40 protein-coding genes and 3 tRNA genes are annotated in these 41324 nt (G+C 40.8%); 23 read left to right on the top strand and 20 right to left on the bottom strand.

Annotated elements, in window-relative coordinates; translation table 11 throughout:
• Positions 1–342 precede the first annotated feature (342 nt).
• Positions 343–1125: a pyruvate formate lyase 1-activating protein gene (gene pflA, locus EDC44_RS09525; protein ID WP_131977989.1), complete on the bottom strand. Its 783-nt coding sequence runs from the start codon at positions 1123–1125 to the stop codon at positions 343–345.
• Between the two features lie 183 nt (positions 1126–1308).
• Here pflA and EDC44_RS09520 point away from each other — a divergent pair, with 183 nt between their 5' ends.
• Positions 1309–1650, top strand: a complete 342-nt coding sequence (locus EDC44_RS09520) for a carboxymuconolactone decarboxylase family protein (RefSeq protein ID WP_131977986.1) — start codon at positions 1309–1311, stop codon at positions 1648–1650.
• A 33-nt stretch (positions 1651–1683) separates the two neighbouring features.
• Complete coding sequence (locus EDC44_RS09515) at positions 1684–2043, top strand: rhodanese-like domain-containing protein (protein ID WP_131977983.1); 360 nt, start codon at positions 1684–1686, stop codon at positions 2041–2043.
• Between the two features lie 105 nt (positions 2044–2148).
• Here EDC44_RS09515 and EDC44_RS09510 read toward each other — a convergent pair.
• Positions 2149–2238, bottom strand: a tRNA-Ser gene (locus EDC44_RS09510).
• Positions 2239–2385: 147 nt separating this feature from the next.
• Between EDC44_RS09510 and dauA the strand changes: the two genes are divergently transcribed.
• The 5 genes from dauA to glyS all read left to right on the top strand — a co-directional run bounded on the left by dauA (position 2386) and on the right by glyS (position 8271).
• The gene (dauA, locus tag EDC44_RS09505) at positions 2386–4128 is read left to right on the top strand and encodes a C4-dicarboxylic acid transporter DauA (protein ID WP_131977980.1); all 1743 of its coding nucleotides are present in this window, start codon (positions 2386–2388) and stop codon (positions 4126–4128) included.
• A gap of 143 nt (positions 4129–4271) precedes the next feature.
• Positions 4272–5180, top strand: a complete 909-nt coding sequence (gene glyQ / locus EDC44_RS09500; RefSeq protein ID WP_131977977.1) for a glycine--tRNA ligase subunit alpha — start codon at positions 4272–4274, stop codon at positions 5178–5180.
• 72 nt (positions 5181–5252) lie between these two features.
• Positions 5253–5903 (top strand): FABP family protein, encoded by a 651-nt coding sequence (locus EDC44_RS09495; protein WP_131977974.1) that lies wholly within the window; start codon positions 5253–5255, stop codon positions 5901–5903.
• Position 5904: 1 nt separating this feature from the next.
• Complete coding sequence (locus tag EDC44_RS09490) at positions 5905–6168, top strand: hypothetical protein (protein WP_131977971.1); 264 nt, start codon at positions 5905–5907, stop codon at positions 6166–6168.
• A gap of 33 nt (positions 6169–6201) precedes the next feature.
• Positions 6202–8271 (top strand): glycine--tRNA ligase subunit beta, encoded by a 2070-nt coding sequence (glyS, locus tag EDC44_RS09485; protein WP_131977968.1) that lies wholly within the window; start codon positions 6202–6204, stop codon positions 8269–8271.
• A 60-nt stretch (positions 8272–8331) separates the two neighbouring features.
• Here glyS and EDC44_RS09480 read toward each other — a convergent pair whose 3' ends face one another.
• Positions 8332–8499, bottom strand: a complete 168-nt coding sequence (locus tag EDC44_RS09480; protein ID WP_424276108.1) for a glycine zipper 2TM domain-containing protein — start codon at positions 8497–8499, stop codon at positions 8332–8334.
• Positions 8500–8547: 48 nt separating this feature from the next.
• Positions 8548–9324: a TOBE domain-containing protein gene (locus EDC44_RS09475; protein WP_131977962.1), complete on the bottom strand. Its 777-nt coding sequence runs from the start codon at positions 9322–9324 to the stop codon at positions 8548–8550.
• Positions 9325–9443: 119 nt separating this feature from the next.
• Between EDC44_RS09475 and modA the strand changes: the two genes are divergently transcribed.
• On the top strand, positions 9444–10199 hold the full coding sequence (modA, locus tag EDC44_RS09470; protein ID WP_131977959.1) for a molybdate ABC transporter substrate-binding protein: 756 nt from the start codon (positions 9444–9446) through the stop codon (positions 10197–10199).
• Positions 10200–10241: 42 nt separating this feature from the next.
• Here modA and fbp read toward each other — a convergent pair whose 3' ends face one another.
• A complete protein-coding gene (fbp, locus tag EDC44_RS09465) occupies positions 10242–11246 on the bottom strand; it encodes a class 1 fructose-bisphosphatase (RefSeq protein ID WP_131977956.1) in 1005 nt (334 codons plus the stop codon).
• Positions 11247–11402: 156 nt separating this feature from the next.
• Here fbp and mpl point away from each other — a divergent pair, with 156 nt between their 5' ends.
• Positions 11403–12770, top strand: a complete 1368-nt coding sequence (gene mpl, locus EDC44_RS09460; RefSeq protein ID WP_131977953.1) for a UDP-N-acetylmuramate:L-alanyl-gamma-D-glutamyl-meso-diaminopimelate ligase — start codon at positions 11403–11405, stop codon at positions 12768–12770.
• Positions 12771–12821: 51 nt separating this feature from the next.
• Here the strand turns inward: mpl and EDC44_RS09455 are convergent, their stop codons facing one another.
• The 4 genes from EDC44_RS09455 to metK form a co-directional block, all read right to left on the bottom strand.
• Entirely contained in the window at positions 12822–13967 is a 1146-nt protein-coding gene (locus EDC44_RS09455; protein ID WP_131977950.1) for a 5-methyltetrahydropteroyltriglutamate--homocysteine S-methyltransferase, read from the bottom strand.
• Positions 13968–14032: 65 nt separating this feature from the next.
• Positions 14033–14599 (bottom strand): opacity family porin, encoded by a 567-nt coding sequence (locus EDC44_RS09450; RefSeq protein WP_131977947.1) that lies wholly within the window; start codon positions 14597–14599, stop codon positions 14033–14035.
• Positions 14600–14675: 76 nt separating this feature from the next.
• On the bottom strand, positions 14676–15149 hold the full coding sequence (locus EDC44_RS09445) for a SprT family zinc-dependent metalloprotease (protein ID WP_131977944.1): 474 nt from the start codon (positions 15147–15149) through the stop codon (positions 14676–14678).
• An 81-nt stretch (positions 15150–15230) separates the two neighbouring features.
• Positions 15231–16385, bottom strand: coding sequence for a methionine adenosyltransferase (gene metK / locus EDC44_RS09440; protein WP_131977941.1), 1155 nt, complete (start codon positions 16383–16385; stop codon positions 15231–15233).
• Between the two features lie 189 nt (positions 16386–16574).
• Here metK and htpG point away from each other — a divergent pair, with 189 nt between their 5' ends.
• The 3 genes from htpG to tadA all read left to right on the top strand — a co-directional run bounded on the left by htpG (position 16575) and on the right by tadA (position 19422).
• Positions 16575–18458, top strand: coding sequence for a molecular chaperone HtpG (gene htpG / locus EDC44_RS09435; protein WP_131977938.1), 1884 nt, complete (start codon positions 16575–16577; stop codon positions 18456–18458).
• 154 nt (positions 18459–18612) lie between these two features.
• Positions 18613–18855, top strand: a complete 243-nt coding sequence (locus EDC44_RS09430) for a DUF5339 family protein (protein ID WP_131977935.1) — start codon at positions 18613–18615, stop codon at positions 18853–18855.
• Between the two features lie 75 nt (positions 18856–18930).
• Positions 18931–19422, top strand: a complete 492-nt coding sequence (gene tadA, locus EDC44_RS09425; RefSeq protein WP_131977932.1) for a tRNA adenosine(34) deaminase TadA — start codon at positions 18931–18933, stop codon at positions 19420–19422.
• A gap of 37 nt (positions 19423–19459) precedes the next feature.
• Here the strand turns inward: tadA and mglC are convergent, their stop codons facing one another.
• The 4 genes from mglC to EDC44_RS09405 form a co-directional block, all read right to left on the bottom strand.
• Positions 19460–20470 carry a galactose/methyl galactoside ABC transporter permease MglC gene (gene mglC, locus EDC44_RS09420; protein ID WP_131977929.1) on the bottom strand — a complete coding sequence of 337 codons (1011 nt, stop codon included), beginning with the start codon at positions 20468–20470 and terminating at the stop codon, positions 19460–19462.
• A gap of 17 nt (positions 20471–20487) precedes the next feature.
• Positions 20488–22005, bottom strand: coding sequence for a galactose/methyl galactoside ABC transporter ATP-binding protein MglA (mglA, locus tag EDC44_RS09415; RefSeq protein ID WP_131977926.1), 1518 nt, complete (start codon positions 22003–22005; stop codon positions 20488–20490).
• A gap of 90 nt (positions 22006–22095) precedes the next feature.
• Positions 22096–23088, bottom strand: coding sequence for a galactose/glucose ABC transporter substrate-binding protein MglB (gene mglB, locus EDC44_RS09410; protein WP_131977923.1), 993 nt, complete (start codon positions 23086–23088; stop codon positions 22096–22098).
• A 199-nt stretch (positions 23089–23287) separates the two neighbouring features.
• A complete protein-coding gene (locus EDC44_RS09405) occupies positions 23288–24292 on the bottom strand; it encodes a substrate-binding domain-containing protein (protein WP_341538959.1) in 1005 nt (334 codons plus the stop codon).
• Between the two features lie 407 nt (positions 24293–24699).
• Between EDC44_RS09405 and galT the strand changes: the two genes are divergently transcribed.
• The 3 genes from galT to galM are packed head-to-tail and all read left to right on the top strand — an operon-like array spanning position 24700 to position 27946.
• A complete protein-coding gene (gene galT, locus EDC44_RS09400; RefSeq protein WP_131977917.1) occupies positions 24700–25752 on the top strand; it encodes a galactose-1-phosphate uridylyltransferase in 1053 nt (350 codons plus the stop codon).
• A gap of 17 nt (positions 25753–25769) precedes the next feature.
• The gene (gene galK, locus EDC44_RS09395; protein WP_131977914.1) at positions 25770–26927 is read left to right on the top strand and encodes a galactokinase; all 1158 of its coding nucleotides are present in this window, start codon (positions 25770–25772) and stop codon (positions 26925–26927) included.
• On the top strand, positions 26921–27946 hold the full coding sequence (gene galM / locus EDC44_RS09390; RefSeq protein ID WP_131977910.1) for a galactose-1-epimerase: 1026 nt from the start codon (positions 26921–26923) through the stop codon (positions 27944–27946). The genes galK and galM overlap by 7 nt, the downstream gene beginning before the upstream one ends.
• Before the next feature lie 55 nt (positions 27947–28001).
• Here the strand turns inward: galM and EDC44_RS09385 are convergent, their stop codons facing one another.
• Positions 28002–29846, bottom strand: a complete 1845-nt coding sequence (locus EDC44_RS09385; protein WP_131977907.1) for an ATP-binding protein — start codon at positions 29844–29846, stop codon at positions 28002–28004.
• A gap of 221 nt (positions 29847–30067) precedes the next feature.
• On the opposite strand from EDC44_RS09385, the gene EDC44_RS09380 reads away from it, so the two are divergent.
• From EDC44_RS09380 to EDC44_RS09360, 5 genes are all read left to right on the top strand, one after another.
• Entirely contained in the window at positions 30068–31045 is a 978-nt protein-coding gene (locus tag EDC44_RS09380) for a mannose/fructose/sorbose PTS transporter subunit IIA (RefSeq protein WP_131977904.1), read from the top strand.
• 11 nt (positions 31046–31056) lie between these two features.
• Positions 31057–31857 carry a PTS mannose/fructose/sorbose transporter subunit IIC gene (locus EDC44_RS09375; protein WP_131977901.1) on the top strand — a complete coding sequence of 267 codons (801 nt, stop codon included), beginning with the start codon at positions 31057–31059 and terminating at the stop codon, positions 31855–31857.
• A gap of 11 nt (positions 31858–31868) precedes the next feature.
• The gene (manZ, locus tag EDC44_RS09370; protein WP_131977898.1) at positions 31869–32729 is read left to right on the top strand and encodes a PTS mannose transporter subunit IID; all 861 of its coding nucleotides are present in this window, start codon (positions 31869–31871) and stop codon (positions 32727–32729) included.
• Positions 32730–32805: 76 nt separating this feature from the next.
• Entirely contained in the window at positions 32806–33192 is a 387-nt protein-coding gene (locus tag EDC44_RS09365; RefSeq protein WP_131977895.1) for a hypothetical protein, read from the top strand.
• A 1-nt stretch (position 33193) separates the two neighbouring features.
• On the top strand, positions 33194–33445 hold the full coding sequence (locus tag EDC44_RS09360; RefSeq protein ID WP_131977892.1) for a hypothetical protein: 252 nt from the start codon (positions 33194–33196) through the stop codon (positions 33443–33445).
• Positions 33446–33599: 154 nt separating this feature from the next.
• On the opposite strand, the gene EDC44_RS09355 is transcribed toward EDC44_RS09360, so the two are convergent.
• The 6 genes from EDC44_RS09355 to rsgA form a co-directional block, all read right to left on the bottom strand.
• Positions 33600–34388, bottom strand: coding sequence for a Cof-type HAD-IIB family hydrolase (locus EDC44_RS09355; protein WP_131977889.1), 789 nt, complete (start codon positions 34386–34388; stop codon positions 33600–33602).
• A gap of 64 nt (positions 34389–34452) precedes the next feature.
• Positions 34453–35976 carry a carbon starvation CstA family protein gene (locus EDC44_RS09350; protein WP_131977886.1) on the bottom strand — a complete coding sequence of 508 codons (1524 nt, stop codon included), beginning with the start codon at positions 35974–35976 and terminating at the stop codon, positions 34453–34455.
• A gap of 177 nt (positions 35977–36153) precedes the next feature.
• Entirely contained in the window at positions 36154–36654 is a 501-nt protein-coding gene (gene crr, locus EDC44_RS09345; RefSeq protein ID WP_131977883.1) for a PTS glucose transporter subunit IIA, read from the bottom strand.
• Between the two features lie 59 nt (positions 36655–36713).
• The gene (ptsI, locus tag EDC44_RS09340) at positions 36714–38441 is read right to left on the bottom strand and encodes a phosphoenolpyruvate-protein phosphotransferase PtsI (RefSeq protein WP_131977880.1); all 1728 of its coding nucleotides are present in this window, start codon (positions 38439–38441) and stop codon (positions 36714–36716) included.
• Between the two features lie 83 nt (positions 38442–38524).
• Positions 38525–38782 (bottom strand): phosphocarrier protein Hpr, encoded by a 258-nt coding sequence (gene ptsH, locus EDC44_RS09335; protein WP_131977877.1) that lies wholly within the window; start codon positions 38780–38782, stop codon positions 38525–38527.
• Positions 38783–39035: 253 nt separating this feature from the next.
• Positions 39036–40085: a small ribosomal subunit biogenesis GTPase RsgA gene (gene rsgA, locus EDC44_RS09330; protein WP_131977874.1), complete on the bottom strand. Its 1050-nt coding sequence runs from the start codon at positions 40083–40085 to the stop codon at positions 39036–39038.
• Between the two features lie 75 nt (positions 40086–40160).
• Between rsgA and orn the strand changes: the two genes are divergently transcribed.
• The 3 genes from orn (at position 40161) to EDC44_RS09315 (ending at position 40994) form a co-directional block, all read left to right on the top strand.
• Positions 40161–40709 (top strand): oligoribonuclease, encoded by a 549-nt coding sequence (orn, locus tag EDC44_RS09325; protein ID WP_131977871.1) that lies wholly within the window; start codon positions 40161–40163, stop codon positions 40707–40709.
• A 108-nt stretch (positions 40710–40817) separates the two neighbouring features.
• A tRNA-Gly gene (locus EDC44_RS09320) sits at positions 40818–40893 on the top strand.
• Positions 40894–40918: 25 nt separating this feature from the next.
• Positions 40919–40994, top strand: a tRNA-Gly gene (locus EDC44_RS09315).
• The last annotated feature ends 330 nt before the right edge of the window (positions 40995–41324 follow it).

The raw sequence follows: 41324 nt of genomic DNA, 5'->3' as shown, positions 1-41324 counted from the left end.
AAATCATCCCGACCTTGCGCAAAAGCCAGGCAATAGCCAAAATGATGGGTGTTCGGGTCGGTTTGATAGAATCGCCGGTAATAACCGGCCCAGAGCATTTTTTCTGACATAAGTGATTTCCTGTTTTTTTATTATTCTTTATTTTTCATTGCTTCACACACCTCGCAAATCGGTTGTACAATCATATCACTTCCGGATTATTTGCCAACCATTGTAGTCGCGTTATGGAAACAAGCCGAATTGATAAAACCAATTTAAATAGTCGCTGCTATCCGTTTGTAAAATTTTTCAAAAAAACACCGCACTTGATGAGATCAAAGTGCGGTTACTTTTGTGATTATTCTAGAATTTTATTGTATGACCGTAACTTTCTAGAATTTTTTTTATATGCTCTAAAGATTCTTTGCTTGGCGGATTGACATCAGCCAATTCATATTTTTCACCTAAGGTTTCCCATTTATGTTGACCTAAACGGTGATAAGGCAACAATTCGACTTTTTCGATATTGGTCATTCCTTTGATAAATTGCCCTAAGCGATGTACCGAATCGTCATCATCCGTCCAGCCCGGCACAACCACATAACGGATCCAGGTGCGTTGATTGCGTTTCTGTAAATATTGAGCAAATTCTAATACCCGTTTATTCGGCACGCCAATGAGCTTCTGGTGGATTTCATCATTTAATTCTTTCAAATCCAACATTACCAAATCCGTGACATCCAATAATTCATCAATCACGGGATCATAACGGCGTACATAGCCGTTAGTATCAAGGCAGGTGCCAATGCCTTCTTTTTTACAGGCTCGGAACCAATCGCGTACAAATTTCGGCTGCAAAATAGCTTCACCACCGGAAGCCGTTACCCCGCCGCCGGTAGCTTTCATAAAGTGTTTATAAGTGACCACTTCTTTCATTAATTCGTCAACGGTGATTTCTTTTCCATCGTGCAAATCCCAGGTATCTCGATTGTGGCAGTATTTACAACGCATTAAACAGCCCTGTAAAAACAAAATAAAACGAATACCGGGACCATCCACGGTACCGCAGGATTCAAAAGAGTGAATACGGCCTTTAACCGGTTCGGATATTGAGAGATTTTTCACTGCAATTTCGGTTTCTGACATAATTTTTACCAAAAAGTAGAAAGTTTAAAATTATGTTGAATTTTACACCAAAGTGTAACAAAAAACGATGGATCAAAATGAATAATTAAGACTTTTGGGTTAATAATTGAGACTATTTAGTGATAACATCAAAGCAATATTTGTAATAATAGAACCCGTATAACAAACAACAAGGAGATTATTATGTCAGAATTTAAAAATTGGCCGGAACACACCGCACTTGTGAAAAAATCGTTTGGTGAGTTAGGTAAAAATCACCCGAAAATGTTACAGGCTTACGGTGCATTAGAGCAGGCTGCCGCGGCAGAAGCGTTGGATGCCAAAACTCGTGAATTAATTGCCATTGCCGTTGCGATTACCACTCGCTGTGAAAGCTGTATTAGTGTACACGCTGCGGCGGCGGCAAAAGCCGGTGCCACAGACAGCGAAATTGCCGGTGCATTGGCAACTGCCATTTCACTTAATGCGGGTGCTGCCTATACTTATGCGTTACGGGCTTTAGAAGCCGTGGAAACTCAGCGTTAATTGATAAAAACAGATAAACGTTGGAGGTAACTGATGAAAAAGTGGTTATTTGTGGCTATAAGCAGTGTAGCGGCATTAATGACAATGCCTACACAGGCTGAAACTCAGGAACAGCTTCAAATGCAAACGCAAAAAGCTGCGGGAGTATGGATTGATGTACGTTCAGCGGAAGAATTTAACAGTGGGCATATTCAAGGTGCATTAAATATTGCGCATGACAAATTAGCCGCTGAAATTGCTCAAATCGAACCGAATAAAAATGCGCCGATTAATGTGTATTGTCGTTCAGGACGTCGTGCCGAACTTGCGTTGATCGAATTAAAAAATTTAGGTTATACCAATGTGATAAATCACGGCAGTTATGAGGATTTGCGTAAACAAGAAATTCAATAATAAAAATTATCTGGTTATGTTATCTGGAATTGAGTGATCTAATGACACTCAATTCTTTTTTATTGAGTTTTTAGAGAAAAAATTTGATATCGGGGAATTGAATAATGGCGGTGAGGAAGGGATTCGAACCCTTGATGCACTTTCGCACATACACGCTTTCCAGGCGTGCTCCTTCAACCACTCGGACACCTCACCATATTGAATAAACCACATTGCAGTGATTAGGGTGCAAACTATATGGATTTCCCTTTAATTAGTCAAGTTTTTTTTGAGCTATCTCATTTTTTTATTTTTTAATTGGCGTAAAATACGACAATCTTTATTTCAATCTTCTAAAAATGTATGTTACATAAGTGGTTTTTAAATAAAAACGTGTTTCTTGCAGTAAAACCCTTCAGTGCACTGAAAGATGCTTTTCGCGCAGGCTATAGCAGTAAACATTTAGTTAAAGATCTTATTGCGGGGGGGACCGTAGGAATTATCGCTATTCCGTTATCAATGGCACTGGCTATCGCCAGCGGTGTACCGCCGCAACACGGGCTATATACCGCCATTGTTGCCGGCATTATCATTGCGTTAACCGGAGGTTCCCGTTTTAATATTTCCGGACCCACCGCGGCTTTTGTGGTGATTTTATATCCTGTGACACAGCAATTCGGTTTAAGCGGTTTGTTGATGGCAACACTGCTGTCCGGGGTGATTCTGGTATTAATGGCGTTGTTTCGTTTAGGGCGGTTGATTGAATATATTCCACTGCCGGTAACGCTTGGTTTCACCTGTGGGATCGGGATTGTGATTGCTACCTTGCAGATCAAAGATTTTCTTGGTTTGCAAATCAGCGAAATGCCCGCTCATTATATTGAAAAAGTTCAAACAATTTTCACCGCACTTTCGACAATAAACTGGGCGGATACCGCAGTCGGCGTGGTGACATTAATCGTGTTGACTCAGTGGCGTCGTCTGCGTTTACCGATTCCGGGGCATTTGCCGGCTGTGATTATTGCTACGATTTTGGCTCAGGCATTGGGCTATTGGAATCTTGATGTTGCTACAATCGGATCGGCTTTTCAATATACTTTACCGGATGGCACAACGGGCTACGGCATCCCGAATGTATTACCGGATTTTGCCTTGCCTTGGAATATCCCGAATGCGAATGGCGAAATCGTGAAGTGGGATTTTGTCGCTATTCAAACGCTGTTACCTGCCGCCTTTTCAATGGCTGCTTTGGGGGCGATTGAATCGTTGTTATGTGCAGTAGTATTGGATAATATGACCGGCACCAAACACCATTCCAATAATGAATTATTGGCTCAAGGTTTAGGCAATATCGCATCGCCGTTTTTAGGCGGAATTACGGCCACCGCCGCCATTGCCCGTTCTGCGGCGAATGTAAAAGCCGGTGGGGTATCGCCTTTAGCCAGCGTATTCCACGCATTATTAGTGTTATTTGCCTTGTTATTCTTTGCTAAAGCCTTATCTTATTTGCCACTTTCATCAATGGCCGCTTTGCTGTTGGTGGTGGCGTGGAATATGGCGAACGTACAGCAAATTATCCAACTGATTCGTCGTTCCGGCCGTAATGAAATTGCTGTCTTGCTCACTTGTTTGGTGCTGACTGTGATTTTCGATATGGTGATTGCAATTACTGTGGGTGTGTTATTGGCGAGTTTGTTATTTATCCGTACTATTGCGGAAATGACCCGTTCATTTGAATTGGCTCATCCCGATGATTTGCAGGACGTATTAGTGTATCGCATCAGTGGTCCGCTATTTTTTGCTGCCGCCGATAATCTGTTTGCCGATCTGCACGATAAAACCGTGCACACGGATCATGAAATCAAACACATTGTATTGCAATGCGATGCGGTGACGGTGTTGGATACCGGCGGGATTCACGCCTTAACCCGTTTTGTGCAAAGTATGCTGCCACATCAACAGCTTTATATGTGCAATATGCAGTTCCAACCATTGCGGGCATTAGTAAAAGCCGGTTCAGTGAAAGAGATCAAAAAAATCAATTTTGCTTCGGATTTAACGGAAGCGTTTAATAAAATTCGCGAATTTGAAAAAACAGAAGCCTAATTAACAGTTCAAGTGCGGTGAGATTTTTATATAAAAACGTTGTTTTTTATCACCGCACTTTTTTTCGTTTCCTTCTATAAAAATAGTGGGTTTTCCCGTATAATAAACCGCATTTTTCTATTCATTTAATCAACGTACAAAAAATTATGAGCAAATTTAATGTAAAAACCTTTCAAGGTATGATTCTGGCACTGCAAGAATATTGGGCGAATGTGGGGTGTACAGTGGTGCAGCCGTTTGATATGGAAGTTGGTGCGGGGACATCCCACCCAATGACAGCACTGCGTGCATTAGGCCCCGAACCAATGGCATTTGCTTACGTTCAGCCTTCACGTCGTCCGACTGACGGCCGTTATGGCGAAAATCCAAACCGTTTGCAGCATTATTATCAATTCCAAGTGGTCATCAAACCGTCACCGGACAATATTCAAGAATTGTATTTAGATAGTTTGAAAATGCTCGGTTTTGATCCGACTCAAAACGATATTCGTTTCGTTGAAGACAACTGGGAAAACCCGACTTTAGGTGCGTGGGGATTAGGTTGGGAAGTGTGGCTGAACGGAATGGAAGTGACCCAATTTACCTATTTTCAACAAGTGGGCGGTTTGGAATGCAAACCGGTGACCGGCGAAATCACCTATGGTTTAGAACGTTTGGCAATGTATATTCAAGGTGTGGATTCTGTTTATGATTTGATATGGTCTGATGGTCCGTTAGGCAAAACGACTTACGGCGATGTGTTCCACCAAAACGAAGTAGAGCAGTCCACCTATAATTTTGAATATGCGGACACGGATTTTTTATTCCACGCTTTTGAGCAGTACGAAAAAGAAGCGAAGTCTTTATTAGAGTTAGAGAAACCTTTACCGCTACCGGCTTACGAACGTATTTTAAAAGCGGCACACAGCTTTAATATGTTGGATGCTCGCAAAGCGATTTCGGTAACGGAACGCCAACGCTATATTTTACGCATCCGAGCCTTAACCAAAGGTGTGGCAGAAGCCTATTACGCCAGCCGCGAAGCGTTAGGTTTTCCGGGTTGTAAAAAATAATAATAAAGTGCGGTGGCTTTTATTAAAAATTTTTAAAACTCACCGCACTTTCTAAGAAAACAAGGACACAATATGACAGCACATCAATACCCTGATGATATTTATACTGAAGCGGACACCGATATCAATACTTTAAAAAATCTGGGACCTCTTGCGGCAATGGCGGGAATTTGGGAAGGAAAACGCGGTGTGGATATCAACCCCAAAGCGGAAGGTGCGGAAAAGGATCCTTATATTGAGCATATCGAACTGCATCCTATTGATGCACAAACCAATGGTCCGCAATTGTTCTATGGCTTGCGTTATCACCTTCACGTAGTACAGCCGGATAACGTTGAAACCTTTCACGATCAGGTGGGTTACTGGTTATGGGAACCTGCAACAGGAAACTTATTGTTAACTTTGAGTATTCCGCGCGGGCAAACCTTAATGGCAACCGGTAATGCTAAAGCGGATGATAAAGAATTTACTTTAACGGCAGTGCGTGGTTCGCTCACCAACGGCATTATTTCTAACCCGTTTTTAGAGCAAAACTTTACCACTGAAAGCTATACGATCACGGTTAAAATCAATAACGACGGCACTTGGTCTTATGAACAAGATACGGTAATGAGCATTCCGAATTACGATGAACCTTTCCATCATAAAGACCGCAATCGTTTGAGCAAAATCGGCGAACCGGTATTAAATCCAACCGCACTTGCGGAACAAAAAGGACAATAAAATGACAAAACCCGTATTATATTTTAGTGATAAATGTCCGGATACACCGCCGTTTGTGGCGAAATTAGCGGAACTGAATATTGAGTATGAGGCAGCAAATATTTCTGACTACATGCCGAATTTAAAACGCTTTTTAGCAATTCGTGATAACGCACCGGCTTTTGCAGAACGTAAAGCAAAAGGCTATATCGGTATCCCGGCATTGGTGTTGGAAAGCGGTGAGATTATTTTTGAACCTAATGAATTAGAACGTATTTTTAGTTAAGTTGACTAAATTTGATCTTGAAAGAGAAAAACAATGACAACACAAAACTTCCTAGCCGAAATCGGCACTGAAGAGCTGCCACCGAAGGCACTCAAAAAATTAGCCACTGCTTTTGCAGAGAATATGGAACAAGAGTTAAATCAAGCGGGATTGACTTTTGATAAAATTGAGTGGTTTGCGACACCGCGTCGTTTGGCATTAAAAGTGACCGCACTTTTGACTCGGCAGCCGAATAAAGAAATCGAAAAACGCGGGCCGGCGGTAGCTCAGGCATTTGATGCGGAAGGCAAACCGACCAAAGCCGCGGAAGGGTGGGCCCGGGGTTGCGGTATTACGGTGGAGCAGGCAGAACGTGTTGCCACTGATAAAGGCGAATGGCTGGTGTATCGTGCCGTGATCGAAGGGCAAAATGCCAAAGCGGTTTTAGCGGATTTAACTGCCAATGCCTTGGCGAAATTACCGATTCCAAAACCGATGCGTTGGGCGGATAAAACCGTGCAATTTATTCGTCCGGTACATACCGTGACATTATTGTTCGGCGATGAATTGATTAACGGTGAAATTCTCGGCGTGAAATCAGCCCGTATTATTCGTGGTCACCGTTTTATGGGCGAGAGCGAATTTGAGATCCAAAGTGCGGATCAATATCCGCAAATTTTAGCGGATCGCGGTTTAGTGATTGCGGATTTCCAGGCACGTAAAGATAAGATCCGTCAAAATACGGAAAAAGCAGCGGCTGAATTAGGCGGTGTGGCTGATATTGAAGAAAGCCTGTTGGATGAAGTAACGTCCTTGGTGGAATTTCCGAATGTGTTGACGGCAAAGTTTGAAGAACGTTTCTTAGCAGTACCGGCGGAAGCCTTGGTTTATACCATGAAAGGCGATCAGAAATATTTCCCGATTTATGATAAAAACGGCAAATTATTACCGCACTTTATTTTCGTATCGAACATTAATCCGCAAGATCCAAGTGCGATTATTGAAGGAAACGAAAAAGTGGTGCGTCCGCGTTTGTCTGATGCAGAATTTTTCTTTAAAACCGATTTAAAACAGCGTTTGGAAGACAAATTACCGCATTTGGAAACCGTGTTATTCCAACAACAGCTGGGCACATTGCGTGATAAAACCGCTCGAGTAGAGCAGTTAAGCGGTATTATCGCACAACAAATCGGTGCAGATGAAGCGAAAGCCAAACGTGCAGGATTGCTGTCAAAATGCGATTTAATAACCAATATGGTGTTTGAATTTACCGACACCCAAGGCGTAATGGGAATGCACTATGCGCGTCACGACGGTGAAGATGAAGAAGTGGCAATTGCTTTAAACGAACAATATATGCCACGCTTTGCGGGTGATGAGTTACCGCATTCTTTAGTGGCTTGTTCTGTGGCATTAGCGGATAAAATCGATACTTTAACCGGTATTTTCGGCATCGGTCAGCATCCGAAAGGGGATAAAGATCCGTTTGCCTTGCGTCGTGCCGCATTAGGCGTGCTGCGTATTATCGTAGAGAAAAAATTACCACTGGATTTAACGGATTTAGTGGAAAAATCCACCGCACTTTATGGCGATAAGCTCACTAATGAAAATGTGATTGCGGATGTAGTGGATTTTATGCTCGGCCGTTTCCGTGCTTGGTATCAAGATGAAGGTATTGCGGTGGATGTTATTCAAGCGGTATTGGCTCGCCGTCCGACCCGTCCTGCGGATTTTGATGACCGCGTACGTGCAGTGGCTCATTTTCGCACCTTAGATTCAGCCGAAGCCTTAGCCGCTGCGAATAAACGTGTAAGCAATATTCTAGCGAAAGTGGAAGGTAAAATTTCAGATAAAATCGACCGCACTTTATGCGTAGAATCGGCAGAAATCGCATTGGCGGAACAAGTGGAAAAACTGCAAAGCGAATTACAACCTATCTTTGCACAAGGGGACTACCAAACTGCATTAGATCGTTTGGCGAGTTTGCGTGAAACTGTGGACAATTTCTTTGAAAATGTGATGGTGAATGCGGATGATGAAAAATTACGTCAAAATCGTTTAGCGATTTTAAATACTTTGCGTAATTTATTTTTGCAAGCAGCGGATATTTCGTTGTTGCAGTAACAAGATGATAAAACGAAAAAGCGATTTCAATTAAAATCGCTTTTTTTATGTTTTGATAAATTAACGCACCTGACTACCGATTAAACCGCCTAATGCCGCACCACCAAGGGTTGCACCGGTACTGTCACCGATAATCGCACCGGCTGCACCGCCGATTGCTGCACCGACTGCGGTATTTTTTTGCTGTCTATCCATATTAGAACAGCCTACGATTGATGCACCTAACATTGCGATTAATACTGATTTTATTAAGATGTTTTTCATAAATACCTCTAATTATAATAAGGTTGCTAGTACGATTTGATCCGGTTCGATATGGATCCACACTTGTTCGCCTTGGCTAATATTCTCATCGGCAATAGCACAAATTTCTATATTATTACCGAGATCGATGATAACTTCATTCTTGTCCTTGCCAGTTACTTCTGTAACATTCCCTTTGACCAGATTTTTGAACGTTTGTTCATTTTTTTCTGTATTTTTTATGATTTTTATCCAAGGTGCTTTGATCATCAGCATAATTTCTTTGTCGGAAACTAATTGTAAACGCACCGCACTTTTTTCGGTAATTTCCGCATAAAGCGGTTCGATTAATCCTCCAATGCGAACTTCAACCAAGCATTTACCGTGTTCATAAGTGAGTTTATTAATATTGCCGATTAATTGATTACGTGCACTGCTTTGCAAAGAAAAACGAGCCGTAGCAGAAAGCAGGCTTTCCAACGGCACATTTTCATCTTGTAGTACTGCAAATGCTTTTTCTTGAGTTTGTTGAAGAAAATCATAGAGTTGTAATAATCTCAACGCGTATGTGGTGAGTGAGGTACCACCGCCGTTTTTACCGCCGGTATTGCGTTCCAACAGTGGATGCGGACTTATTTCATTCATCGCTTGTAGATGATCCCATGCACTTTTATAGCTGACTTTGGCATTTTTGGCCGCTTGATTAATCGAACCGCATTGTTGGATTTCCTTTAATAATTTAATGCGTTTAGGGTCAACAAATAACTGTTGTTGTAATTTTATCGTCAATAAAATTTCACTTTCTAACATAACTTTACTCCGTAAACTTTTTAGTTATTTTAGAATAATTTTTGTTTGATATGTAGCTTTTGTTTATATATTCGTTATATAATGTTTTACATAATTTGTTGATATATTAAGGAGATGCTATGAAATCAAAAATGACTGCCGTTTTAACCGCACTTTTGCTGACCACAGGAGTGGCACAAGCTAAAATAACTGTTTTTGCCGCTGCTTCAATGACAAATGCACTACAAGATGTTGCGACAGAATATAAAAAAACTAATCCGCAAGAAGAAATCGTGTTTTCTTTTGCATCATCATCTACGTTGGCGAAGCAAATTGAACAAGGTGCTCCGGCAGATTTATTTATTTCTGCTAATACTAAATGGATGAATTATTTATCCGAAAAAGGATTAACCGTGAAAGACACTGAAAAAGTGTTAGTCGGCAACTCGCTTGTGTTAATTGCACCGACGGACAGCAAAGAAATGAAAGTGGATATTGCTCAAGGCCAGTGGATCAATAATTTAAAAAACAACTATCTATCAGTGGGCGATCCTGATCATGTGCCTGCCGGTATCTATGCGAAGGAGGCATTGACGAAACTCAATTTATGGGATTTTGTAAGCGATAAACTTGCCAAAGCAAAAGACGTACGAGCCGCATTAGCTTTAGTTGAGCGTGCAGAAGCACCATATGGTATCGTATATGGTACGGATGCAAAAGCCACAGAAAAAGTCAAAGTGGTAGGCGAATTTCCTACCGATAGCTATAAAGCGGTGGAATATCCGGCAGCGATATTAAAAGATCATGATAATGCGGAAAATCGCACTTTTTTAACTTATTTAGAATCACCGGAAGTTAAGAAAGTTTTTGAAAAATATGGTTTTTCAGTGAAATAACTAAAAAAATTGGGCGTATGACAAGATACGCCCTTTTGGATTTTACTCACCAAACTCCAACATAAAGTCTTTTGTTTTTTCTACCATTGATTTCGATCCTACAAATAATGGCACGCGCTGATGTAGTGCGGTAGGTTGGATATCTAAAATGCGATTATAACCGTCTAATGCCAATCCGCCCGCCTGCTCGGCTAAGAATGCCATCGGATTGCCTTCATATAACAAACGCAGTTTACCTTTCGGATAATTGGTGGCACTCGGATAAATATAAACACCACCCTTGAGCATATTACGGTGGAAGTCGGAAACCAGTGAACCGATATAACGTGAGGTATAAGGACGATTAGTCGCTGGATCATCTTCCTGACAGTATTTAATATATTTTTTTACACCCATTGGGAAGCGTAAATATTGACCTTCATTGATGGAATAAATTTTACCTGTTTCCGGGAATTTAATATTTTCATGAGAAAGATAAAACGTACCCAATGACGGCTCGTAAGTAAATCCGTTTACGCCGTGGCCGGTAGTATAAACCAACATGGTAGATGAACCGTACACCACATAGCCCGCCGCCACTTGCTGATTACCCGGTTGCATAAAATCTTCTATAGTGACCGGCGTACCGATTGGCGAAACACGGTGATAAATAGAAAAAATTGTGCCTACAGAGACATTCACGTCAATATTTGATGAACCGTCCAATGGATCCGTTAAAATAATATATTTGGCATTACGCCCCCGTTCCGTATCAAACGCAATAAAATTCTCTTCTTCTTCAGATGCAAACCCTGCCACATCTTCACGAGCCATTAAAGCATTTTTAATAGTATCGTGTGCAAACAGATCCAGTTTCATTTGTGCTTCGCCTTGCACGTTTTCTACGCCGGAACCACCGAGAATATTATTGGTTAAACCTGCTTTATTAATATCGCGGTGAATGATTTTCGCTGCCAATCGTATCGATGACAAAATACCGCTTAACGCCCCTTTGGCATTGGGGTAATCCGCTTGTTTTTCAATAATAAACTCACCTAATGTTTTCATAATTTTTCCTTGATTAAATTCTTAATTTGGTTGTGCAATATGCACGACTGCTTTATTATAAGAACCTGATTTTCGGTGCGAAAGCGATGTAATAAAAGAATTTTAATTCTGTGATCTACGTCACACTTCAAATAAAGTATTAACGGACAATAAGTTATGAAAACAAAACATATCCATATTTTAGGTGTGTGCGGCACTTTTATGGGCGGCATAGCGATAATTGCGAAACAAATGGGCTATAAAGTGACCGGTTCGGATACCAATGTATATCCGCCGATGAGCACTTTTTTAGAGAAAAATGGGGTAGAAATCATACTGCACTTTGACGTTTCTCAATTACAGCCTGCGCCGGATTTAGTGATTATCGGTAATGCGATGAAACGCGGCAATCCTTGCGTGGAATATGTCTTGGAAAATAATCTGCCGTTCACTTCCGGTCCGCAATGGTTGCATGATCATTTATTACGTGATCGCTGGGTGTTTGCCGTATCCGGCACGCACGGCAAAACCACGACTACGGGAATGTTGACATGGATTTTGGAACAAAACGGTTTAAATCCGGGGTTTTTAATCGGAGGAATTGCGGGAAATTTCGGCGTATCTGCCCGTTTAGGCGGCAGTCAATATTTTGTTATTGAAGCGGATGAATACGATACGGCATTTTTCGATAAACGCTCCAAATTTGTGCATTACAACCCAAAAACCTTGATTATTAATAATATCGGTTTCGATCACGCAGATATTTTTGATGATTTGCACGCCATTCAACGCCAATTCCATCATATGATTCGTACCATTTCTGCCAGCGGTCGTATTTTATCGGTGAAAGTAGAGCAGAGCGTGCAGGATACCTTAGCCATGGGCTGTTGGTCTGAACAGCAATTTTTAGGCAAAGATCAAGAATGGTATGCAGAACGCATTACTGATGACAGCACGCAGTTTGCCGTATTTCATCAGGGTGAAAAAGCCGCTGAAGTGCATTGGAATATTGTGGGGCAACACAATATGCACAATGCATTAATGGCTATTGCCGCCGCGTATCACGCAGGTATCGGTATCCAAGATTCCGCCAAGGCTTTAGCAACTTTTGTGAATGCCAACCGGCGTTTGGAAGTGAAGGGCGAAGTTAACGGTGTCACCGTTTATGATGATTTTGCACACCACCCGGCAGAAATTCTTGCCACATTAACCGCACTTCGCGATAAAGTGGGGGGGGCAAAACGCATTTTTGCCGTATTAGAACCTCGTTCCAATACCATGAAAATGGGCGTGCATAAAGATGAAATCGCTCCGGCATTAGGTCGTGCCGATCAGGCATTCTTCTTGCAGCCGGATAATATTTCATGGGATGTGGCAGAAATCGCCAAGCAATGTGTTCAGCCGGCATATTGGACAGCCGATTTGGATAAATTAGTGGATATGATTGTAGCAGAGGCCCAAGCAGATGATCATATTCTCGTTATGAGTAACGGTAGTTTTGGCGGCATTCATCAGAAGTTGCTGGATAAATTAGCGGAAAAATAGCTAACATATATGAAATGAAAAATAAAGGACAGCATTTGCCGTCCTTTATTTTTATTTACCCCAAACTTCTTCTGCGATTTCCCGAATAAAGTTGAGTTTATCCCATTGCTGTTGTTCGGTGAGAATATTACCTTCTTCGGTGGAGGCAAAACCGCATTGCGGGCTTAAGCAAAGTTGATTGATATCCACGTATTCTGCCGCTTCTTTGATGCGGGTGATAATATCATTTTTATCTTCTAATGTACCGTCTTTAGAGGTAACTAAGCCTAATACCACTTGTTGATCTTTAATGAATCGTAATGGTTTGAAATCACCGGAGCGGTCACTGTCGTATTCTAAGAAGAAACCGTTAATTTTGCAGTTGCCGAATAATTCCTCAGCCACCGGTTCATAGCCACCGGAAGAGAACCACGTCGAGCGGAAGTTACCGCGACAGATGTGCATGGTGATAACCATATCCTTCGGACGATCTGCAATGGCACGATTGATTAAATAGACATAATCTTTAGCCAATTGCGCCAAATCGAATCCGCGTTCTTGATATGCGGCACGTTTTTCTTCGGAGCAGAGTTCGCCCCAGCTGGTGTCGTCTAATTGTAGGTTGCGGCACCCCAAATCATAGAATTTTTGTACCGCACTTTTATAGGCAGCGGCAATATCGTCCAATAACTGTTGATTATTATCTTTATAACGGTGAATCGGTTGATAGTCTGTGGCACGTACGGTACAAATCAAATGTAGCATTGATGGTGACGGAATCGTATATTTTACCGGAAAATCGCCGGCAATTTGTTGCAGTGAACGATAATGTTGTAAGAACGGGTGATTATCGGAAAAACCGATTTTATCCACAATTTTTAAGGTTTTCGGACGAACACTGTGATGTTTGAATTGTACGGAAAATTTTTCTGCATCCACTTCCTCCACACCCTCTAATGCGGCTAAGAAATCCAAATGCCAGAAAGCACGACGAAATTCACCGTCTGTTACTGCGTGTAAAGCCACCGCTTTTTGGTGTTCTACCAGTTTGGCGATTTCCTCATCTTCCACTTTGGTTAGGTCAGCGCAAGAAATATCACCGCAGGCACATTGTTGGCGAGCAAGTTTTAATGATTCCGGACGTAAAAAACTCCCCACGATGTCATTACGAAACGGAGCTTGAGTTCTGGGTTGTGCGTTTGCAAATAGTTTAGACATATTGTTCCTTATTTTTAATGCAAAAGTGCGGTCAAATTCGACCGCACTTTAGGAATGACAAGCAATTAGAAGTCGTAACGAAGACCGACTTTAGCACCGTAGTTATTGACTTTAGCATCATCAATTTTACCTAAACGGTTATATTCTAATCCTGCATTCAAATGAAGGTTTTGGATTAATGGATATTGAACACCAACAACAGCACCATAACCAAGGCCGGTTTCTTTATAGCTATCGTAATTTGCAGTACTGTTTTCTATGTAATTATCTTCTAATTCTAAACGGTTAATTGCTAAACGTACACCAACATAAGGTTTAACCGATATTTCCACCGGAATATCATAAATAGCAGAAAGCCCGATACCACGAATTTTAGTTTCTGAATTTCCTTTAACACCTGCAATACCATAGTTATCAGTAAGATTTTTATAATGTGTATAATCTAAAGCTAAGCGGAAATCTTGAAGTTTATAACCGACACTAATACGTGGTTCAAAATGCGTTTTTTTAATATCGGCATCCTGAATTTCAGTTTTTGAAACGCCTAAATCACCTTGTACGTACCAATTTGCGTTAGCGGTGGTTGCGATGGTTAAAGTGCCTAAAACGACTGCTAGTAATGTCTTTTTCATAACAAACTCCTTGTGTGTTCAGATTAATTAATATGGTTTAAGGCAAATGGAGTGTAGCATAATTTATCTTGTTGTTCTACATTGATAATTCGTATTTCAACGGCGCTTTACATTTTCGACAAAAATACACCGCACTTTCCCGCTGAATTTTGTTATGGCGACGGATTGATAACTGATGAATTTGGCATTGGCAGCGATACGAAAAGGTTTGTCCTTGCACACTTTCTACATCAAATTGATGGCATGTATCTGCGGGCAGATTAAAAATTTTCGTCATTACTGCCTGCCATTCTTGTCCGTGCGGTTTAACGCGACCAAAGACTTGATACACAATCAAATGAGCCAATTCGTGCGGCACGGTTTGGTGAATAAATTCATTTGGATTTTCCTGCAGTAAAGTGCGGTTTAATTTGATTAAATTTTTTTGCAAATAAGCCACACCGGCTTTTGTCCCTCGTAAATCATAGCAAATTTCCGGCATTGAAAATTTACGGCAGAAATGCTGTTCGGCAAGTTGCAGACAGTGAGTTAGCCGCCGCAGCACCTGCATTTTGAATATGCGAAATTGAGTATCCATAATGAAAAAATAAGGGCAAACCTAGTTTACCCTTTAAAAATAAGATTAAAAAAATTATTTCAAACCCGCCGCACTTCTTAATTCATCGGCACGATCCGTTTTTTCCCATGGGAATTGTTCGCGACCGAAGTGACCGTATGCCGCGGTTTGGCGGTAAATCGGTTGGATTAAATCCAGCATTTTAATTAAACCGTAAGGGCGTAAATCAAAATGTTCACGAACTAATGTCACCAATAAATCTTCGCTTACTTTGGCTGTGCCGAAGGTTTCGAGCATAATTGATGTAGGTTCTGCTACGCCGATAGCGTAAGAAAGTTGAATTTCACAACGATCTGCCAAGCCTGCGGCTACGATATTTTTTGCGACATAACGAGCGGCATAAGCAGCAGAGCGGTCAACTTTTGACGGATCTTTGCCGGAAAATGCACCGCCGCCGTGACGGGCTGCACCGCCGTAGGTGTCCACAATAATTTTACGACCGGTTAAACCGCAGTCGCCCATTGGACCGCCAATGACAAAACGGCCGGTCGGATTGATGAAATATTTTGTGTTTTTGGATAACCATTTGCTTGGTAACACCGGTTTGATGATTTCTTCCATCACCGCTTCGTGCAAGTCTTTCTGGTTGATGCTGTCTGCGTGCTGAGTGGAAAGCACTACGGCATCCACACCTTCAATTTTGCCGTCCACATATTTTAAGGTCACTTGGCTTTTTGCATCCGGGCGTAACCAGTTTAATCGACCGTTTTTACGCACTTCCGCTTGACGTTCCATTAAACGGTGAGCGTAAGTAATCGCTGCCGGCATTAATACATCGGTTTCATTGGTGGCATAGCCGAACATAATGCCTTGGTCGCCCGCACCTTGTTCTAATGGGTTGGCACGATCCACGCCTTGATTGATGTCGGATGATTGTTTGCCGATAGCGTTTAATACCGCACAAGAATGGCCGTCAAAGCCCATTTCCGATGTGGTGTAACCGATGTCGCAAATCACTTGGCGGGCAAGGTTTTCGATATCCACCCACGCTGATGTGGTGATTTCACCGCCCACTAAGGCCATACCGGTTTTTACATAGGTTTCGCAAGCGACGCGTGCTTTCGGGTCTTGTTTTAAAATTTCGTCTAGCACCGCATCAGAAATTTGATCGGCGATTTTATCAGGATGCCCTTCAGAAACGGATTCGGATGTAAATAAGTGTGTAGCCATTCTTTTTCTCTTTTAAATTTACTTTATTTTACAGAAGTGTAGATGTTTAGACGGCTATAATACGCTTTTCGACCAAAAAAGCAAATTTTTCTCTTATTTTTATTTAAAAAGTGCGGTCAGTTTTCTTGAAATTTTATTTTTTGTTCCTATATAGACTGCATTGTTAATGAAAATCAAAAGGATACAACAATGAGTCAAAATCAAGAAACTCGCGGATTTCAGTCCGAAGTGAAACAATTATTACAACTAATGATCCACTCTCTTTATTCCAATAAAGAGATTTTTTTACGCGAATTGATTTCCAACGCGTCGGATGCGGCAGATAAACTGCGTTTTAAAGCCTTATCCGCACCGGAATTATATGAAGGTGACGGTGATTTAAAAGTGCGTATCAGTTTTGATGCGGATAAAGGCACGATCACCATTAATGATAACGGTATCGGGATGACCCGCGAACAGGCTATCGATCATTTGGGGACGATTGCTAAATCCGGAACTAAAGAATTTTTGACCACACTTGGTAGCGATCAGGCAAAAGACAGTCAATTAATCGGGCAGTTCGGTGTAGGTTTTTACTCGGCATTCATTGTAGCGGATAAAGTAAGTGTGAAAACCCGTGCGGCAGGTGAAAGTGCGGATAAAGGTGTGCTGTGGGAATCCGCCGGCGAAGGGGATTACACTGTGGCGGATATTGAGAAAAAATCCCGCGGTACGGAAATCACTTTGCATTTGCGTGATGATGAAAAAGAGTTTTTAAATGAGTGGCGTTTGCGTGAAATCATCGGTAAATATTCCGATCATATCGGTCTGCCGGTGGAAATTCTCACTAAAGAATATGATGACGAAGGCAAAGAAACCGGCATTAAGTGGGAAAAAATCAATAAAGCTCAAGCCTTATGGACGCGTGCCAAAAATGACATTTCTGATGACGAATATAAAGAATTTTATAAACATTTAAGCCACGATTTTGCCGATCCGTTGTTATGGGCACACAATAAAGTGGAAGGTAATCAAGAATACACCAGTTTGCTTTATGTGCCGGGCAAAGCACCGTGGGATTTATTCAATCGTGAACATAAACACGGCTTGAAACTTTATGTGCAGCGTGTGTTTATTATGGATGATGCAGAGCAGTTTATGCCGAATTACCTGCGTTTTATGCGTGGTTTAATCGACAGCAATGACTTGCCGCTGAATGTATCCCGTGAAATTCTGCAGGATAATAAAGTTACTCAAGCCTTACGTAAAGCCTTAACCAAACGGTCATTGCAAATGTTGGAAAAATTGGCGAAAGATGATGTCGCACAATATCAACAATTCTGGCAGCAATTCGGTTTGGTGTTGAAAGAAGGTCCGGCAGAGGATTTTGCCAACAAAGAAACTATTGCAAAATTATTGCGTTTTGCCTCCACTCACAATGACAGCAGCGAACAAACAGTGTCATTGGAGGATTATGTCGGCCGAATGAAAGAGGGGCAAAAAGCCATTTATTACATCACGGCGGACAGCTATATTGCAGCGAAAAATTCACCGCACTTGGAATTGTTCAACAAAAAAGGCATCGAGGTGTTGTTGCTTTCCGATCGTATTGACGAATGGATGTTAAGCTATTTAACGGAATTTGACGGCAAACCGTTGCAAACCATCAGCAAAGCAGATTTGGATTTAGGCGATTTAGCGGATAAAGAGCAAGAGGAAAGCCAAAAAGAACAGGACAAAGCATTCGCCGGTTTTGTGGAACGAGTAAAAACACTGTTAGGTGAACGCGTAAAAGATGTGCGTTTAACCCATCGTTTAACGGACACTCCGGCAGTGGTTTCCACGGATAACGATCAAATGACTACGCAAATGGCGAAATTATTTGCGGCAGCAGGGCAGTCTGTGCCGGAAGTGAAATATACGTTTGAATTGAATCCGGAACATCATTTAGTGAAAAAAGTAGCGGATTTAGCAGACGAAGCCGAATTTGCCGATTGGACTGAATTGTTATTTGAGCAAGCAATTCTGGCAGAACGCGGCAGCTTGGAAAATCCGACTGCGTTTATTAAACGTGTGAATAAATTGTTGGGTTAATGTTTATGTAGGGACAAGGCGATGCCTTGTCCCTATTGTTAATTGCCCCCTATAAACGGTCTACTTGTTTGAACTATTTTTTTTATATACAATGAGATAGCTACAACAGTGGTTGTAGTGTTCATTTATTGAAATTAAACAATAGAGGTTTTCTATGAAAAAATTAATGTTATCCGCAGTATTAGGTTTAGTCGCGGTTTCAGCAAATGCCGCCGATTTGGATCCGTCTTGTGAAGCATATTTCAAAGCAGTTGATGAATATGTGGCTAAAGCACCGGAGGCAGTAAAACAGCAAATGGAAGCCAGTAAGCAACAAATGGCTAGTATGCCGACAGCCTCACAAAAAATGGCTTGCGAACAAGCAATGGAACAGCTAAAACAAATGCCTAAAATGTAATATAGGGTTATAATTTCAGCCGGACAATTGTCCGGCTTTTTTGTGGATAAAAAAATTAAAAGGAAAGAAACAAAAGTGCGGTCAGAATTAGATGAAAAATTTATGCGTTATGCCTTAGATTTGGCAGACAAAGCCGAACAAGCGGGGGAAATTCCTGTAGGCGCTGTGTTGGTAGATGAGAACGGCAATATTATTGGTGAAGGTTGGAATTTATCCATTATCGCGTCGGATCCCACCGCTCACGCAGAAATCATCGCATTACGTAATGGAGCAAAAAATGTGCAAAATTATCGTTTACTCAATACCACGCTTTATGTGACGTTAGAACCTTGTACAATGTGTGCCGGAGCGATTTTACATAGCCGTATTAAACGTTTGGTATTTGGTGCGGCAGATTATAAAACCGGTGCGGTAGGATCCCGTTTTCATTTTTTTGATGATTATAAAATGAATCATACCATTGAAGTCACCGCGGGTGTGTTGCAGGATGAGTGCAGTCAAAAGCTGAGTGCGTTTTTTCAAAAACGACGAGCTGAGAAAAAATTGGAAAAACAAACCGCACTTTAATAGCCTAAAGTGCGGTAATTTTTTGTGGAATTTTCAGTTATTTTTTCTTCGCATATTTCAATGAGTCAATAGCAACCGCCAAGATAATAATTGAACCTTTGATAATATATTGCCAGTATGGGTTTACGCCGATATAGGTCAAACCATAGTTAATTACCGTAAAGATAATTACTCCGGTGACCACCCCAACAATTGTACCAATACCGCCGGCAAAAGATACACCGCCTACTACACAAGCCGCAATGGCATCTAACTCATACATAAATCCTAGGTTATTGGTAGCGGAACCGATACGACCCGCTTCTAATAAACCGCCGAAACCATAGAATGCACCGGCAAGCGTGTAGATCATCAGCAGGTTACGAACCACGTTTACACCGGATACACGAGCCGCTTCCGGGTTGCCACCGATAGCAAAGATGTTTTTACCAAAGCGGGTTTTGTTCCAAAGTGTCCACATTAAGATCGTGGCAATAATAGCATAAATTGTGATATAAGATAACTTAAATCCGCCGATTCGGAAGAAACCTTGTGTAAAGTTGGTGAAACTTTCGCTGAAACCGGCAATTGGTGAAGCACCTACGGCATCATAGTAAAGTGAGTTGATACCGTAAACGATGATCATTGTGCCCATTGTAGCGATAAACGGTGTTACGTTTAATACCGCCACAATAAAGCCGTTCACTAAACCAATGACGGCCCCGATGGCACAAACTGTCAGAATGACTAAAGGAATCGGTAATTCGCCTAAGTCAGGGAATACACGGTTCATGTTATCCATAGCTTGCAACATGGTGGCGGAAATTACCGCGGCTAAACCCACTTGGCGACCGGCGGATAAGTCTGTACCTTGTACTACCAGAAGGCCTGCGATACCGAGAGCAATGATCAGACGTACAGAGGATTGGGTCAGAATGTTACTGAAGTTCATTAAGTTCAAGAATGTTGGATCTTGTGAAATAATCACTCCAAGCAAAATCAATAATACAAAATAAATGGCATTTTGTTTTAGAAAGTCTAAAGTTTTGTTTGATTGTAAGGCCGACATAATCAGTTCCCCTGTAATTATAAATATTTTGCAGCAAGTTGCAGGATTTCTTCCTGTGTGGTTTTTGCCGTTTCCACAATACCTGCCAATTTGCCGTTGCTCATAACTAAAATGCGATCGGTAACGCCGAGTAATTCGGGCATTTCCGATGAAATCATAATAATGCCTTTATCTTTTTTCGCTAATTCAATAATAAGCTGATAAATCTCAAATTTTGCTCCCACATCGATACCGCGGGTCGGCTCATCCAACATTAATATTTCCGGTTGAGTGAGTAACCAGCGACCGATAACCACTTTTTGTTGGTTACCGCCGGACAGTGATCCGATATTGGTTTTATGCGAAGGCGTTTTAACGTTCATTGAATCGATTACCCATTGCGTGTCACTTCGCATTTTTTGATTACTCAATAAACCGAATTTTCCGAGATAAGATTTCATATTTGAAATCAACGAGTTAAATTCAATACTGAGATTGGCGTAAATTCCTGTGGAACGACGTTCTTCCGTCACTAGGGCAAAACCGTTATTAATGGCTTCAAGTGCGGTACGATTTTTCATTTCTTTATCGTGCAGCTTGATAGTACCGGATTTTTTCTCTCGTACGCCGAAAATTGTTTCTACGATATCTGTCCGTTTTGCACCGACCAGACCGGCCACACCGAGAATTTCGCCTTTACGTAATTCAAAGGAAATATCTTGAATTGACGGTTGATTTTTAGCGGTCAAATGTTCCACTTGCAAAATCACTTCTTTAGGTTCATTGGTTTTTGCCGGAAAACGTTGGGTGAGTTCGCGACCTACCATCATGGCTACAACTTGATCCATAGTGACATCTTTTACTGCAACCGTATTGATCCATTTGCCGTCACGTAAAATGGTGATTTCATCACAAATTTTGAAAATTTCATCCATTTTGTGTGAGATATAAACGATACCGCAACCACGATTTTTAAGTTTTTCAATAATCGTAAATAAGTGATTTACTTCTTTTTCCGATAAGGATGATGTCGGTTCATCCATGATTACGATTTTGGCGTTGTAAGAAAATGCTTTGGCAATTTCAATCATTTGCATTTGTGATACGGATAAATTAGCAACTTTTTCTTTCGGATCGATATCAATATCCAATTCTTCAAAAATGGCTTTGGTATCACGATACATTTTACCGTGATCGATAAAAATACCGCCGGGATAACGTCCTAACCATAAATTATCCATAACCCTTGTTTGACGCACCAAGTTTAATTCTTGATGTACCATTGAAATCCCATTCTCAAGTGCTTCTTTCGATGTTTTAAAATTGACGGGATTGCCTAGAAATAAAATTTCACCTTCGTCTTTGCTATAAATACCGAATAAACATTTGAGCAACGTAGATTTCCCCGCACCATTTTCCCCCATTAGGGCATGAACAGAGTGAGAACGAACGGTGAGATTTGCATGATCGAGTGCTTTTACACCGGGAAAGGATTTGCTGACATCGGTCATTGTAAGTAACACTTCACCTGGTTGACTTTTTATTTGTTGTGTCATATCCAACTCTTAACTTACCTTGCTATAAGGCTGATAATTCTGATGATGGGACGTATTTCTACGCCCCTAAGTTTTATTATATTTGAATAATTATTTTAGAAATTCATCTAAGTTATCTTTATCCACACCTACATAAGGCACGCGAACAACACGTTCTTCAATTACCCAATTAGTACCTTCACCGGCAGGTTTACCCGCAGCCAGGTTTTGAGCAAGTTGGACAACCGCTTTACCTTGGTTTACGCCGTCGTTAAGCACGGTACCTGCAATTTCGCCTTTTTTGATGAGTTGTAACACTTCAGGTAAAGCGTCCACGCCGAAAATCGGGAGTTTTTTACCGTGAGCACGCGTCGCTTCCAATGCCCCCATTGCCATACCGTCGTTGTTAGAAATAATTACTTCGATTTTGTCTTTATTCGGGCCGGATAACCATGCATCTACTTTATCTTTTGCCAAAGCCGCATCCCATAAAGCCGCATCCATATGTAACTGTTCGGTTTCAATGCCTTGTTTGTTTAATTCATCAATGACATATTTGGTACGGGCTTCCGCATCCGGGTGACCCGGTTCGCCTTTTAATAAAACAAATTGAATTTTACCGTCTTTGTTTAAATCAAGAGCCGGATTGGCTTTCCATTGTTTTGCCACCAAATCGCCTTGAATAACGCCGGATTCTTTCGGATCAGTACCTACATAATAGGCTTTATCATAGCTGGCGATAGCTTTAGAACCAGGGTCTTTATTAAAGAATACGATAGGTAATTCGTCCGGTTTGGCTTTGCCGATAATGGTTGGTGCGGCGGAAGGGTCAACTAAATTGATTGCTAATGCCTTCACCCCTTTAGAAAGCAAAACGTCAACTTGGTCGTTTTGAATGGATTGTGCATTTTGTGAGTCATTCATCAATAATTTCACATCTTTGTAATTTTCCGCTTCTTTATTGATTTCTTTACGCATTAATGCCATAAAGTTATCATCATATTTATAAATGGTGACACCGATACGGTCTTCGGCTTGTACAAAAGTGCTCATTGCACCTAAACCAATTGCCAACGCAACAGCACTTAATACTTGTTTTTTCATACTAGAATTCTCCATATTGCTATGTAATTAAGGACGGAAACATCAAAATTACCCATCAGTGAAAAGGTCTGCAATCAACCACCCTTGAGTAATTGAAGTAAGAATATCTTTTTTTAAAGAAAAAAAACGTGATCTTACTCACATTAATGAAAACGATTACATAAAATTTTTGTAAAAATGTTATCAGTTGAACAAAAAATCATCTGTTTTCAACAGAGAAACGGCGTACCAAAGTCGGGTTAAATTGAATATGACTTGGTTTTTGAAAGTTATCATCAGTCAGACTAAGAGCCAGTTTTGCTGCATAATTTGCCATTAAATCAATAGGATATCGAATTGTTGTGAGTTTTGGAATAAGATATTTGGCAATCGGCATATCATCGAAACCAATAATCGAGAATTGATTTGGTACCAAAATATTATTTTCATTTAATACGGAAAGTGCACCGGCAGCCATGGAATCGTTATAAGCCACCACTGCGGTTAAATTGGAATTGTAACTGAGCAAGTTGATCATTGCTTCTTCACCGCCTTCAAAATCCGGCGAACCTTTGGCAATAGCGTGCTCTTGAAGCGGTAAGCCATATTGAGAAAGTGCGGTCAAATATCCCGATTTTCTTTCGGTTTCATCGGTAATTAGATGAGTAGAACCGATGTAACCGATATGCTTATGACCTAAACGAATCAAAGTTTCCGTGGCTAAAAATGTGCCTTTTTGATTATCTAAACTGACACAGCGGGATTCATAGTTTGGAATTATGCGGTTAATAATCACCATGCCCGGCACACGATCTAAATAATCAATTAAAGCTTCATTGTTTAAAGCTTTAGAATGAACGACCAGACAGCTGCAACGCTTTCTCAGAAGAGTATCAATAGCTAATTTTTCTTTCTCCGCATTATGATAACCGATACCGATTAAAATGGTTTTACTGTGTTCCGCAGCGACTTGATCCACCGCCTTAACGAGAATGGCAAAAAACGGATCGGTTACATCGGTTACCACAACACCGATAGTATCCGAGCTTTGTGAAGCCAACGCCTGAGCATTAGCATTCGGTTGATAACCTAATATATTAACGGCATTCATTACGGCAATACGGGTTTTATCGGTAATTGAACTATGGTTATTTAACACGCGCGATACTGTCGCGACAGAAACCCCGGCACTTTTTGCCACATCTCTAATAGTAATCATCGTCATCTCCCGTAAATAAATATACACATATCATATAATATACCCAATTTAATAAGTTGTGAAAGCGGTTACTTTCAAAAGTGTAATCTATATCACAAAATTTAATTATTTGATATAAATTGAACGAATAAGTGTATTATTTTAGATAAATATATATGAGATACTTATTTATAATATTTTTTAGGTTGTTATTTGAACTTATTTTGTTGTTTTTATGTACGAAAAAAATGTGGTTAGAAATTAAAATGTAACCGTTTCATTTATCAAATTATGATGTATTACTCCAAGAATTACTAAAGTTTTATTAAATATTTTCCTGTTTTGTGATCTGCTTCACGGTTTGTATTTAAAAATATGGTATCTTATATTATAGAAATTTGTAATCGCTTACATTAAGTGTCAAAGGTGATTTTATGACAACCGAATTATTTGAACCCACAGAGCATCCTCATCGTCGTTATAATCCCTTAACAGGGCAATATGTGTTGGTATCGCCACATCGTACTAAACGACCGTGGCAGGGGCAGCAAGAAAAAACGGCGGAAGAGCAGAAACCTTCTCATGACCCGAACTGTTATTTATGCCCGAGTAATCAACGTATTACCGGTGAACAAAATCCGGCGTATACCAAGCCTTTTGTGTTTAAAAATGACTTCTCCGCATTATTGCCGGATACACCGGCTCCGCAAGCACCGACAGATCCATTATTCCAGAGCTCGCAAGCCCGTGGTGAAAGTAGAGTAATTTGTTTTTCACCGGATCATAGCAAAACCTTGCCGCAACTCACTGTGCCGGAAATTCAGCAAGTCATTCAAGTGTGGCAAGAACAGCTTGCGGAATTAGGTCAACAATATCAATGGGTACAGATCTTTGAGAACAAAGGTGCGGTTATGGGATGTTCCAATCCTCATCCGCACGGTCAAATCTGGGCGAACAGCTTTTTACCTAACGAAGTGGCTCGTGAAGATGAAATGCAACGCAACTATCTGAAAGAACAAGGTTCCGTATTGTTAGTGGATTATGTTAAACGGGAACTTGAATTAAAAGAACGCATTGTTGTGGAAACCGAACATTGGGTGGCGGTTGTGCCTTATTGGGCAATGTGGCCGTTTGAAACCTTATTATTGCCGAAAGCTCACGTGAAACGCTTAACGGATTTAACCGATGTTCAATCTGCGGATTTAGCCTTAGCATTGAAAAAACTCACCTGCCGTTACGATAATCTGTTTGAGATTTCTTTCCCATATTCAATGGGCTTCCACGCTGCACCGTTTAATAATGATGATAATGAACACTGGCAATTGCACGCTCATTTCTATCCGCCGTTATTACGTTCTGCCACAGTACGTAAATTTATGGTGGGTTATGAAATGTTGGGCGAAAGCCAACGGGATTTAACCGCAGAACAAGCGGCTGAACGTTTAAGAGCATTAAGCGAAGTGCATTATAAAGAACGTCAAGTATAAATGAAAAAGGAAAAAATATGACACCTATAAATAAAGCAAAAAGCCTGTTTCAGGAAATTTATAACGGCACACCATCACTTATCGTTTATGCTCCGGGTCGTGTAAATATTATCGGGGAACATACGGACTACAACGACGGCTTTGTGATGCCTTGTGCTATTAACTACGGTACGGCGATTGCCGGTAAACCGCGTTTGGACAGCAAATTTAAAGTGTATGCGGCAGACTTAAAACAATCTGATGAATTTGATTTAGCACAGGAAATCACTCGTAATCCGGAAAAAAAATGGACGGGTTATGTGCGTGGTGTAGTGAAATTTATTCAAGAATGTTGCCCGCAATTTAAGAACGGTGCAGATTTCGTAATCGCCGGTAATGTGCCGCTTTCTGCCGGATTAAGTTCATCGGCATCCCTTGAAGTGGCAGTGGGAAAATTCTGTCAGCAACTGAGCAATTTACCACTTTCTCACACGGAGATTGCTTTAATCGGACAAAAGGCAGAAAATCAATTTGTCGGAGCGAATTGCGGCAATATGGATCAACTGATTTCCGCTTTAGGTCAGCAAGATCATTTGATAATGATCGATTGCCGTTCTTTAGAAACCGTTCCAACACCTGTGCCCCATGATATGGCGGTGATGATCGTCAATTCTCACGTGAAACATGATTTAGTGAACGGTGAATATAACACCCGTCGCGAACAGTGCGAACGTGCGGCGAAATTTTTTGGTGTCAAAGCGCTTCGTGATGTGTCTATTGCGCAATTTAAAGAAAAAGAAGCGGAATTGACCGCACTTGATGCGAATGTGGCAAAACGGGCCCGACATATAGTTACCGAAAATCAACGCGTGCTGGATGCGGTGCAAGCTTTGCAACAGGGCGATTTAACACGCTTGGGCGAATTAATGGGGCAGTCTCATGATTCTATGCGGGATGATTTTGAAATCACCGTGCCGGAAATTGATTATTTAGTGGAATTGGCTCAAGTAGCAATCGGCAACAGTGGTGGTGCGAGAATGACCGGCGGCGGTTTTGGCGGTTGTATCGTTGCGATTGCACCAACGGAAAAAGTAGAGGCGGTACGCAAAATTATCGCAGATAATTACCAAAAACAAACGGGTTTAAAAGAAGATTTTTATGTTTGTACTGCTTCACAAGGGGTGAGAGTATGCTGACACAAATGGGAATCGCACCGGACGGCCAACCTTTTAACATTGCGGTATTACGCAATGCACAAGGTATGAGCGTGCGTTTTATGGATTGGGGAGCCACTTGGATTTCCTGTAAATTACCTATATCGGGGGCTGAACGAAAAAGAGAAGTATTGCTTGGTTGCAAAATTGAGGATTTTGTCACGCAGCAAGCATTTTTAGGCGCGACTATCGGGCGTTATGCCAATCGCATTGCCAATAGCAAATTTAGTTTAAACGGTAAAACCTGTTCATTAACGGCAAATCAAGGCAAACATCAGTTACACGGCGGGCCGGACGGCTTTGATAAACGCCGCTGGGAAATTGAAAAGTGCGGTGAAAATTTTGTGATTTTCAGCTTATTTTCTGCTGACGGTGATCAGGGGTTTCCCGGCAATGTGCAAGCGAAAGCCACTTATCGTTTAACGGATGACAATGCGGTAATTGCCGAATTTGAAGCGGTAAGCGATCAGGATACACCGTTGAATCTTACCAATCATGCTTATTTTAATCTGCAAAATGCAGAAGCCGGCACAAATGTGCGGGAGCATCAATTGCAACTGGAGGCGGACTATTATTTACCGGTGGATAGTGAGGGTATTCCTAATGCACCGCTAAAATCCGTGCAAAATACCAGCTTTGATTTTCGCGCGGGCAAAACCATCGGAAAAGATTTTTTGCAAGGCGATCAGCAAATTACTAAAGGTTACGATCATGCTTTCCTGCTTAATGAACCGCAAAAAACCGCCGCAATTCTGACCGCACCTGATAGCAGTTTGACACTGACAGTGAGCACATCACAAGCGGCATTGCAGGTGTATAGTGGCAATTTTGTCGGCAAAACGCCCACTCGACAAGGCGGCGAATATCAAGATTACAGCGGCATCGCCTTAGAAACACAAGCTCTGCCGGATACACCTAATCATCCCGAATGGTTTCAATATGGCGGTATAGTCAAAGCAGGCGAAACCTATCGACAATGGACAAAGTTTGCTTTCGCGTAGTAATACAACAAGGACGAAATTTCGTCCTTATTTACGTTAAAGTGCGGTTGTTTTTTTATGAAATTTTTAACCAATTTTCCAAGGCTTCAACATCCGTCAGCCATTCCTTTGTGAGAACATCGATCCAGCGGGCAATTTGTGTCTGCCATTGCGGATCCGTTTCCGTTTGAGCCTGTTGGGCGATTTGTTGCAGATGTTTTAATCCCACGGCCGCCGCCGCTCCCTTGATTTTATGTGCATGTTGCGCAACCGTTTTGGCGGTTTCTTCACTTGCCAAATAACGCTTGTAACTTTGATTCAGATCCTGAATATAATTCGGCATGGTTTGTTTAAACAATGCCAGATTATCTTGTAAGAATGTTAATCCCAGCATTTCTTTGAGTTCCAGCAACATTGGCACATCAAAAATTTCGCTATTTTGCACCGCACTTTTAGGATTTTCCGGCGATGTATTTGTATTCATATTGATTTCATCAGCAAAAAATTCTAACAGGCAGGCATTTAAGGCTTCCACCGAAAGCGGTTTGGCCAATACATCATCCATTCCTTTTTGTTGATATTCTGTTTTGCTGTTCAATACGTTTGCGGTGAGTGCCACCAGCGGCGGTAAATAATCATAAATGCCGTCTTCATAATTTTGACGTAATCGCCGAGCAATATCAAAACCGCTCATATCCGGTAAAAGAATATCCAAGAGAATTAGATCATATTGATTTTGCTCAAATTTTTGTAATGCCTGCTCACCGTTATTTGCCACATCAACCTGATAACCTAATTTTTCAAGTAATGATTTTGCCACGATCACATTAATTTCCAAGTCTTCAACTAATAAAATATGCAAGGATAAATGCACGTTGGAGATGGCATAAGCCGAAGGCGGGGAAGCTTCATTGATTTTTATTTGTAACCTAAAGGTTGAACCGATACCCACTTGGCTTTCTACGCTGAGATCACCGCCCATCAGTTTAGCGATACGTTTGGAAATGGATAATCCTATCCCGCTGCCGGTTGTTCCCGCCCGTTTATTGGCTTGCACTTGATAGTACATTGCGAAAATTTTTCCCAGCTCTTCTTGCGGGATACCAATGCCGCTATCGGTCAGTGAAAATTGCAGTTGATCTTCGGAAGTGCGGTCAATTTTTAAGATAATTTCACCTTTTTCAGTGAATTTCACCGCATTACTAATTAAATTCCATAAAATTTGGCTCAATCGTACACCATCGAAATTTGCCCAATGGGGTAAATTATCACCGTATTGAATAATAAATTTTAATTTTTTTTGTGCGGTCATGATGGTGGCAAAATTATTAATATCATTAAGCCAAGCCGTAAAGTCCGTGTCTTTGGCAATGATGTCGATACGGCGCGAATCTAATTTTTCCAGATCGATAATATCATTGAAAATATGCCCCAAACTGACCGCACTTACATTAATGGTTTGTAAATAATTCCGTTGTTCTTCGGTCAGATTGCCGTCCAATAAAATGCGGCTTAATCCCACAATACCATTGAGCGGAGTGCGAAGCTCATGGCTGATTGTTGCCATTAATTCGGTTTTATTACGGCTGGCCTGTTCAATTTGATTTTTTGCCTGATTGAGTTGATAAACTTTATTGTTGAGTTCTTGGTTATAACGAGCCAGCTGTTGACGGGAGCGTTCCAGTTTTTCCACCAACAAGTTGAAAAAATAAATAAAAAACGGTGCGGAAATTAAACCGAAAATAATGGAGCGGATCAAGTCTTGCCAGTAGGTTTCATCAATAAAAAAATAGCTTAAAATCAGTTGTACGCCAAGAGCGAATACGGCAAGAACGGCGAATCCGAGTAGCGTGAATTTAAAACGACCGAGCTTAATCACCCAGTCCACATAACGTTGTGCAAATTTCCGTATATTTTGCATATTTATTTTGCTCATTCAATCGATAAAGTGCGGTTATCTTAGCAAAAATTTTTACAAAATGTGATCTAAATCTATTTTTTAATAAAATCTGATTGACTGTAATTTGAGCAGTGCTACTATTGCGAAAGTTTTATATGCAAACGTTTGCATCGCTTTGAAATAATGGTGTAAGTATTTGCTGAAACGTTTTAGTTTTATGAAAATAACTTAAGGAGTCCTTAATGATTCATTTAATCGTAGCAACTCACGGGAAGTTTTCCCAAGAACTTGTAAAAACTGCGGAAATGGTCTTTGGCGAAGCGGAAGATACGTACGTTGTGACGTTTTTACCCGGTGAAGGTCAGGATGATTTAGTCGTTAAATACAATGCGATTATCGCCAATTTCGCTGCTGGTGATGCCGTACTTTTCTTGGTTGATATGTTCGGCGGTAGCCCGTATAACGCTGCAGTGCGTGTTGCAGCAAATCGTCCGCAAGATGAAATTATCACTGGTGTAAACCTACCAATTTTATTGGAAATGTTAGACGGTAAAGATAACGGTGATATTGCAGAACTTGCCGCAACGGCGAAAGAAGTGGCGGGAATGAGCGTAAAATCTTATCGTGCACCGAATGATGAAGTGCCGAAAGCAGTTGTTCCTGCACCAGTTGTGGAAACTGAAGCGGAAGAGGATGAAGACGAAGGTCAATATGATCCGAATGGTCGTATGGAGATCGCATTATTACGTATTGATGATCGTTTAATTCATGGGCAAGTGGCAACATCTTGGGCGAAAGCGGTAAAATGTGATGCAATTTTTGCTATTAGTGATGAGGTTGCAAAAGACGAATTGCGTAAAGAGCTCTTGCTACAAATTGCACCGGTTCATTTGAAATCTTATGTGATTAGCGTCGATAAAGCCATTAAGGTGTATAACAATCCTAAATATGCCAGCCGTAAAGTGTTGATGTTGGTCACAAAACCGGAAGATGTGGTTCGTTTGATTGACGGTGGTTTACGCATTAATACAGTGAATGTAGGCGGTATGACGCATAAAGAAGGTAATAAACAACTTTCTCAAGCGGTGACGGTGAATCAAAGCAATGTGGCAGCATTCAAAAAATTATTAGATCTCGGCGTTGATCTGAGCTTACAACAAGTGGCATCCAGCCCGAAAGTTCAATTAACGGCCAATAAACTTAATTCACTTCAATTCTAAGGAGTCTTTTTATGTCAACAATGGAACTCATTTTAGTGGTACTGGTTGCCGCGATCTGTGGTATGGGGAGCGTGCTTGACGAACGTCAAACCCACCGTCCGTTATTTGCTTGTACGATGATCGGTATCATATTGGGCGATTTACAAACAGGTGTATTGCTGGGCGGTACACTTGAATTATTAGCGTTAGGTTGGATGAACGTGGGGGCTGCAATGGCACCGGATGCGGCATTAGCCAGTGTTATTTCTGCAATCTTAGTTATTGAAGGCGGTCAATCCGTTGATACAGGTATTGCAATTGCGGTGTCAGTCGCCGTGGCTGGTCAAGTATTAACCATTTTTGTGCGTACAATCACAATCTTTTTGCAGCATAAAGCAGATGGTTTTGCAGAACAGGCAAACTTCCGTGGTATTGAAATGTGTCACTTTGCGGGTCTTGCTTTACAAGGCTTGCGTGTTGCCGTGCCCGCTTTAGTGGTTGCTTTGGTCGCCAGTACAGGTACGGTAACAGATGCCTTAGATGCAATTCCTGAGGTGGTCACTCGCGGTTTACAAATTGCCGGTGGATTCATCGTGGTCGTTGGTTATGCGATGGTGATCAATATGATGCGTGCCGGTGCGTTAATGCCGTTCTTCTTCTTAGGTTTTGTCATCGCGGTATTTTCAAACTACAACTTGGTTGGTTTAGGTATTTTAGGTACTTGTTTGGCGGTGCTTTACATTCAATTAAACCCGCGTTTCAATCAAGCTCAACTGCCTGTCGGTGGTGTGTCTAAACGTGCATTAAAAGATAACGAATTAGAAGGTTTATAAGGAATACGATTATGTCAGAGAAAAAACAATTAACAGCAGCTGATATTCGCAGCACTTACTGGCGTTCAACAATGTTGCTCGGTTCATTCAACTTTGAACGTATGCAATCTATGGGGTTCTGCGTGTCTATGATCCCAACCATCAAACGTTTATACAGTAACAAAGAAGATCAAGCGGCAGCGTTAAAACGTCACCTTGAGTTCTTTAACACTCAACCTTGGGTAGGTTCTGCCATTATGGGTGTAACAGCCGCAATGGAACAAGAACGAGCCAACGGTGCCACAGATATTGACGATGCGGCAATCAGCGGCGTGAAAGTCGGTCTTATGGGACCACTTGCCGGTGTGGGCGACCCGATTTTCTGGGGGACGGTACGTCCGGTATTAGCCGCACTTGGCGGTGGTCTGGCAGTTGCCGCGGGTAAAACACCGGGTGCCGGTTTATTTGCCTTATTACTTGGTCCGTTATTATTCTTTATCGGTATCAATATTATTCGTGCCTTAACTCGTTGGTATGGCTTCCAATACGGTTATAATAAAGGGACTGAAATCGTGAACGATATGGGCGGCGGTCGCTTACAAAAATTAACACAAGGCGCTTCTATTCTCGGTCTCTTTATCATGGGCTCGCTGGTGGCGAAATGGACGAGTATTAACGTACCGTTTGAGCTTTCCCGTTACATTAATGCTCAAGGGGTGGAAGTTGTCACAACCGTACAAAGCGTGTTAAATGACTTGTTGCCGGGTTTATTGGCATTGTTGCTCACTTTCTTCTGTATGAAGCTGTTACAGAAAAAAGTCAATGCCATGTATATTATTTTTGCCTTATTCGGTGTTGGTATCTTAGGCTACCGGTTAGGTATTTTAGCGTAATAAAACCGCAGGGTGGGCAGCTTGCCCACCATTTTTATTTTATTGGTAGGCAACAAGTGTCCGCCCTATAAGCAATATGAAATTAAACGAACTTCTTAAATCTCCACCGAGTGAAAATTATCTGAAAAACAGTTCCAGATTAACTTACGGATTATTTATTATTGCCGGGTTATTGTATTCTTTTGATTACAAATACGGTGCAATGATTGCGTTAGTATTGATTTTAATCGTGATGTTCGGACAAAAGATGATGTTGAATCAAATCAACAAAGATTTTGCCGAAATGTATTATGCAAAAAAAATGTATGAAGAAACGCAAAATTTAGATTATTTGTATTTTATTGATTTACGCTCGCAACAGATTTTGCAAGATAACAAAGTGCTTTCCGATAAAGCGAAAAATGAAATTATGGCACTTCGGGCTTATGTCGAGCCAATTTTAATGAAATCGGAGATAGAATAAAATGGAGCCCGGGCAAGAGATGGAATTAGATAAAATCATTACTGACAATGATTTTAATGTGATTGCCATTTGGGCTGATATTCCATACGACAAGCGAATCGCTAATTGCCCGCAACGCGGTGATTTCCGATTGACCAATATTACTGAATCTACTGCAACTGTTAGCTTACGTCAACGCGGAAAAATACCACTACTTGAAGAATGTAAAAATATTGAAGTGAGCTATCAATTAGAGATTAAGGTGAAAAAGTAACACTTATTCTATGTGTAATCGGTTACTTATTGATTTTTATCCTTATTCCCGCTTGTTTATATTTAGCCATTTAGTTTGGAATAAAGTAAACTTTTGGTTTGTTTTTACTCTGTTCACCCTAATAAATTTTTGAAAAACTGACCGCACTTTTATGCTATTCAGCAAAAATCCGATTCAGTACCAACGCAATACCATCTTCGTTATTTGAAGCCGTTACTTCTTTTGCAACCGCTTTAACATCATCAGGTGAGTTTGCCATGGCAACACTCAAACCGGCATACTGTAACATATCTAAGTCATTATAGTTATCACCGAATGCAATCACTTCATCAGCAGTAACGTTAAGATGTCGTTCCATAAATTGAATGGCTTTGGCTTTAGTGGCTTGTTTATTCATAATTTCCAAATAAGTCGGTTTGGAGCGATGAATGGACAAGTGGGAGAGTTCTGCTTTAAGGATAGGTTCAACCTGTAAAATCTGTTCAGGCTCCGCCATTACTAGGATTTTATGTACGTGAGTCAGATGTGGCGGTTTTGGTTGACAAATGACACCGGTAATATCATGTTCCTGTTTCACCCAATAATTTTCCGTATCATTGGCAAACCAATCAAGACCCGCGTAATAATTAATGGAAAGTGCGGTGTAATTTTGCAAAATTTTTTCTAAGGTTTGAAAACTTGTTTCGTCGATTTCAATACTGTAAAGTGCGGTCAGATTTTTATCTAAAATCAACGCACCGCTGTAACAGATAATGGCATTATCGGTTTCTAATTGCCCGGTATAAGGCGTAATTGCTTTTGGCGGGCGGGCAGATACGGGAATAAAGGGAATCCCGTGTTGTACGATGCGTTTAATGCTTTGGGCTGTTTTAGGGGTAATTTTATGTGTGTCATTCAGCAGAGTGCCGTCAATATCGCTAAAAACCGCTTTATATTGTGACATAACAAGATCCTTAAAAAAATTAAAGGAAAGTGCACCGCACTTTCCTTTTTGTCATGCTGAACGACTAATCGTTCATTTCAGCTTCCAAGGCTTTATCGAAAGGTTTTAATAAAGCGAAGAAAGCAACTGTAATCAGAGCGGCTGCACCGACGGCAACCCAAACTGCCACATCATAGGATAAAGCCAATCCGATAGGGGCGTAGGCAATGTAAGTTGTACATACCATGGTCATAAAAATTGCCGGAATGGTACATAACCAGTGGAATTTTTGGTGACGGTATAAGTATGCCGCTGCAGTCCATAACATCACCATTGCGGTTGTTTGGTTCGCCCAACCGAAATAACGCCATAAGATTTGGAAATCAACTTTTGATACGATAAAACCTACTGCAAATAATGGAATTGCAATCATTAAACGTTTTGCAATTTTACGTTGATCAAATCCAATATATTCGGCAATCAGTAAACGTGCTGCGCGGAATGCGGTGTCACCGGAAGTGATAGGTAAAATAACCACACCTAATACCGCTAAGATACCACCGAAGATACCAAGCATACCGATTGCAGAATCATATACCACTTTTGCCGGTGTACCGATTTTAATGGCTTCGTTGATTGCTTCAGGACTTTCATAGAAACTTAAACCAACCATACACCAGATTAATGCAATAACACCTTCACCAATCATTGCACCGTAAAAAATGAAGCGACCTTCTTTTTCGTTTTCGGTACAACGTGCCATCAATGGGCTTTGTGTTGCGTGGAAACCGGAAATAGCACCGCAAGCAATGGTAATAAACAACATCGGCCAAATCGGCTGACTACCGTGCATATTAACGAAGAAATCACCTAATTCGATATCACGACCCAAATGTTCGCTGATTGTACGGAATAACGGAATACCTTCAAAGAATAAACCGAATAACATACCGCAAGTCATAAATAGTAATAAGCCACCGAAAATAGGGTAGATTCGACCGATGATTTTATCAATTGGCACTAATGTTGCCAAAATATAATAAATGAAAATGATTGCAGTCCAGATAACTAAAATATCCGCACGAGATGCACCGGCTTCATCATTAACAGCCGCAGCACCGACAGTACCGGAACTCATTACATCTGCAGTAATGTTGGTTAATAATGATGCAGGGCTTGCAACGAATACCACACCAACAAGAAGTAATAAGATAATGGCAAAAATATTCATCGCATGTTTTGCCGGTTTACCAAGATATTTACCGCTTAAATAAGGAATATTGGCACCGTTATTACGAATACTCAGCATACCGCTAAAATAGTCATGTACTGCACCGGCAAAAATACAGCCGAATACAATCCAAAGCATTGCAACCGGACCGTATAATGCGCCGAGAATCGGACCAAAAATCGGACCGGTACCGGCAATGTTTAACAATTGAATAAGCCAAATTTTCTTTTTAGACATTGGCACATAGTCAACGCCGTCATTATTGGTATGAGCAGGGGTTTGACGTTTAGGATTAATTTGGAAAACTTTTTCTACAAAAGAGCCGTAGATAAAATATCCTGCAAGTAGGAGACCTACGCAGATTAAGAACCACAACATAAAGAAATACCTCAAAGATTAATAAAAAATCCGTGCTATTTTAGCAGGTTAGTATTTTATGTAAACAAACCGTAAAAAGATTTAATCGAAAATGTGATGTAGAGCACATTTTTTTATTGAAATAAAAAAAGCAGAATCATAAGAATCTGCTTTTTCGTCTTATTTGAATTTTGTTGATTATTTTTTTAACACTAAAACTACGGATTCTCCGGCAACCACTTCACCTGCTTTTTTCTCAAGGTTGCTGATTTCATCCATATTAGAGATTACAATCGGCGTTAATATTGATTTTGCTTTTTGCTCTAATAATGCCAAATCAAACTCAATAATAGTATCGCCGCGTTTTACGCTTTGACCTTCTTGAGCGATGCGGGTGAAGCCTTCACCTTTTAATTCAACCGTATCAATACCGAAGTGAACGAATAATTCAATGCCGTCTTTAGATTCCATTGAAAACGCATGGTTGGTTTCAAAGATTTTACCAATAACACCATCAACAGGGGCAACGATTTTGTTGCCGTTAGGACGAATTGCGACACCATCACCCACGATTTTTTCAGAGAAAACCACATCCGGTACATCTTCGATGTTAACGATTTCACCTGAAAGCGGTGCGTAGATTTCGACTTCCACTGATTTGCTTTCTTTAGAACCAAATAATTTGTCAAATAAACCCATTTTAATCTCCTACAAGTAATAATTTGTACGCATTTTAACGCAAAAATTATGTTTTGTATCTAGTTTAATGTTTTTTCAGTTAAAAAATCAGCAACTAATTGTTCGATTTCCGCAGCAGTCGGCAGTTGTAGTGCTTTATCCGCTAAGGCTTTCACATCGGCAAAATTTACATTACGAATCAATTTTTTGATGCGTGGCACGGAAATTGCACTCATACTGAATTCATCTAAGCCCATGCCGAGTAGTAATACGGTGGCTTTTTCATCACCGGCTAACTCACCGCACATTCCGGTCCATTTGCCTTCTGCGTGAGAAGCATCGATAACTTGCTTGATTAAGCCTAACACTGACGGACTCATCGGATTATATAAATGAGAAATCATTTCGTTACCGCGGTCAACCGCAAGGGTATATTGAGTTAAATCGTTAGTACCGATACTGAAGAAATCCACTTCTTTAGCTAAGAATTTAGCATTGACTGCGGCTGACGGTGTTTCCACCATTACACCGATTTGAATATTTTCATCAAATGCTTTACCTTCATCACGTAATTCTTGTTTTAATGTTGCAATAACGGATTTTAATTCGCGAATTTCTTCCACAGAGATAATCATTGGAAACATCACGGCTAATTTACCAAACGCGGATGCACGTAAAACCGCTCTTAATTGAGCATTTAAAATTTCACGACGATCTAATGCGATACGAATAGCACGCCATCCTAAGAACGGGTTCATTTCTTTCGGTAAATTCAAATATGGCAATTCTTTGTCACCGCCAATATCCATGGTGCGCAAAATCACAATACGATCGCTCATGGCTTCAACCACTTCTTTATAGGCAATAAATTGCTCTTCTTCGGAAGGAAGCTGGTCGCGATCCATAAATAAAAATTCGGTGCGATATAAACCGACACCTTCGCCGCCGTTACGCAGTACGCCGTCAACATCACGAATCGTACCGATATTGCCGACAACTTCAACTTTGTGACCGTCTAAAGTGATCGCCGGAAGATCTTTCAGCTTGGCTAATTCGGCTTTTTCTTCGGCTAATTTTACTTCCAATGCTTTAAGACGTTCGATTTCTTGCTGGGTCGGATTGACATAAACTGCATTATTGACCGCATCTAAAATCAAATAATCACCGGATTTCACGACTTCGGTGACATTGTTAGTGCCTACAATAGCAGGTAACTCTAAAGAGCGAGCCATAATCGAAGTATGAGATGTTCTACCACCGATATCGGTAATAAAACCTAATACTTTATCCAGATTTAATTGTGCGGTTTCGGACGGAGTCAAATCATAAGCTACCAAAATCACTTCTTCATTGATTTCGCCAAGATCTACAATATGCATTCCTAAGATATTTTTGACTAAGCGATTACCGATATCACGAATATCACCGGCACGTTCTTTTAAGTATTCATCATCAATTTCAGAAAGCATTGCCACTTGTTGATCAATGATTTTGCTTGCGGCAACACCGGCATTAACTTTGTGTGAACGAAGATAATCAATAATTTCTTCTTCTAATTCTTCGTCTTCCAAAATCATCAAGTGGCCTTCAAAAATGGCTTCTTTTTCTTCACCTAAAGTTTGACGGGCACGCTCTTTAATGGCGGTTAATTGTTCAACTGCTGCATTGCGGCCTTCATAAAAGCGAGCAACTTCAGATTCCACTTGATCATCGTCAATTTTTGTTGTGTCAAGCACAATCTTTTCTTCTTTAAGCACAAGGGCTTTCCCAAAAACAATACCTGGTGAAGCTAAGATTCCTGAAATCATAATGTAACCTTTTTTAGTAATTAATAAAACGAGTATAAAAAGTAACCATAATCAAAAGACTATGGTTACAATGAACGTTGCGATTATTCTAAAGTCGGAATTAGTGCAACCAAATGTTCAACGGCTTTTTCTTCATCTTCACCTTCAGCAGAGATGGTGATTACTGTGCCTTGGGTTAAACCTAAAGTTTGTAGTTTGAACAAACTTTTTGCACTTGCACTTTTACCGCCGGACGTCACAGTGACATCTGAAGCAAATGCTTTAGCTTCTTTCACGAATTGTGCAGCCGGGCGAGTGTGTAAACCGTTAGGTGCTGTAATTTCAACGTCTTTTGAATACATAGATGTTTTCCTCTAGCAAGTTTAATAAAAAAATAAGTGTGATATTAAGGGCGCATCATTCTAGCATAAAGCCCTTATATCGTTTAATCATTTTATATTTATTTTGTTAATTAAAATAAATCATTTGCCTAGTATCAATATTACCGTCAAATAATCAAGTCATAATATAGAAAAACTTGAGCTAGTTCACAAAAAAATGTTTTTATTGCTCAAATAATAGCCGTTTATTAACCTTTTGTTTAACATTCCGAGATTAATCTGCGACAAAATGCCGTTGAGATTTAGTTTCGCTTAAACTGGCAATTAAACGGTGATAATTCTCAAAACGTATAGGATTGATTTTGCCGTCGACAACAGCTTGCTGCAACGCACAACCGGGATCCGTTAAGTGCTTGCAATCACGGAATTTACAAGTACCGAGAAAATACTGAAATTCCCGATAACCGTTAGTAATTTGATCTTGCTCCAAATGCCATAAGCCAAATTCACGAATCCCGGGTGAGTCGATTAAATTGCCCCCTTGTGGCAAATGGTATAAACGGGAAGCCGTGGTGGTATGTTGACCTAAGCCTGATATTTCGCTAATTGCTCCGGTTTGAGTGTTTACATCGGGAAGAATGTGATTCACCAAGCTGGATTTACCCACCCCTGATTGTCCTACGAAAATGGAAGTGCCTTGGGATAAAAGTGCGGTCAATTTTTCCATATTTTCACCGCTCTTTGCCGAAATCATCATAGTTTGATAATCCAGATCCTGATAAATTTTAAGTTGATCTTTTGCCTGTTGATAAGTTTCTTCATCTAATAAATCTACTTTGTTTAATACGATGACAGCAGGAATATGAGCGGTTTCGCAAATCACCAAATAACGATCAATGATGTTCAGAGAAAATGTCGGCAGTACTGATGATACGATAACAATGCGATCAATATTAGCCGCTATAACTTTTAGCCCGTCATAATAATCCGGACGACTTAACTCATTTTGACGGGGATGAACGCCTTCAATTACACCACTGATACCCTGTAGTTTTTCACTGCCTTGCCGCCAAATAACCCGATCTCCCACAACCAAACTGGTGAGCGTGCGGCGAATATTACAGCGAAAAATCTCGCCGTTTTCCGCTTCCACATCGGCGTGTACGGAATAACGCGTCACCACCAAACCTTCTTGCGAATCGCCCAATAAAGCATCATCCCAATCAAAATCTTTTTTAGACTTACGTTGATGACGGGAAATCACTTTGGCTTGATTATGTTGAATACGACGTTTTTGGTTTTGCGTTAATTTTTGTTTACTCATATAACTTTATATTCGCTTAAAGTGCGGTGGATTTTCGTGTAGAATTCTAACAAATAATTTTGTAAGGATACCATTATGCAACAGGATAAACAAAATTTAATCTGGATAGATTTAGAAATGACGGGGTTAGATCCGGAAAAAGAGCGGATTATGGAAATCGCTACCATCGTAACGGACAAAGATCTGAATATTTTGGCGGAAGGTCCTGTGATTGCCGTGAAACAATCCGATGAATTACTAAGCAAAATGAGCGAGTGGTGCGTGAAAACCCATACCGCCAACGGCTTAGTTCAACGGGTTAAAGACAGCAAGCTCACCGAGCGGGCGGCCGAACTGCAAACCATTGATTTTCTGAAAAAATGGGTGCCGAAAGGGGCATCACCAATCTGCGGCAACAGCGTAGCACAAGATAAACGCTTTTTATTCAAATATATGCCGGAATTAGCGGATTATTTCCATTATCGTTATTTGGACGTAAGTACGTTGAAAGAATTAGCCGCCCGCTGGAAGCCGGATGTATTGAAAGGTTTCCAAAAGAAAAACACCCATTTAGCCTTAGACGATATTCGCGAATCCATTGCGGAATTGGCATATTATCGTAAGCATTTTATTGATTTAAGTTAATTGGAATTGTTGAATATTTCCTCAAGCCAACATTTTTTTGTAATTTGGGCTTGCACAATGGAAAAATTTTCGTATAATTCACCGCACTTAATTAAAAACAAGTGCGACGCGGGAATAGCTCAGTTGGTAGAGCACGACCTTGCCAAGGTCGGGGTCGCGAGTTCGAGCCTCGTTTCCCGCTCCAATCTCAATTTCATACCAAATCTTATGCGGGAATAGCTCAGTTGGTAGAGCACGACCTTGCCAAGGTCGGGGTCGCGAGTTCGAACCTCGTTTCCCGCTCCAAATTTTACGGCGTAATTTTGTACGCACAAATTGATTGTGCTGATAGTAATCACAATTATAAACAAGAAACATATTCCACTTCATTTTTGTATAAATAATCAGTGCCGGCAGATACCAGTAGTGCGAAATTAACAACAAGCTTGTGTTCCTAATGATGAATAATTATTTTAATCATTATCTATTTATATGAAGATAGTTTTTCTCTAAAAACTCCCTGCTTTCATCAGATAAATTGGTGTAGTGGTCAACAAATTTTTCAGTCCCTGATAGGTTGTTTTTAAATAATCGGAGTGAGTCCATCAAGATATTGATGTGGACGAGCATAATTAT

The organism is Cricetibacter osteomyelitidis (assembly GCF_004340985.1).
Lineage (GTDB): Bacteria > Pseudomonadota > Gammaproteobacteria > Enterobacterales > Pasteurellaceae > Cricetibacter > Cricetibacter osteomyelitidis.
This window is presented reverse-complemented; position numbering and strand designations above follow the sequence as displayed.

Coding starts and splice junctions, on each gene's coding strand:
- pflA (WP_131977989.1), bottom strand. CDS start 1,125: ATGTCAGAAACCGAAATTGCAGTGAAAAATCTCTCAATATCCGAACCG.
- EDC44_RS09520 (WP_131977986.1), top strand. CDS start 1,309: ATGTCAGAATTTAAAAATTGGCCGGAACACACCGCACTTGTGAAAAAA.
- EDC44_RS09515 (WP_131977983.1), top strand. CDS start 1,684: ATGAAAAAGTGGTTATTTGTGGCTATAAGCAGTGTAGCGGCATTAATG.
- dauA (WP_131977980.1), top strand. CDS start 2,386: ATGTTACATAAGTGGTTTTTAAATAAAAACGTGTTTCTTGCAGTAAAA.
- EDC44_RS09495 (WP_131977974.1), top strand. CDS start 5,253: ATGACAGCACATCAATACCCTGATGATATTTATACTGAAGCGGACACC.
- EDC44_RS09490 (WP_131977971.1), top strand. CDS start 5,905: ATGACAAAACCCGTATTATATTTTAGTGATAAATGTCCGGATACACCG.
- glyS (WP_131977968.1), top strand. CDS start 6,202: ATGACAACACAAAACTTCCTAGCCGAAATCGGCACTGAAGAGCTGCCA.
- EDC44_RS09480 (WP_424276108.1), bottom strand. CDS start 8,499: ATGTTAGGTGCATCAATCGTAGGCTGTTCTAATATGGATAGACAGCAA.
- EDC44_RS09475 (WP_131977962.1), bottom strand. CDS start 9,324: ATGTTAGAAAGTGAAATTTTATTGACGATAAAATTACAACAACAGTTA.
- modA (WP_131977959.1), top strand. CDS start 9,444: ATGAAATCAAAAATGACTGCCGTTTTAACCGCACTTTTGCTGACCACA.
- fbp (WP_131977956.1), bottom strand. CDS start 11,246: ATGAAAACATTAGGTGAGTTTATTATTGAAAAACAAGCGGATTACCCC.
- mpl (WP_131977953.1), top strand. CDS start 11,403: ATGAAAACAAAACATATCCATATTTTAGGTGTGTGCGGCACTTTTATG.
- EDC44_RS09455 (WP_131977950.1), bottom strand. CDS start 13,967: ATGTCTAAACTATTTGCAAACGCACAACCCAGAACTCAAGCTCCGTTT.
- EDC44_RS09450 (WP_131977947.1), bottom strand. CDS start 14,599: ATGAAAAAGACATTACTAGCAGTCGTTTTAGGCACTTTAACCATCGCA.
- EDC44_RS09445 (WP_131977944.1), bottom strand. CDS start 15,149: ATGCAGGTGCTGCGGCGGCTAACTCACTGTCTGCAACTTGCCGAACAG.
- metK (WP_131977941.1), bottom strand. CDS start 16,385: ATGGCTACACACTTATTTACATCCGAATCCGTTTCTGAAGGGCATCCT.
- htpG (WP_131977938.1), top strand. CDS start 16,575: ATGAGTCAAAATCAAGAAACTCGCGGATTTCAGTCCGAAGTGAAACAA.
- EDC44_RS09430 (WP_131977935.1), top strand. CDS start 18,613: ATGAAAAAATTAATGTTATCCGCAGTATTAGGTTTAGTCGCGGTTTCA.
- mglC (WP_131977929.1), bottom strand. CDS start 20,470: ATGTCGGCCTTACAATCAAACAAAACTTTAGACTTTCTAAAACAAAAT.
- mglA (WP_131977926.1), bottom strand. CDS start 22,005: ATGACACAACAAATAAAAAGTCAACCAGGTGAAGTGTTACTTACAATG.
- mglB (WP_131977923.1), bottom strand. CDS start 23,088: ATGAAAAAACAAGTATTAAGTGCTGTTGCGTTGGCAATTGGTTTAGGT.
- EDC44_RS09405 (WP_341538959.1), bottom strand. CDS start 24,292: ATGACGATGATTACTATTAGAGATGTGGCAAAAAGTGCCGGGGTTTCT.
- galT (WP_131977917.1), top strand. CDS start 24,700: ATGACAACCGAATTATTTGAACCCACAGAGCATCCTCATCGTCGTTAT.
- galK (WP_131977914.1), top strand. CDS start 25,770: ATGACACCTATAAATAAAGCAAAAAGCCTGTTTCAGGAAATTTATAAC.
- galM (WP_131977910.1), top strand. CDS start 26,921: ATGCTGACACAAATGGGAATCGCACCGGACGGCCAACCTTTTAACATT.
- EDC44_RS09385 (WP_131977907.1), bottom strand. CDS start 29,846: ATGCAAAATATACGGAAATTTGCACAACGTTATGTGGACTGGGTGATT.
- EDC44_RS09380 (WP_131977904.1), top strand. CDS start 30,068: ATGATTCATTTAATCGTAGCAACTCACGGGAAGTTTTCCCAAGAACTT.
- EDC44_RS09375 (WP_131977901.1), top strand. CDS start 31,057: ATGTCAACAATGGAACTCATTTTAGTGGTACTGGTTGCCGCGATCTGT.
- manZ (WP_131977898.1), top strand. CDS start 31,869: ATGTCAGAGAAAAAACAATTAACAGCAGCTGATATTCGCAGCACTTAC.
- EDC44_RS09365 (WP_131977895.1), top strand. CDS start 32,806: ATGAAATTAAACGAACTTCTTAAATCTCCACCGAGTGAAAATTATCTG.
- EDC44_RS09360 (WP_131977892.1), top strand. CDS start 33,194: ATGGAGCCCGGGCAAGAGATGGAATTAGATAAAATCATTACTGACAAT.
- EDC44_RS09355 (WP_131977889.1), bottom strand. CDS start 34,388: ATGTCACAATATAAAGCGGTTTTTAGCGATATTGACGGCACTCTGCTG.
- EDC44_RS09350 (WP_131977886.1), bottom strand. CDS start 35,976: ATGTTGTGGTTCTTAATCTGCGTAGGTCTCCTACTTGCAGGATATTTT.
- crr (WP_131977883.1), bottom strand. CDS start 36,654: ATGGGTTTATTTGACAAATTATTTGGTTCTAAAGAAAGCAAATCAGTG.
- ptsI (WP_131977880.1), bottom strand. CDS start 38,441: ATGATTTCAGGAATCTTAGCTTCACCAGGTATTGTTTTTGGGAAAGCC.
- ptsH (WP_131977877.1), bottom strand. CDS start 38,782: ATGTATTCAAAAGACGTTGAAATTACAGCACCTAACGGTTTACACACT.
- rsgA (WP_131977874.1), bottom strand. CDS start 40,085: ATGAGTAAACAAAAATTAACGCAAAACCAAAAACGTCGTATTCAACAT.
- orn (WP_131977871.1), top strand. CDS start 40,161: ATGCAACAGGATAAACAAAATTTAATCTGGATAGATTTAGAAATGACG.